The following is a 57,671-nucleotide window of genomic DNA, read 5'->3' as shown; positions in this document are numbered from 1 at the left end:
CATGGTGTAAGATTTCATATTATAGAAAAAGAAAGAATATTATTAGATTCATAATTTTTTCAAAGTGAAATCACAAAGTAGACATAAATTCTTGATAAACTTTGGTTATAAACATTAGAGAAATGAATGAAATATAGCTTTAGTTTGAAAGGAGATATTTGTATGAACGATGAACATAACAATTATGAATCTCAAAATAGTGAGAATGACAATATCCAATCACAACAAAACCAAGATAACAACAGTATTTACCAATTAAATAAGCAGGATTTAGAAAGATTAAATCAAACATATAGGTCAACAGGAGATAATAATTCTTATGAGGAAAAAGGATCTATTTATCGAGGGGAAAATTTAAATAGTGATAAAGAAGATCCTAACAGGGAAAAAACAACTCCTAATATAAAAAAAGAAAATCCTGACAAAGAAGAAGTAACTCCTTATGTAAATATAGAAAATCTTTATGAGAATAATAAAAATTCAAATTCCTATGAAGAGAATCCTGTTAAAATAAAAAAGAAATATAAATTCTTAAATAAGGTTGGTATGGTAGCATTAGCAGGACTGGTTATAGGTACTCTTGGAGCAGCTTCCTTACAGACATATAATTATTTTGGAAAAGGTATTGGTAATTCTTCTTTTGGTGAAACTATAGATGGCAAGAACCTGACAGCAGAAGAAAATGCAGGTAACAGGGATACAGTTGCAGTGGAAGCCAGTACAAAAGGTAAAGTAACCGGAGATGTATCCGAAGTAGTTGAAAATGTAATGCCTTCCATTGTTGCAATTAATTCTTTAGTAACGAATGTATCCAGTGATTTCTTTGGCAGACAATATAGCCAGGAGGTACCTGGTAGTGGCTCCGGTATTATTATTGGACAGAATGATTCTGAAATATTGATTGCAACCAACAATCATGTTATAGATGGTGCTTCTAAAGTAGAAATCATTTTTGCAGATAAGACAAAAGCTTCTGCTAAAGTGAAAGGAACAGCTCCAAATTCAGATTTAGCAGTAGTCTCCGTGGATATTAATGATTTAGAAAAAGATACTATTAAAAATATTAAGATTGCTACATTAGGAAACTCAGATAATACCAAACTTGGAGAAATGGCTATTGCAATCGGTAATGCTTTGGGTTATGGACAATCTGTAACCGTTGGCTATATTAGTGCAGTAAACCGGAAAGTTGATATTGAAGGGGTAAAATTAAACTTAATTCAGACAGATGCGGCAATCAATCCTGGAAATAGCGGAGGAGCATTATTAAATTCCAAAGGTGAAGTAATTGGAATTAATTCTGTAAAATACGTTGATGAATCCGTTGAAAGTATTGGATATGCCATCCCAATATCCAATGCTATACCTATTATCAATCATTTAATGAACCGAACCACCTTAGCGGAAAAAGACAGAGCTTATATTGGGGTATCCGGTGAGGATGTAACAGAAGTGTACTCCCAGGCATTCGAAATGCCTGTAGGTTATTATGTAAGCAAGGTTAAGGAAGGTTCTGCCGCAGAAGAAGCTGGAATAAAAGTTGGAGATATTATTGTGGCTATTAATGATATAAGTATAGAGTCCGGGCAAGAATTACAGGATACTTTAACCTATACAAAAGCTGGTTCTAAAGGCACTATTACGGTAAAAAGTTTGGCAGATGGGAAATATGTCGAAAGAGTATTAGATATTGTATTTGATTATAGACCATAACTTAGATAAAAGTTGAAAGACAATTATTTTGAAGGCACCACCATATGTTTTCAAGAATATGTTTTTCAGGTTGAAAAAACTAATAAAAACACCTATTATTTGTGGAAATATGAAATCTGCAAAGAGATGTGGTATAATGGGTGTCAGAATAAATACATGAACAGAAACTGCTTTGCAGTTTCTGTTGCTGCCAAGGCAGCCATGTTACAAATGTGAATAAAAGGGAGCGGGTGTGAAGATGGAAAAGTCAGCAGCAGAAGAAGGGAACCTTTCTTTAACGGTAGATATAATAATACCGGTATATAAACCGGATCATAGATTTAAACATTCACTAGAACGATTAATAAAGCAAAGTGTAAGACCTAACCGGATTTATTTGTTACAAACTATAGAGGATAATCCGGCAGACCAAACAGAAGAGTCAAGAAAAAGTGAGGAAGATATTATATCCTTAGTTCAAGCATTAAATGATTCTTCTTGTCTTATACAATGTATTCCTATTGATAAAAGTGACTTTGATCATGGTGGTACCAGAAATTATGGTGCCCACCTTTCTGATGCGGATATTATTCTGTTTCTGACCCAGGATGCTGTTCCGGAGGATAAAGAACTTGTCAGGAATTTACTGGAGCCTTTTTGTAACCCTCAGGTTGCAGCTGTTTACGGAAGACAACTTCCAAGAAAAAATGCAGGCATTATAGAGAAATATACCAGAACCTTTAATTATCCGGAAGAAAGCTCTATGAAATCCAAAGAAGATCTTCCAAGGCTTGGAATAAAAACCTACTTTTGTTCCAATGTATGCAGCGCCTATCGAAAAGAGGTTTATGATGAACTGGGTGGTTTTGTAACAAAAACTATATTTAATGAAGATATGATTATGGCAGCTGCAATTATTCAGGCAGGCTATTTTATTGCTTATGCAGCAGATGCAAAAGTGGTTCATTCCCATGAATATACTTATATTCAGCAATTTAAGAGAAATTTTGATTTAGCGGTATCCCAGCAGCAGTATAAAGAAGTGTTTTCTGCTGTAAAGTCGGAAAGTGAAGGTATTAAGCTGGTAAAACAAACTGCAAAGTATTTGGCAGATGAGAAAAAGTATATACTGATTCCTGATTTGATTTTCCAAAGTGGATTTAAATATTTAGGATATCTGGCAGGAAAAAACTATGAAAGAATACCTAAAAACATAATAAAGAAATTAAGTATGAATCCTCATTACTGGTAAAATACTGAAAAACTATAAGAAGGGGTTATACACATGAATAAAGTTAATATCATTATGGCTGCCTACAACGGTGAAAAATATATAAAAGATCAGATCGAATCCATACTTCATAACAGTTTTGAAAACTGGATGTTATGGATTTTTGATGATGGTTCCAAGGATCAAACGGAATCAATAATAAAAAAATATATACAGCAGTACCCTCAAAAAATCAGATATTATAGAAATAATACCAATAAAGGTGTAACACGTAATTTCTTAGAGGGGGTCAAGCTGGTAACCCAGCTAAATAATCAGGAAGAAAATGAAAAAAAACACAATCACTATTATATGTTTTGTGATCAGGATGATGTATGGATGGGGGAGAAGATTTATAAAACCCTAAAACAGATGAAAAAAGCGGAAAAGAGATATGGCAGTGAAAAGCCGGTGGCAGTTTTTACAGATGCTATTGTTGTGGATGAAAAACTTAATATTCAACAATCCTCTTTTTATAAAACCAGTAATTTGAATACCAATCGAAGAGATTTAGCCCATATGCTGATGGAAAATAAATTAATTGGATGTACAATAATGTTTAATGGAGCATTAGCAGATAGATTAGATGTTATACCTAAGAATGCCAGATATCATGATTGGTGGATTGCCTTAATTGCATCTGCTATCGGTCATATTACTTATCTGAAAGAAGGAACCTTACTTTACCGTCAACATGAGAATAATGTAGTAGGAAATCAAAGCTTTTTGACCTATGTAAAGAATAGAATCTCCAATCTTCATAAACAAAAGGAAATACTTGATATAACTATAAAACAAGCAAGGGAATTCTATAACATCTTTGAAAAGGATTTAACCGGTAATAAAAAAGCCTTGGTATATGATTTTGTTCACATAAAAGAAAATAGCTGGTTTATGAGAAGAAAACTTATTCTATCAAAGGGATATTTAAAAACCGGCCTAATCCGAAATATTGGTTTATTACTGTTAATATAAATGCATAATATGAATGCATAGTATATTAATAGGTATAGCATAAACATGCATCATTTGAATATTAAGAAACGTGAAAAGACAGATTAAGTTTTAATATAATAAATAATTATTACTGAATTGGTATAAAAATGAATTAAATTATTGGTATATTCATTATTGACTTTTGGTATTCATATTGTTACAATGTATACAATTTATTTGGCAATGTGCTATGGGGAGGTCCCAATGAAAAAAATGGTGTTGTCAATACTGGTGGATAATACAGCAGGTGTAGTTAGCCGTGTATCTGGTCTGTTCAGTAGAAGAGGATATAATATAGACAGTTTGACAGGTGGTATAACTGAAGATCCTTCCTACTCAAGAATAACTGTTGTGGTAAATGGTGACGATCAAATTTTAGAACAGATTCGTAATCAGTTATTAAAATTAGAAGATGTTCGTGAAGTCAGAGAGTTATTACCGGACGAATCAGTGTGCAGAGAACTTGTTCTGGTAAAAGTCTCAGCAAATGTGAAAGAACGGCAAGCTATTATTGCAATCGCTGATATATTCAGGGCAAAGATTGTGGATGTAGCAGTGGATTCTCTCATGATAGAATTAACAGGTAATAAGAATAAAATAAATGCCTTTCTGAATTTATTAGAAGGGTTTACAATAAAAGAACTTGTAAGAACAGGTATAACCGGTCTTACACGCGGGGCAGGAGATATTGCTGAATACCTGGATGATTAGATGTAATAATCTAAGAGGAAAAAAGAATTTTAAATCTTCTTACATATCGAATCTGTCCGTAAATGTGAGAAACTCGCTAAGCGTGTTTCTCATTGTTTATACCAATTATGTCCATAGGGCGCATATATTTGTCCAGTACATAAAAACACATAGGTATTAATAAATTAAATTTATTTTTTATACATGAACTTTAATAGTTTAAACAAGTAAAGAATCATACTGGTTATTTAGATATGTTTAACACCTATTAAATATAAATATTAATATTAGGAGGAAGTTTAAAATGGCGAAGATATTTTATCAGGAAGATTGTAACTTATCATTATTAGAAGGCAAGACTGTAGCTGTTATTGGCTATGGCAGCCAGGGACATGCACATGCATTAAATGCGAAAGAGTCCGGAGTAAATGTCATTATTGGTCTTTATGAAGGCAGCAGCTCATGGAAAAAGGCAGAAGCTGCAGGATTTCAAGTATATACAGCTGCAGAAGCTGCTAAAAGAGCAGATATCATCATGATTCTTATTAACGATGAAAAACAGGCTAAGTTGTACAAAGAATCTATCGAACCCAATTTAGAGGCAGGAAATGTACTGATGTTTGCCCATGGTTTTTCCATTCATTTTGGTCAAATCATTCCGCCGGCAGATGTAGATGTTATAATGATTGCACCAAAAGGACCTGGACATACAGTAAGAAGCCAATACATAGAAGGTCAAGGTGTTCCTTGTCTTATTGCTGTTCATCAGGATGCTTCCGGTAAAGCCCATGATATTGGTTTAGCATATGCATTAGCCATTGGTGGCGCAAGAGCAGGTGTGCTTCAAACAACATTCAGAGAAGAAACAGAAACGGATTTGTTTGGTGAACAGGCAGTACTTTGCGGTGGTGTTACCCAATTGATGAAGGCCGGTTTTGAGGTGTTGGTAGAAGCAGGTTATGAACCGGAAAGTGCTTACTTTGAGTGCATCCATGAAATGAAATTAATCGTTGATTTAATTAATGAAAGCGGTTTTGCAGGAATGAGATACTCTATTTCCAATACTGCTGAATATGGTGATTATATTACAGGACCTAAGATTATCACAGAAGATACTAAGAATGCAATGAGACAAGTATTAAAAGACATTCAGGAAGGTGTATTTGCCCGTAACTGGTTATTGGAAAACCAAATTGGATGTACAAACTTCTTAGCTAAGAGAAGACAGGAGTCAGAACATCAACTTGAAAAAGTGGGAGCTGAACTTCGTAAAATGATGAGTTGGACAAATAAAGATAAGCTTATTAATAATTAATTTAAGAATTTATCAATAAAATATAAGACCTTCGGGGATATGTATATGTTCCATACTTGTAATTAAGGAAATACTATGGTTTTCATAGTATAATCAAAAGTATCAGAAACATTGTCCATAAACAGGAAGGTCTTATTTTATTAATTCTATCAGTACTGAGTAGTGGTTAATGTTGTTTATGAGAAAGCATTTATCCAATATTTTATTCTGTTAATAAAATATTGATATAGAAGATATTAAAAAGTTATCTTTTTATCTCTGTACCTCTGACAAATCTTTTAGCAATATTATGGCTTGAGCCGTTATAAATGAATTTCTCTAAACGTTCCACCAAAGTAGGGGTTCCGTTCATTTTAAGAGATGAATCATTGATAACCAAGGCATCAAAATCGTAACCTTCTTCAAAACTGCCCACTTTACCAAAGAAGCTACCACCGCCTTTGGTAGCTAAATAAAAGGCTTCAGAGACACTGATTGGAGCATAGTCAGGATGATCTACAAAATACATTTTGGATGCAGTAATACAGTCTACAATGTGTTTGGACATATCAAGAACATGTCCCCCTCCTACATCTGAACCTAGTCCAACTGGTACATTCAGGTTAAGGTATTTTCTAAGAGGCATAATACCACTGGCTAAATTAAAGTTTGACTGAGGACAATGGGCTACATACACTTGGTTTTTTCTAAGCAGCTCTATTTCTGAATCTGTATTATAAACACAATGTGCCATAATCGTTCTGCCAGGCTGAATAAGTCCAAAGTGCTCATAAACCTCTGCGAAACTATCAATATCAGGATGCAGTTCTTTTACCCATGCTACTTCAGAACGGTTCTCACTTAGATGGGACTGAATGGGTAAGTTATATTTTACTGCTATCTCACCTAAGGCCTTCATTAAGGCAGCAGTAGTGCTAGGTACAAAACGTGGAGTCAATATATACTGAACCAAAGGTGCTTCTGTAGTATTATCCTTTGCAAAAGCTTCATATAATGTAGGATCTTCTTCCAAAAGTTCTATGGTTTCCTGAATGGATTGTTCAGTGGTTTCTTGTAATCTTGGAGAAGAATTGCGGTCCATATTTACTTTTCCCACATAAGCCCCTAAACCGGATTCCTTTAGCAATTTAATTAAAAGAGAGGTAGCATCTTTGTGCCTTGTAGCAAAGACACAGGCTCTTGTAGTACCTGCTTCCCATAAATCCTGTATAAAATTCTCATAATGTTCCTTGGCAAACTCTACACTATCAAATTCACTTTCCAAAGGAAAGGTATAATCATTTAACCATGGAAGAAGTTCTTTGCTATAACCAATTCCTGTATTAAGCCATTGCGGAGCATGTACATGAAGATCAACAAAACCAGGGATGATTAATTGATCTCCCATGTCTTCAACGGCTGTGTCCTGATATATTTCCGGTAATTCTTTTGTGAGCAATTTAATCTTACCGTTCTCTACTACTACATACCCATTTTCATACACTTCAAAACGATTCATTTCTTTTGTAAATACAAAATTACCTTTTAAAATTTTAATCATGTGAAGCCCTCCAATACCTAATAATATAGAATTACTTTTCCATCCCAGTAATTATTATACTATTTTTGGGCTATATAATCAAGAAAAGTTGAAGAGAGAAATGAAAAACAACCTTTATAATCCGGATATAATCATATATAATGGTACAAGAAACCGATTTATGTTTTGATATACAAGGAGACGTGAAAGCAATAGGTGTAAAAATGAATTATGATTATTCAGAAACAGTAGAGTTTCTATTAGATTGGTATGACTTAAATAGAAGATTTCTGCCCTGGCGGGAAGAACCAAGACCTTATTATGTATGGATTTCAGAAATTATGTTACAGCAAACCAGAGTTGAAGCAGTTAAGGTATATTTTGAAAGGTTTATAAGTACACTTCCTTCTATAAAAGACCTGGCAGACTGTGAGGAAGAAAAGCTGCTTAAATTATGGGAAGGTCTGGGCTATTATAACCGAGTAAGAAATCTTCAAAAAACAGCTAAGATTATTGTAGAAGAATATAATGGCCAAATGCCGGCAGATTATGATAAGCTTCTCCAGCTACCGGGAATTGGGTCTTACACGGCAGGTGCAATTGCCTCTATATCTTTTCAGATTCCGGAACCGGCAGTGGATGGCAATGTTCTACGGGTTATGAAACGAGTAGCAGGAAGCTTTGATGATATAACTAAAGCCCCAGTGAAAAAGCAGATGGAAAATGATCTGAGGGAGATTATTCCGAGAGACAGGCCGGGAGATTTTAATCAGTCAATAATGGATCTGGGAGCCACTGTATGTATCCCCAATGGAAAACCTCTATGTGATAAATGTCCGATTATCCATCTTTGTAATGGATTTCAAAAAGGTATTCAAATGCTGATTCCGGTAAAGCCTGAGAAAAAACCCAGAAAGATAGAAGACCGAACAATTCTATTAATGGAATTTGACAACCGTTATGCTATTCGAAAAAGAGGCAGCAAAGGTTTACTTGCAAGGTTATGGGAACTGCCAGGTTTAGATGGTAAATTATCTGTAATGGCTGTGGAAGAAATATTACTTAGAGAAGGATACCGGAATTTTACAATACAACCATTAGGTGAAGGAAAGCATATATTTTCCCATATTGAATGGCATATGGTAGGATATCATATTAAATTTATGGAAGTTCCGGATGAAGATATACTATGTAATCCCGATTATGTTGCGGAATATAATGGGTATGAAACGGTTAATACTGATTGTATATGGGTGAGTAAAGAAAGAATTAACAAAGAATTTACATTACCTTCAGCATTTGAAATATATAAAAGGTTTATAGTATAATTCTATAAAATTAATGTAAACAAAGAGTAAGGTTGAAAAACTTTGTTCAACCGGAGATTTGTGCTGTATGCACAGATTCTCCATTCTTTTGAAAGGAGCATAGTTATAAAGATGATTACTTTTAAAGAAATAAAAAGTAATGAACAGATCAAAACTTATATACGTAAGGCAGATGAAGCTTTGGCGGCCCTTGGTTATACGGAGCATAGTTTTGCCCATGTAGGAATGGTAGCAGAAAAAGCAAAATATATATTAACTACCTTAGATTATCCGGAGCATCAAATCCAATTGGCTCAAATCGCAGGTTACATGCATGATATCGGTAATGTGGTAAATCGTGTAAATCATGCACAAAGTGGAGCGGTTATGGCATTTCGTCTGTTGGATAATATAGGAGTAGACCCGGAAGATATTGCAACCATTATATCGGCTATCGGAAATCATGATGAAGATACTGCGTTTCCGGTTAATGAGGTGGCTGCCGCATTAATTCTGGCAGATAAAACAGACGTGCGTTATACCAGAGTCAGAAACAGAGACCTGTCAAACTTTGATATTCATGACAGGGTCAATTATTCTGTAAAAGAAGCAAAAACCACTATTAATGAGGAAAAAACCATGATAAGCCTGGAGCTTACCATAGATACGGATGTTTGCCCGGTAATGGAGTATTTTGAAATTTTTCTCACCCGAATGTTATTATGCAAAAAAGCAGCAGAAAAGCTAAATTTAATATTCAGATTAATAATCAACGGGCAGAAAATATTATAATTACAATTTGAATTGCTGATAGAATTTTATAAACTTCTGAGCTGAATCAGAAAGGTACTTATTGGTGGAAAAAGCAAACCCAACTTCTCTTTTTACTAAGGGAACTTTCAGCGGAATTTCAACTAAAAGACCATTTTTTAACTCTGTTTGAACAAATTCTTTAATAACGCAGGAAACCCCCAGCCCTATCTTTGCAAATTCGATTAGTAAATCCATATTACTAACTTCCAGGATTTGATTGGTTTCTATGTGATTCTTTACAAAATAATCATCAATAAAGATACGGGTCATATTTTTTTCATCCAACAACATAACAGTGGCACTTTTAAAAATTGAAGCAGAAAGCAGAGAGTTTTTCCTGCTTCCTTTTTCTTTTTCTCTTTGATTTTCAGGTAATTCCCTTATTTTTAAGTTATCCAGATAAGCTTGTGTAGTTACAAATATGTCTTCAATCTGCATAACCGGATAAAAATCTAAGTTTTTTCGATTTTCAGGTTTGCCGATAAGTCCAATATCTATTTTTTTATTCTGTAAAAGTTCTAAGGTTTGAAAAGTAGACTGGCATTCAATAGTTATTTTTATGTGTGGATAGGATAGTACAAATTCTTTTAGAAAAGGCAGCAGTATATACTTGCATAAAGTAGTACTGACGCCTATGCGAAGATGTCCGATGCCTAATTGGGTTATCCTTTTTATATTTTCTTCTCCTTGGGATAAAGTATCAAAAGCGGATTTGGTGTATTCATAAAAAAGTGCACCTTCTTCTGTTAATTTTACACCTCTTGAAGTTCTGGTAAATAAAGTAACTCCAAGATCCGATTCTAACCGGCTGATAGCTTTACTAATGGCAGGCTGGCTGATATAAAGTTCTTTGGCCGCATGGGAAATATTTCCCACAGCAGCTACGGTATTAAATATTTTATACTGGGATAAATTTTGTTCCATTGTAGTCTGCCTTTCTTATTTTTTTTCTGCTTGGACGGCTCTGGTTATACAGTCCATTGTTACAGGTACCAATCTAATAGTTTTAATATGAATTTAAGTTATATCAAGTATTCTTAATATGTATTTTAATTATACCAGAAGTTATGTTAAAATGGCAATAGAAAAGAATTTGTATCAGAAATATGGATTGTACTGAGTACAATATTGCTGTCCTTATAAAATGGTGATAAAGCACCGGAATCGAGGTTATTATGAATTATAATATAGCAGTGATACCAGGAGATGGAATTGGACCGGAAATTACAATAGAAGCCAGGAAAGTATTAGATAAAATCGGGGAAAAATACGGACACCATTTTAACTATACCGAAGTATTAATGGGTGGTATATCCATTGATACCTATGGAGTACCCCTGACAGAAGAGGCCCTTGCCGCAGCTAAAAAAAGTGATTCTGTACTACTTGGTGCAGTTGGAGGAAACGTTGGGCAGTCTGATTGGTACAGCCTTCCACCTGATCTTAGACCGGAAGCGGGGCTCCTTGCCATACGAAAAGGTTTGGGTCTGTTTGCGAATATAAGACCGGCTGTTCTTTTTCACCAGTTAAAGGCAGCATGTCCCTTAAAAGATGAAATTATCGGAGAGGGATTTGATTTTGTGGTAATAAGAGAATTAACCGGCGGCTTATATTTTGGTGAGCGGGGTACTACTACAGAGAATGGAATTCGAAATTCCTTTGATACATTAAGATATGATGAAAATGAAATCAGAAGAATTGCAAAGCGGGCTTTTGAGGTTGCAATGAAACGAAATAAGAGAGTATGCAGCGTGGATAAAGCTAATGTGCTTGATTCCTCCAGACTGTGGAGACAGGTGGTAGAAGAAACAGCAGAAGGATATCCGTATGTAGAACTTACTCATATGTTGGTAGATAATTGTGCCATGCAGCTTGTAAGAGATCCAAAGCAATTTGATGTTATTCTTACAGAGAATATGTTTGGTGATATTCTTTCTGATGAGGCAAGTATGGTAACAGGTTCTATTGGTATGTTGGCTTCCGCAAGTTTAGGTGAAACAAAATTGGGCTTATATGAACCTAGTCATGGTTCTGCACCGGATATTGCAGGGCAGAATAAAGCTAACCCCATTGCAACCATTCTTTCAGCAGCTATGATGCTGCGCTATTCTTTTGATCTGGAAGAAGCAGCAGATAAAATTGAAGGAGCTGTGAAAACAGTATTAGAGAAAGGTTACCGTACTATAGATATTATGTCAGAAGGAAAAATATTGGTTGGAACAAAGAAAATGGGCGATTCTATTGTTGCTGAGATATAATAATATTGGCAAGTAAGGAATTTGCTGAATGGAGATTTCTTCTTATCACATGATAGAAAATCATATGTAGCAGGATATAAAATTTTATATAGGAGGATATTCATATGGGAATGACAATGACGCAGAAAATATTAGCTGCCCACGGAGGCCTGGATAAAGTGGAAGCCGGTCAGTTGATTGAGGCTGATTTAGATTTAGTATTGGGAAATGATGTAACATCACCGGTAGCCATTCGGGAAATGGAAAAAATGAATAAAAAAGGTGTATTTGATAAAGATAAGATTGCGTTAGTTCCGGATCACTTTACACCAAATAAAGATATTAAATCCGCAGAACACTGCAAATGCCTCCGTGAATTTGCAATAAACAATGATATTACTAATTATTTTGAAATTGGTGAAATGGGAATTGAACATGCATTACTCCCTGAAAAAGGGCTGGTAGTAGCAGGAGATGTTGTTATAGGTGCAGATTCCCATACCTGTACCTATGGTGCCTTAGGAGCTTTTTCTACAGGTGTAGGAAGCACAGATATGGCGGCAGGGATGGTTACAGGAAAAGCATGGTTTAAAGTTCCCAGCGCTTTGAAATTTGTATTAACAGGAAAACCAAATAAATGGGTAAGCGGTAAGGATATTATACTGCATATTATCGGTATGATTGGAGTAGACGGAGCACTTTATAAATCTATGGAGTTCGTGGGTGATGGTATTGCCAGTTTAACCATGGATGACAGATTCACCATTGCCAATATGGCAATAGAAGCCGGTGCAAAGAATGGAATATTTCCGGTAGATGAAAAAACCATTGCCTATATGAAAGAACATTCCACAAAAGAATATAAAATTTATGAAGCTGATGATGATGCAGAATACGAAAAGACATATGTAATAGATTTAAGTACTTTAAAATCTACTGTAGCCTTTCCGCATCTTCCTGAGAATACAAAAACCATAGACGAAGTGGATAATATTAAGATAGATCAGGTTGTTATTGGTTCTTGTACCAACGGACGTATGGAAGATTTAAGGGCAGCAGCAAAAGTGCTGGAAGGAAGAAAAGTAGCAAAAGGAATGAGAGTGATTGTCTTTCCTGCCACTCAGGCAATCTATCTTCAAGCTATGGAAGAAGGATTATTAGCAACCTTTATAAAAGCAGGTGCTGTAGTAAGTACCCCTACCTGTGGACCTTGCCTTGGAGGTCATATGGGTATTCTGGCAGCAGGTGAAAGAGCAGTAGCTACTACCAACCGAAACTTTGTAGGGCGTATGGGACATGTAGAATCCGAAGTATATCTTGCAAGCCCTGCAGTGGCAGCGGCAAGTGCAGTAACCGGCAAAATATCAGCTCCATGTGAGTTGGGCTTATAGGAAAGGAGATTATATGAAAGCACATGGAAAAGTACACAAATATGGTGATAATGTAGATACAGATGTAATTATTCCTGCAAGATATTTGAATTCATCAGATCCTGCTGAATTAGCAAAAAAATGTATGGCAGATATTGATCCTGACTTTGTCAACCGTGTAAAAAATGGAGATATAATCGTTGCAAAAAAGAATTTTGGCTGCGGTTCCTCCAGAGAACATGCACCCATAGCAATTAAAAGCGCCGGTGTTAGCTGTGTTATAGCCGAAACCTTCGCAAGAATCTTTTATCGTAACGCGATTAATATCGGTCTTCCTATCATTGAATGTCCGGAAGCTGCCAAAGCTATTAAAGCAGGAGATGAAGTAGAAGTTGATTTTGACAATGGTATGATTTACAATTTATCAAAAGGAACCCGGTATCAAGGCCAGCCATTCCCTGAATTTATGCAAAAGTTAATACAGGCAGGGGGCTTAATTAATTATATAAATAGTTAATATAGAGAAGATAACCGCAGTTATGCAGATATTATTTCATATGCAAAAAACTGTGGTTTTTCTTTTTGCTATAAATGAAATTCATGATTTTTCTCATTAAACAAAAATTATTCGGATTAAAAAATAAAGAACCTTTCTAAAAATCAGTCCTAAAGCCCATATATCCAGGGACGTAAACAAGTTTTACCTTCAGAGGTTTTATAGTAGGGATTAGTATTAGAAATAAATCTGAAAATATTATTAAAAATAAAATAGTTTAGTTCATGAAATCGTTGCAATAAAAGGAGATAAGTGGTAATATTAAAACAAAAATATTGGGACAACCCAAAATAAAAATGAAAAAAGGTGTATTATGAGAAATTATGTTATAGTCACAGAAACAACGACAGATCTTCCGGATGAAATTGCGAAAGACCTAGATATTCGAGTAATTCCAATGGCCTTTGAACTAGATGGAAAAAGTTATTATAACTATTTAGATGAAAGAGAATTGGATATACATGAATTCTATGAGACTTTAAGGAAAGGTGGAAAATCAGTTACCTCCCTGATTAATACGGAAGTTTTCATGAATTTCTTTGAACCAATTCTAAATGAAGGATGTGATATTTTATATATATCATTTTCTTCAGGATTAAGCGGAACATATAATGCCTCTCTTTTAGCAATTGATGAGTTAAAGGAAAAGTATCCGGAATCAAAGATATTTTCAGTGGATTCAAGATGCGCTTCTCTCGGAGAAGGTTTATTAGTATATAATGCAGCATTAAAGAAAGAAGAAGGATTATCCATTGATGAATTATATGAGTGGTTAAATGATAATGTACTTAAATTATGCCATTGGTTTACTGTTGATGATTTAAACCATTTAAAACGAGGAGGAAGAGTAAGTGCAATCAGTGCTGCAATTGGAACTGCACTAAATGTAAAACCGGTACTTCACGTTGATAATGAAGGTAAATTGATCCCTATAGAAAAAGTAAGAGGACGTAAAAAGTCTTTGATTGCTTTAGCAGACAGAATGCTTGAAACCTGCACGAATCCGGAAGAACAGACGATTTTTATTGGTCACGGCGATGCAATAGAGGATGCAGAATATTTAGCACAACTTATTAAAGAAAGAATGAATGTAAAGGACTTTGTTATTAATCCTATTGGTCCTGTTATTGGATCCCACTCAGGTCCAGGAACCATTGCCTTATTCTTTTTTGGAACAGAAAGATAAAAAATATAATTTAGCATTCTTTTGTAATGTACAAAGAATGCTATTTTGCTATATAATAAAAACGTAGTGAGGAAATGCAAGCTTGCTTGCGATTCCGATCGGAGTGCCAAGATCATGAACGGTATTTTGTTCATGATATAATAAAAAAGTAGTGAGGAAATGCAAGCTTTGCTTGCGATTCCGATCGGAGTGCCAAGATCATGAACGGTATTTTGTTCATGATATAATAAAAAAGTAGTGAGGAAATGGCAAGCTTGCTTGCGATTCCGATCGGAGTGCCAAGATCATGAACGGTATTTTGTTCATGATATGTTATCCATTCATTAAGTATACCAGGAGGATAAGATTATGAAGCTGACTTTTATAGGAGCTGCACATGAAGTTACTGGAAGCTGTTTTTATTTAGAGGCTTGCGGAAAGCACATTTTGATAGACTGTGGTATGGAACAGGGAAAAGATGTTTATGAGAATGTGGAACTTCCCATATCTGCGGCAGAAGTAGATGGGGTTTTACTAACTCATGCCCATATTGATCATTCAGGTAATCTGCCGTTGCTTTATGCAAACGGGTTTCGGGGAGAGATACATGCTACTGGGGCAACCTGCGGTTTGTGTGAGATTATGTTAAAAGATAGTACTCATATTCAATTATTTGAAACGGAATGGAAGAATCGAAAAAGAAAACGTACCGGAGAAGAGCCCATCATACCCTCCTATACTATGGAAGATACTTATAATACCATTAAACTATTTACTCCTCATAATTACAGTGAAAGAATAAAACTATTCGAGGGCATTGAATTCCGTTTTGTAGATGTGGGACATTTGCTTGGTTCTGCAAGTATTGAAGTTTGGATTACAGAAGAGGGGGTTACTAAAAAAATTGTATTTTCCGGTGATATCGGTAATATAAATCAGCCTTTAATTAACGATCCAAGTTATATAAAAGAAGCGGATTATGTTGTTATGGAATCCACTTATGGTGACAGAAACCATGAGGAACGTCCCAATTATATAAAGGAATTAACTGAAATTATTCAAACCACTTTTGACCGGGGAGGGAATGTGGTCATACCTTCTTTTGCTGTTGGCAGAACACAGGTTTTACTTTATTATATAAGACAAATTAAAGCGGATAATTTAATCAAAGGACATACTAATTTTAAAGTATATGTGGATAGTCCCCTAGCAAATGATGCCACCCAGATATTCAATGAAAATATGTACGGATATTTTGATAAAGAAGCTATGACTCTTGTTCGCCATGGCATTAAGCCAATATCTTTCTCCGGCCTAAGAACCTCTATTACCAGTGATGATTCCAAAGCCATTAACTTTGATGAAGAACCTAAAGTTATCATATCTGCAAGTGGTATGTGCGAGGCAGGCAGAATCCGCCATCACTTAAAACATAATCTATGGAAGGAAGAAAGTACTATTTTATTTGTTGGTTATCAAGCTAACGGAACTTTAGGCAGGGCGATTTTAGATGGAGCTACGGAAGTAAAGCTCTTTGGAGAAACTGTTCAGGTAAACTCTGAGATTCGTAAATTATCCGGGGTAAGCGGTCACGCGGACCGGGAAGGTCTGTTAAAATGGATAAAAAGCTATGAAAAGAAACCGGAAAAAGTATTTGTAGTTCATGGAGAAAGTAATGTAGCAGATTTATTTACAAACTCCTTAAGAGAAGAACTGGATTTGAATGCAGATGCTCCTTATAGCGGTGCCATCTTTGATTTAAAGAATAATCTGTGGCTTGAAGAAGGAAAAATAATAGAAGTCCAGGCTAAAGCAAAACAAAAGAAAGGTTTTACTGTTTTTGACCGGTTAGTTAATGCAGGAAGAAGGCTGATGGTTGTTATACAACATAATGAAGGCGGTGCTAATAAAGATTTAGCCAAATTCACCAGTCAGATTGAAGCATTATGTGATAAATGGGACAGATAATAAAAACAGAAGGAAGACAGAAGGAATCACTGTATTTAGGGTAAGCCTATTTATATAACACAATAAATTATGGAGGACATAAAGATGAAACTGGTTATTATTGAACCCATTGGGGTTGAAAAAGAAAGACTATTATCCTTAGCAGCAGAAGCCTTAGGAGATAAGATAGAAATTACATATTATGATACCAAGGTAACGGATACAGAAACTTTAATTGAAAGAGGAAAAGATGCGGATATAATCGCAGTATCCAATCTTCCTTTAAATGAGGATGTTATTAATGGATGTAAGAATCTAAAATTATTATCTGTTGCATTTACCGGTGTTGATCATATAGCTATGGAAACCTGTAAAAAGAATGGAGTTATGGTATGTAATTGCGCAGGATATTCTACAGCAGCGGTAGCAGATTTGGTATTTGGAATGATAATAACCCTTTATCGTAATATCATCCCATGCAATAAAGTGACAAGAGAAGAAGGGACCAAAGACGGCCTTATTGGTTTTGAATTGGAAGGAAAGAAGTTTGGTGTAATTGGTACCGGTACTATTGGTATGAGAGTAGCAAATATAGCCAGAGCATTCGGATGCGAAGTATATGCCTATAGCAGAACCCAAAAAGAGGTACAGGGAATTACTTATGTGGATTTAGATACCCTATTATCTACCTGTGATATTGTATCCATTCACACACCTTTAAATGAATCAACAAAAGGACTGATTCATGGAGAAAAGCTTGCCTTAATGAAGAAGAATGCCATCTTGATTAACACGGCAAGAGGACCTATTGTAGACAGCAAAGCACTTGCGGATGCTTTAAATTCCGGTAAAATTGCGGGAGCGGGAATTGATGTATTCGAAAAAGAGCCGCCGATTGAAAAAGACCATCCTTTATTCCATACTCCCAATACAGTGGTAGCTCCTCATATTGGATTTGCTACAAAGGAAGCACTTGTAAAGAGAGCTGTTATAGTATTTGATAACGTTGTAAAATGGATGGAAAATAAACCTCAAAATGTGATGTAAGTAAAATGCTAAATTAAATCGTTCTGAAGCAAAAATTGCAGGGCAGGGGACTTATAAGGATTAATCCTATTGAAAATAGTGGTTTCAGGATAAGAAGAAAAACTGAAGCCACTATTTTTTTACGAAAAATTTCTATTTTTAGTGTCTCACTAATAATATTAGCTTCCATTATTAAGATTATTAAAATCTTTTTAATTTCCTATAAATCTGGTTATGTTTAATTTGAAGAATTTACTATCTGCTAAGAATTTCACTATAAATTTCATCAGTAACTTCCTTAATTCTAATATCTTCAATTTTATTTCCAAGAAAGAATTCTACCGCATATTTTGCTTGGGCAACTAACATTTCTAAGCCATTAACTGCATTCATTCCAAGTTCTTCTGCCTGATGGAGTAGTTTAGTTTTTAACGGATTGTAGATTAAGTCAAGAACTGCTTCACACTTAGTAAATTTGTTTAAGTCAATGGGAGTTTCATCTATATCAGGGTACATACCTACAGGGGTTGCGTTGACGATAACCTGCCCATGGGTATGTTTTTCATAACATTCTTGAAAAGTTATGGTATTTTCACGAAGTGTTCGGCCTACCAGAATAATTTCTTTTGCTTCCAGGAACTTTAAAACAGCAAATACAGCTTTGGAAGCACCACCATTTCCTAGTACAAGTACTTTTTTATCTTTAATTTCAACGCCATTATTTTGTATCATATATAAGAAACCGGAAAAGTCTGTATTATGACCTACCAGTTTACCGTTAGTATTTACAACAGTATTTACAGCACCAATCTGTTTTGCATTATTGTCCATCTCATCCAAGTAAGGAATCACTTTTTCCTTGTAGGGTATAGTTACATTAATTGCTTTAAACTCTCTTTTTTCCATAAATAATGGGAATTCTTCTTTTGTTAATGGAGTTAGATCATATTTATAATCTGCTAGTTTCTCATGAATGATTTTTGAGTAGCTATGTCCTAATTTTTCCCCGATTAATCCGTATTCCATAATTTCCTCCTAAATACATTGAGCATTAATTCTCATTTACCAACTAGAATAATATAATTCAATGAGTTTTACAAGTGTTATGTGATCTGGTGCCATAGTAAACGTATTTAAAAAGTAGTTTTGAATTATGATAGACTCTGTACAAGAACCCACAACCAAAATAAATAGGACTTAATTTTATAAAACAAAAATGTAAAATATTACACTATTTTAGAATTTTGTTATCTGTTTTAATGGAAGTTCTGATGATACAATTTGATTAACCGATAACAATTCAAATAAATGGAGGGTTTATATGAAAAAGAAATTAATAGCTATGTTAATGCTAGTAGTAATGATTGGGGCGCTATTAGCAGGATGCGGCAAGGAGAAAGGAAAAGAGACAGGGTCAGTGTCACAGGGGGAATCTACAAAGAAGGAAGAAAAGACACCGCCTAAAGATGAAAATATTACTATTAAAGTATTTTCTAATCTTCCAGATCGTAAAAACGGTCAAGGTTTAGTGGAACAGATGATTATTGATGAATATATGGAATTAAATAAAAACGTAACTATAGAAGTGGAAGCATTAGATGAAGAAGCCTACAAAACAAAATTTAAGGCATATGCCATGAACGGTATGCCGGATGTAGTTAGTATCTGGGGACAACCATCCTTCATTGATGAGGTATTAGATGCAGGGGTTTTAGCCGAATTGAATGAAACAGACTATAATGATTATAAATTTATTTCAGGCTCTCTTGAGGGATTTAAGAAAGACGGAAAATTATACGGACTTCCAAGAAATAGCGATGTTATGGCATTTTATTATAACCAAAAAATCTTTGAGGATAATGGTTGGAAAGTACCAGCTACTTATGAAGAACTTCTTTTATTAGGTAAATCAATAAAAGAAGCAGGTATGGTACCGGTAGCCATGGACGGTGGAGACGGATGGCCTTTGGCAATTTTATTAACGGATTTATTATTAAAAGTTAACGGAGATTGCAGTAGTATAGTAACACCTGCAGTTGCCCAAGGTAATTTTACCTCTGGTGAAATGAAAAAAACAACAGAACTGTTGGTAGAGGCAGCTAAATCAGGACTTTTCCAAACAGGCTATGATTCACAGGATTACGGTACTGCAATGAACTTATTTACAAACGGTCAGGCAGCGATGTTCTATATGGGAAGCTGGGAAACTTCCATGGCACGTAATCAGGATATTCCTGAAGAAATTCGCAATAATATTCGAGCATTTACAATGCCGGTAGTAGAAGGAGGAAAAGGTAAAGCTACGGATATCGCAGCATGGAACGGCGGCGGTTATGCAGTTTCCGCTCACTCAGAAGTAAAAGGTGAAGCTATTAAATTTTTAAACTTCATGTACCAGCCGGATAAACTGTCAAAGTACGGATGGGAAAATGGAGTAGGCATGTCAGCACAGGATCAAACAGAATTCTTAAGTGGAAATGAAACAGAACTACAGATGCAATTTATGGAATTCTTAAAAAATGCAACATCCGTATCAGGAACTCCTATTAATGATTGTGGACCATCTATTTTTAAAACAGTAATAGAAAGTGAAATCCAAAGCGTATCAAATGGAACAAAATCAGTTGATGAGTTCCTGACCAATATTGGCTTGGCATGCAAATAAATAAAAATAATAGAAAAGAATTCATTGCTAGAGGCTGCCAAAACAAAAGTTAGGCAGCCTTAAATTATCAGAAAGGAAATCTGCATGAAAAAATTATACTCAAATAAGCTGGTAATTTTAAGCTTAGTACTTCCAGGGATTTTTGTTTTTATATTTGCAATTTTAGCTCCTATATCTTTAAGCTTTTATTATGGATTTACCTCCTATTCGGGAATGGGAAAGGCTGAATTTATCAGTTTGGATAATTACATAGAGCTATTTTCAGATAAAAATTTTCATATATCATTAAGAAATTCCTTATTTCTTGCATTAGGTTTTATTTTTATCCAACACCCTTTGGCTATAATAGTAGCTGTAATACTGGATAAATTACAAGGGAAGGCAGAGGGGATTTTACGATGTATTTATTTTATACCCAATGTCATTTCTGTTGCAGTAATAGCTTACTTATGGAAATTCATATATAATCCGGATTTTGGATTGCTGAATAATGTATTAAAAACATTTGGCTATCAGGGACAGATTAATTGGTTCAGCTCAGATAATGCAATTTGGTCTGTGTTGGTAGTGCTTATTTGGCACGGTTTTGGATGGGGAATGCTAATTTATTATACGGGAATAAAAAACATCGATCCGGTGTTATATGAAGCAGCAGCCATAGACGGTGCAAACACAACTGTGACCTTTTTTAGGATTACTTTACCCCTTATGAAGTCTGTCATTCAGGTAAATGTAACTATGGCAATTATTTCAGCCCTTAAGCAAATGGAGACGGTGTACCTGTTAACTAACGGAGGACCGGGAAACAGCACTCAATTTGCAGCAAACTATTTGTACCAACAGGCATTTAAGGCATTTAGATATGGATATGGAAATGCAATAGGAGTGGTGTTTATTATCATCTGCCTGGCAGTTACCATACTGCTCAACAAGATGTTTCAGGAAAAGAAAATAGCGTAGGAGGAGAGAGATGAAAAAAGCAGATAAAAAGAAAACCATAGCCGGGAAAAGTATTTTAAGTTTCATTCTTATTCTGGTTGCTGTAGTTCAGATTTTTCCATTGATATGGCTGATAAATTTTTCTTTAGCAAGCAGTGTGGAAATGTTTACAAAGGGATTATTGATTATTCCTAAAAAAATTCAATGGGGCAATTACATAAAAGCTTATGTAGATGGACATTTTCTTTTATATTTAAAAAACAGTGTCCTAATTAATGTGCTGGCGGTAGTATTAGTTATTTTTATTTCCATTATGGCTGCCTTTGCCTGTAAAAGGATGTACTGGAAGTTAAGAGGATTTGTAAAAATAGTGTTATTGCTGGGAATGATGATTCCCATTCATGCCACTTTACTTCCTAATTATAAAATATATAGCAGTCTAGATATAACAGATACTCTATGGGCGGTTTTAATTCCCTATGTGGCATTTTCTCTGCCTCAAGGAATGTTTTTAATGACAAGCTTTTTAGATGCCGTACCAGAAGAACTTGAGGAAGCAGCAGTAATTGACGGATGCGGAATTTACCGTATTCTGTTTCAGATTGTGACGCCTCTTTTAAAACCTGCCATAGCTACAGTTTCTATTATGACTTTTTTAAATAATTGGAATGAGTTTATAATGGCTAGTACGTATTTAAGTACACCAAAATGGAAAACTATGCCCTTTTCCTTATTAGAATTTACAGGGCAATATTCTTCCAACTATGCAGTGCAGTTTGCTGTGATGGCCTTAACTGCAGCTCCAGCCATTCTTGTATATATTCTTTTAAATAAACACATTACAAAAGGGGTCGCTATGGGAGCTATTAAGGGTTAATAGTTGCTGTTGATAAAGGAAGCTGATTAGTTGTATAATAAAACCAGGTTGGAAAAAAGGAGTCTAAGATGAAAAGTTTTCTCAATAAATTAAGTATTAAGAAAAAAATTATCTTGTATAGTTATTTGGTAGTGACACCAACTATGCTTCTTATCAGCGGATTTTTATTTATTAAAAATTACAAAGAAAATAGCAGAAATCAAATCCAAAGTAATTTAAAGACAGTAAGCAGTTTAGCCAGCAGTATTGATATGATTCAGGCAGAAGTTATAGATTTATCCACCTATATTTGTATCAATACTAAAATTAATTCAATATTAACTTCCAGTAATCCGGGGGAATTAAATAAAGATGTAAGACTGTGGCTGAATGACGCTCCTATGCAAATGATACAGGATATGGTTGCGCTGAAAGGATATATAAAAACAGTTGCTATATATCCTGAAAATGGTGTACGGCCTTATCTAAGATGCATTGACTCCAGCTCCTATCTTCAAAATATAGAACAAGTGAGGGAACAGGCCATTTATCAAAAGACTCTAGAGAATAAAGGAAAAGTGGTCTGGCAAAGAAGCAATAAGGACAGTAAGGATACCTATCAGGCAAACCGGAATGATAAAATCGTTCTTCACAGAGAATTATTCGATTTGACTAAGAAGAAAAAACTGGGATATATTGTAATTGGTATATCAGCGGATAAAATTACCCACCTATGTGAAAATGCGGTACAAAATATATCACAGGGTATTTTAGTCCTAAGTTCAGATGGGACAGAGCTTATCCGTTTTGGGAAAGTGGATGATACTGTTGCAAAATTCCTTCAAAATGACAGCTATATAACAGAAAATTATAAAAGAAGAACAGATAATTTTACATATAAGGATTACCATATATTTGCCAAACAAAATGATAAAAACAATGCTATTATTTTTAAAATAGTAGCCATAAAGGATTTAAAAAGTCAAATGTTAAGCATTGCTTATACACCTATTATTTTATTAATAGGTTTTTGGATTGGTTTATTTCCTGTACTTATTTTTATTTCTAATATAGTATCAAAACCCTTAGGCACTATATGCAAGGCTATGGAAAAATTTAAGCAGGGAGATTTTAACCAGCAGGTTGAGGTAGTGACAAGGGATGAAGTTGGTATGGTAGCAGCTTGCTTTAATCAAATGGTAAAAGATATTAAAGAATTAATTAATGCCAATTATGTCATAGAATTAAGAGAGAGAGAAAGTGAATTAACTGCCCTGCAAGCCCAGATCAATCCTCATTTTTTATATAATACATTAGATACTCTTTATTGGCAGGCTGAAAATGCAGGCAACGAAGAAATTGCAGAAAATATTTTGGCTCTATCTCAGTTATTCCGTCTGGTTTTAGGAGAAGGAAAAGGAATTATTACTGTTAGAGAAGAAAAAGAACTAATATACAGATATCTGCAAATTCAGAAAATGCGTTTTTCAAAAAGATTTGATTTTGTGATACAAATGGATGAATTTATTTTGGATCAGAACATACCTAAATTGATTTTACAGCCTTTTGTAGAAAATGCAATTGTTCACGGATTTGAGAATACTGATGAATTGGGATTTTTATCTATAAACGGTTATAGAGAAGGGAATTACCTATTATTTCGCATTAAAGATAATGGTAAGGGAATGAATTCTGAACAAGTAGCGGCTATTTGTGAGATGGAAGATTCAATGCGATACGCGAGCCAGCGGATTGGAAGGTATGCAATTAGGAATGTGAAAGAAAGACTGGAGTTAAAATACAAGGATGATTTTAATTTAGAGATTTTTAGTGAAATGTCCCAAGGAACTGAAGTAGTCATAAAAGTGCCTATGAGTATTACATAAGGGGGAGGAATCTATGTCCGTAAAACTTTTAATTGCAGATGATGAAGATGTAATTCGTAACGGTATAACAAAGTATATTCAACTCCATACAGAGCGTTTTGACAAGATATATTTAGCAAAAAACGGTCAGGAAGCTTTAGAACTTATTTTTAAGCATAGGCCGGATATCATGCTGATGGATATACATATGCCTATAAAGAGCGGTTTGGAAGTTATGGAACAAGCTTTAAGGGCACATATATTACCGGCTACTGTTATTTTAAGCGGTTATGACGAGTTTAAATATGCACAGCGTGCCATTAAAATCGGTGCAAAGGATTACTTGTTAAAGCCCTGCCGTTCTTCCGATATACTGAATTGTTTGTTGGAAATAACAGATGAATTATTCGGTAAGACAAAGAACCTGCAAGGAGAAATAATAGAAGGAAATCAATTAGTAAACTGTGCTGTAGAATATATTAAGGAGCACTATAATGAAAGCTTGACCCTTCATCAAGTGGCAGAACAAGTAGGAATAACGTCAGGATATTTGTCAACACTTTTTTCCAAAAATCTGAATAGAGGGTTTATAGACTGCCTCAATGAAATACGGGTAGAGCGTGCAAGCATGTATTTACAGCAAAATTATTTAAAAACTTATGAAATTGCTTACCGGGTAGGCTTTCGGGATGAGAAATATTTTTCTAAGGTATTTAGAAAAATAAAAGGAATGTCACCGGCAGAATATAAAAAAATTAAGTAAGAAGTAAGATGTGGTATAGGTGGAGATAATAATATACCATATTGGACTGAAATAAAAAGAGGCAATCATCATTATAAAATCAAGTCAGCTATGGGATAAACCTTAACTTTGTACATATTAATTTTTGAAGCCATCGAAAGATGGCTTTTTTGTATGCTAAGTTTTACAAGTGTTATTTGGCCGGACGTGTTTGAAAAGCTATCCCAGATGTTTAGGATTCTTTCGTTCCAGACTAAAATGTAATTTTATAACAGGCTTTTTTCTCAAATTTATTAGAATATTTTCCTTAGGTGGACATATATTGTTCTAAGGAGGGGAGATGAGATGAATAAAAAAGACGAGCTGTTAAAAATCTTTTCCTTAAAGCTTAGGACCATGCTCTCGAAGGTGGAATTTAATTACGATAAGCTGCAGGAAATCAGGCTTCGGGTAAATGGACCCTTGATTGTAATCTATGATAACAAAGAATTTTTTATTACCGGTGATTCCCGGATGGTTGAAAAGGATGAAGATGCTTATATAATCTTAAAAAATGAAATTCGAGAAACAATGGAATATATCAGTAATTTTTCCCTGTATGCCTTTGAAGAAGAAATCAAACAAGGCTTTATAACCATTACAGGGGGACATAGAGTGGGAATCGTTGGTAAGGCTGTATTGGATGATAATAAAATTAAGAGCATCAAGCATATATCCTTTATCAATATCCGGTTATCCCATCAGATAAAAGGCTGTGGTGATAAAGTTCTGCCATATCTTTTAGACGAATATAATAACTGCTACCATACTTTAATTATTTCTCCGCCCCGCTGCGGGAAAACCACTCTTTTGCGGGATGTAATCCGCCAGCTATCCAACGGAGATGAAAAGAGGCCGGGAATGACAATTGGAGTAGTGGATGAAAGGTCTGAAATAGGTGCCTGCTATATGGGTATTCCCCAGAATGATTTAGGAATTCGGACAGATGTATTAGACTGCTGTCCCAAGGCAAAAGGTATGCTTATGTTAATAAGGTCTATGTCTCCACGGGTGATTGCCGTTGATGAAGTTGGTTCAGGTGAAGATATTGATGCCATAGAGTATGTAATGAATTGCGGATGTAAATTAATTGCTACGGTCCATGGTAATTCTATAGAAGATATAAAAAGTAAGCCGATACTTGGAAAATTAGTGGAGGAAAAACTTTTTGAAAGATATATTTTATTAAGCAATGCAAAAGGTGTGGGACATTTAGAAGATGTCTATGATGCAAATGGAAATAGAATTTAGTGCTAAAACACCGGTGCGGTTAGGTTCCTTTTGATTTGTACGCGTGGTAAAGCACGCAGATAGGAGTTGTCATGGTATTTATTAAAATAATAGGATGTATTTTGATCATCACATCTTCAACTGGTATGGGTTGGTATTTTAGCGGAGAATTAAAAAACAGAATCAGTGATCTGAAAGAACTAAAAAAGCTGCTATTCCTCTTACGGGGTGATATACGATATGCCAATACACCATTGCCTGAAGCAGTACAAGCCTTATCTATTCGTCATAACGGAAAGTTCAAGCAATTCTTAACGGTAATTGCAAACCGGCTTTTTGAATTAGGCGGGGTGTCCTTTTGTAACATATGGAAAGAAGCGGTAGAAAAAGAGCTGGAAAATACTTCACTAAGTAAAAAAGATTTAATAGGCCTTAGTCAATTTGGTGAAAATCTAGGTTACTTGGATAAGGATATGCAGATAAATACCTTGGATCTGTACATATCACAATTAGAAGAAGAAATTAATGATTTGTCCCAAAATGTAAAACAAAAATCATATTTATATAATTCCTTAGGAATTATGGGAGGAATCTTTATCATCATAGTGATGTTATGATTGGTGATAATTGAGAAAAAGGCATACGTAAGGAGGATGACATGAATATCAACCTGATATTTAGGATTGCGGCAGTAGGTATTTTGGTTTCCGTACTTAATCAAATACTCAAGCAATCCGGCAGAGACGAACAGGCATATTTGGTAAATCTTACAGGATTACTTTTAGTATTGTTTTGGATTGTACCATACATATTTGATTTATTTGAAATAATTAAAAATTTATTTGCATTATAAAAGGAAAGTTAAAGGAAAAAAATTCTTTAAACAGGGGATTTGTGCTATGTACAAAGGGCCTTTGAAAGGAGCAATTTATAAATGATTAAAATAGCCCTGATTGGATTGGTTGCTGTGTTATTGGCCATACAGTTTAAGAGCAGCAGATCAGAATTTTCAACCTATATTAGTATAGTAGGCTGTATTCTGATTTTCTTACTGGGTGTAAATAGATTAGAGATTATTATCAATGCAATTAAGAAAATTCAATCCTATATCAGCTTAAATCAAGCCTATATTACAATATTACTTAAAATTATCGGTATCACCTACGTAGCAGAAATTTCTTCCAATATATGCAAAGACTGTGGATATACAGCAGTAGCCAATCAAATAGAATTGGTAGGAAAGTTAACTATATTAGCTACCGGTATGCCTATACTATTAGCGTTATTAGATACCATTAATAACTTCCTCAAAGCTTAAGTCTGAAGGAGGACAAAAGACATGGCGAAATGGGACAAGAGAAATAGCAAAAGGAAGATTCAGGTGTTTCTGATACTGATTATCTTATTTCTTCTTTTAACAGAAAAAGAGGTGTTTGCCGGTGAGGCAGCAGTAAAGAATGAGAAAAATGCAGACAGTACAGAAACAAAGGATGCATTGGGTGAAATAAACGTTACAGATAATATGGACATTAATTATCAGGAAGTGCAGCAGGTCATCGATGAAATACTTAGTGGTAATGAGAAAATTAACTTTGAAGAATATGTATCTAATTTGGTATCGGGAAAGACAAAATTTTCCCTTAATCAAATCAGTGTAGATATAAAGAATGGTATTGTAAATGAACTAAAAGGAAATATCGGTACTTTAACAAGCTTGCTTTCTGTTGCAATTATCGCTGCGGTATTTACGAATTTTTCTCATGCTTTTCAAAACAGCCAAGTTGCAGAAACCGGGTTTTATGTAGCTTATTTGCTCTTGTTCAGTGTTTTGACCGCCTCCTTTATTTCGGCAGCAAACTTAGCAGCAGCTACCATATCAAAGGTACTGAATTTTATGACCGTCCTGGTACCAACCTATTTTATAACGGTGGCTTTTACTTCAAGTGCAAGTACTTCAATGGTGTACTATCAGGCAACCTTATTTTTAATTACCTTTGTAGATGCATTGCTAATTAAAGTTGTAATACCTTCTATTAACATATATTTAATTACTTCTATGGCAAATAATTTATCCAAAGAGGATTTATTATCCAAGCTGTCCGAATTAATGGCAGTGGTCATAAAATGGGTTCTACGAACCTTACTTGCAGTTGTATTAGGCTTTAATGCAGTACAGGGATTAATATTGCCAGTTGCAGATAATTTGAAAAAGTCTGTATTTATGAAAGCTGCAGGAGCTATACCGGGAGTGGGAGACATTCTTGGAGGGGTAACGGAAAGTATTTTAGGAGCCGGCATACTTTTAAAGAATTCGGTAGGAATTGTTGGTGTCATTATTATAATTATTGTTTGTGCAGTACCAATATTTAAACTTGCAGCAACTACACTTATTTATAAAATAAGCTGTGCTTCTGTTCAGCCAATTTCGGACAAGCGGATGCTTAATTGTATAAACTCTTCAGCAGAAGCTTCGGCATTACTGCTTGAAACGGTATTTGTAGGAGCTGTTTTATTCCTATTGACTATTGCCATGGTTGCAGCAAGCACTACATAGAAGTAACGGACAATAATCCAGATGATGTAGTGTAAAAAAGATTGTTTCATAAAGCAATTATTTGCAAATATTGTGCTGACTCCTGAATTCAGGGTGTATTGGCAGAATGGAGATTTTTGTGAATGAAGTTTATAGCTGGGTAAAAAATATAATCATATTCCTGGTACTTTCCACCATTGTTAATAATTTGCTGGGGAAAAGTACATACAAAAAATATATTAACCTTATAACGGGAATTATTTTAGTCATTCTTGTAATATCACCATTATTTAAATTATTTGATCTGGATAAATCGTTGGAATACTATATGTCAACTAACTTTTTTGTAGCGGAAACAGAAAATATTAATAAGGTATTACTTGATTCAGAGCAGGAGCAAAAAAACAGAATTTTAGCGGAATACAAGGAGAGAATCAATGAACAAATATCTTCTTTAATAAAAAATCAGGATTTATATGTAATCGATTTAAATATAACGATAGATGAAGAGCCGGGAAGTGTAACCTTTGGGTCCTTAAAAACCATCGATTTAACGGCAGGTTTTAAAAAGCAAAAAGCAAAAGATAATCTTTCGAAAATGGAACCTATTGAGATTGATAAAATTAAGATTGGAAATGAGGAGGAAGACCGCAGGACAAAAGAAAGGGACCTCTTAACTCCCGAAGAAATTAATGTAAAAAACCTGTTGTCGGACTTCTATAATATGAAACCTGATAATATAAATATTAGTATACAGGAATAATAAAGTTCCTGTGGTACTAAAGTAGGAGAAAGCATGGATAAGATAAAGAATAAAGAAAGTGATCATGAGAAGGATATTGGAAAAGAAAATGGTAAAAAAATAGCGGGAAAGAAGTTTATCATCAAACCAGCTAATTTGGTAATGCTTCTAATAGCCGGTGTGCTGCTTCTGCTCACATCATTTCCTAATTTATTTTCGTCAAAAAGTCTCCAGAATGAAAAAAACGCACCAGAAAAAACTGTCCAAACAACAAGAAGTTCTTCAGATATTAAAGAGGAAGATGAAACAGAAGCTTATTCCGATGATTTGGAAAAAAAACTAAAAAAATTTCTATCTAACGTAGCCGGTATCGGTAAAGTTGAAGTCATGGTGACCTTAAAAGGTTCTAAAGAAAGGATAGTCCTAAAGGATAGTCCATATACACAAGAAAGCATGAATGAAGTTGACGGGGAGGGCGGAAATAGAGTAAGTAGTAGTGTAAAAAATGATGAAAGCACAGTTATGGTAGGTAGTGGAAGCGGGGAAAATCTTCCATATGTGGTTCAGGAATTAGAGCCGGAGGTAGAAGGAATAGCAGTAATTGCCGAAGGAGGTGATAATCCTGAAATTATTGCTGAAATTATTGAAGCTGTACAGGTATTATTTAATGTTCCCGCACATAAAGTTAAAGTAATGAAAATGAATTAAAGTATTTTAAAGGAGGCAAGTATGAAGAATATATTCAAGAAAAACCAAATAATCATAGTAGCTCTTGCTGTTATGATTATCATTGCAGGGTATCTAAATTATTCCGGAAAGAACGATAAGAATAAGACGAATACCGCAGATATAGGAAATGGCGAAGTATTAGATTATGATGAACACACAGAAACCAAGGGTGATAATATTATGGATTCAGATATGATTGAGTTAGAAGGGGATGTTTCTTCTGATTTGCTTGATCCAACCGCGGAAGGTGAAGATTCAAAAGAAACCACCAAGGTAGATACAGAAACCGGTGAAATGGAAGTAGCTGAAGGTGAAGATAAAGATGCAGAAGAAGTTGCAACTTATGAAGTAAGTGATACCGGTGAAATAGTTGCTAAGGATGAACAAAAAAACAATACGGAGACTGGCGAAGCTGTTTTAGTAAGTACAACCATTTCTCCTAATTATTTTGTGACCAACAGATTAGAAAGAGAGCAAATACGTTCAAAGAGCAAAACCAACTATATGGATATTATAAATAATGCCAATCTTTCAGCAGATGTAAGAGATAATGCTGCTAACATGTTGTTAAAACTAACGGCTAATGCAGAGCGAGAAGATGCTACGGAATCTCTATTGGAGGCAAAAGGTTTTGCAGATGCATTAGTTACAATTTCAGAAGAAGGAAAAGTGGATGTTGTTATTAATGCTCCTACCATATCTGATCAGGAAACCGCAAAAATTGAAGATATCGTTAAAAGAGAAACAGGTGCAGAGTCTAAGAACATTGTAATTGCACCGGTAGTTATGGAGGAATAATCGAGTAATACATAATCCATGGAAGGCCTGTTACAAAATAAAGTGTCAGAAATACACTTTTATTTGTGACAGCCTTTTTCATCTTAAATAAGCTGTAAAGTGAATTGAAAATATATACCTTTAGCAGGCGAGTCTCGTTCTTATACAAAAATGTGAATAAAATGGTTTGCAAAAAGGTTCAGTTCTGATATAATACCTAATAAGAACTATTTTTGAACACAATGAATAGAAATGTGTAAGGACTTAGGAGGTAATAACTGTGAATAAGGAACAGGAGAATAGAAATACTTATCAAATAAATGCAAATAGTAAAGTGGGAGAGGTTCAGATAGCAGATGAAGTTGTTGCTACAATTGCCGGTTTGGCTGCTACTGAAGTAGAGGGTGTTGCCTCTATGGCAAGCAACATTACCAATGAGCTGGTTAGTAAATTAGGAATGAGGAACCTTTCAAAAGGGGTTAAAATTGATGTAGATTCAAATGCAGTCTCTGTTGATTTAGTCCTGACCTTAGAATATGGTTATAACATTCCCAATACATCAAAGCAAGTTCAAGAGAAAGTAAAATCAGCTATTGAAAGTATGACTGGGCTAAACGTTTCCAATGTTAATATTAGAATTACCGGTGTTAATATTGATAAGAAAAAATAAGCATTATAAAATCAATAATGTCTAATCCTATACAACCCTTAGATAATTACTATTTAAGGGTTGTTTATACGTTAATTTTGCATTTTATGTATAATACTAATATCCGTTAGAAATGTAGATAAAAATCTTCGCAAAACTGCATATAGCCAAGCGTGTAAACATGCTTTGCTTTTCTGCTGGGTTTTTATACATTTCTTTAACTCATATTGGTATAAGACTTTTAGCATAAGATAGAATATAGGATATAAAAGATATAGCGGTTGAAAGAAAATATATCTGAAGAAAGGCTGCCGCGAAATGATTCTTTCAACCTGTTTTTTGTGGCAGTATCACATCTTGGCATATGTGATATGCAATAGGTATAATTATGAGCAGAAGAGAAATAAGAGAACACTTATTTAGAATGTTGTTTAGAAGAGATTTTCACGATGAAGCAGAATTGAATGAGCAAATAGATTTCTATTTTGAATCATTGGAAACACCAAAAGAAGAAGAACTTGCCTATTTAAAAGAAAGATTTAACAAGATAATTGAAAAAATTCCTGATATCGATGTAATTTTAGCAGATGCCTCCAGCGGATGGAGATTGAACCGTCTCGGAAAGGTAGACTTAACCATTATGAGATTGGCTGCATATGAGATTGAATATGATGATGAAATTCCTAATAAAGTAGCAATTAACGAAGCCGTTGAAATTGCTAAGATATTTGGAGGAGAATCCTCCGGATCTTTTGTGAATGGAGTTTTGGCTAAACTGATAAAATAGAGTGCCCAAATTCCAGGTGTTTTGGTAGAATGGAGATTACTATGAATAATGTATATTCTGTAACACAGGTTAATTTATATATAAAAAATATGTTCATTCGGGATTACACCTTAAATAATATATATGTAAAAGGCGAAGTGTCAAACTGTAAGTATCACACTTCAGGACATATATATTTTACTCTAAAAGATGGACAAGGACAAATGGCTTGTGTTATGTTTGCAGGCCAAAGAAACGGTCTGAAATTTCAGATGAAAGAAGGTCAAAGTGTAATAGCACTAGGCAGTATCAGTGTATATGAACGGGATGGTAAATATCAATTATATGCAAAAGAGATTATTTTGGATGGTTCCGGTTATCTGTATGAGAAGTACGAACAGCTAAAGAAGAGTTTGGAGCAGGAAGGACTCTTTGACAGCAGCCATAAAAGACCAATCCCCTCTTTTGCGAAAAAAGTAGGTATTGTTACAGCAAGAACCGGTGCAGCCTTACAGGATATTATTAATATTTCAAACAGGAGAAATCCATATGTGCAATTGATATTATATCCGGCACAGGTACAGGGTGAAGGAGCAGCAGCTACGGTTGTAAAAGGTATTAAGGCCTTAGATAAGTTAGGGGTAGATACCATTATAGTTGGCCGTGGCGGCGGTTCTATAGAAGACCTGTGGGCATTTAATGAAGAGATGGTAGCCCGGGCAATTTATGAATGTAAAACCCCGGTCATATCGGCAGTGGGCCATGAAACAGATACCACAATTGCCGATTTTGTATCCGACCTTCGGGCACCCACACCTTCTGCGGCGGCAGAATTGGCTGTTTATGATATTAAAAAATACAATGCTGATATAGAAACTCTTAATCGAACTCTGAATTATCAGATGCAAAAGAAAATCATTGGAGTTAGAAACCAAGTAAAGCAGCTTTCAATGAAATTAGTATATTCCAGTCCAATCTATCAGGTAAGACAGAAGCGGCAAAACCTTATGGATATGGAGCAAAAACTGAGCAATTTAATTGAAGCAATTATTACTAGGAAAAGACATCAGCTAGAAATTTATGCAGAAAAGCTAGAAGGTTTATCTCCTTTAAAAAAGTTAAGCAAAGGATATGCGTTGGTAGTAAACAGTAACAATGAAGTAATGAATCGTCTTGAGAGAGCAAAAGTGGGGGAAATGTTGCAAATCAGTGTAACAGACGGTGATGTAATAGCAAGAGTAGAAGAATTAATTAAGAAGGAGAGAAAATTGTGAAGAAAAAGCATCTTCACAATTTGGAAGAACTCCAAAATGAAATCCATTGGAATTTCATTTTGAACTTCTTCGTCGAAAGGAGTATGGTTGTATGAAAACGCAAGAAAAACAAAATAAAACATTAGAAACTTCCTTTGAAGAATTACAGGAGATTATAAAAAAGCTTGAAAATGAAGAAATCAGTTTGGAAGATTCCTTTAAGCTTTATACAGATGGTATAGAACTATTGAAATATTGCAATAATTCAATTGACAAGGTTGAAAAGCAATTAATTATATTAGGGGAGAATAAAGACTCAGATGAACTTTAATAAAGAACAAGCCAATCGAATTGAATATATAGAGACCGTTATTAAAAATTACCTTCCAAAAGAAGAGGGTTTTCAAAAAACAATATTTGAAGCAATGAATTACAGTGTATTAGGCGGTGGTAAAAGAATCCGTCCTATGCTTATGTTAGAAACTTACCGCTTATTTGGCGGAGCAGATCAAAGCTACATAGAACCTTTTATAGCGGCAATTGAGATGATTCATTCCTATTCTTTGGTTCATGATGATTTGCCTGCAATGGATAACGATGAATATCGAAGAGGCAGAAAAACTACTCATATCGTGTATGGAGAGGCAATGGGAATCTTAGCAGGAGATGGGTTATTAAATTATGCCTTTGAAACAGCTTGTAAAGCATTTAAAGTAAATAGCGCTGAAAGAGATTCAACTGTTTTATATGAAAGAATTAGAAAAGCGGCTAAAGCTATGGAAATATTAGGACAAAAGGCCGGTGTGTACGGAATGATAGGCGGACAAGTTGTGGACATTGAAGGAATACACCATGAGGATTCGCCTTTGGAAAAATTAAACTGCGTTTACAAACTAAAAACCAGTGCATTAATTGAAGCTTCCATGATGATAGGAGCAATATTAGCCGGTGCAAATGATGCTGAGGCTGCTATTGTAGAGGATATGGCAGCTAATATTGGATTGGCATTCCAAATACAGGATGACATACTAGACGTTACCTCTACAGTAGAAGTTCTTGGAAAACCAGTTCATAGTGATGAACGAAACGAAAAGATTACCTATGTTACCCTTCTGGGGATAGAGAAAGCAAAAGAGCAGGTAGAAGAATTAACTCAAAAGGCACTGGCTGGTTTTGATTCCCTTAATAGAAAAAATGAATATCTTAAAGAATTGATCAATAGATTAATTACACGAATAAAATAATACATTTGAAAAGACCGTCACAGGCGGTAGAAAAAGCATATATGGTACTTAAATATTAGAATGAAGGTGAAGTCATGATTCAAATTTTAGATGACATCAATCAGGCAAACGATATTAAAAAAGTCAATCAGGTTGATTATAAGCAGTTAGCTAGAGAAATCAGACGTTTTCTTGTAAAAAATATTAGTAAAACCGGAGGCCATCTTGCCTCAAATTTAGGTACTGTGGAATTAACCATGGCCTTACATCTGTTTATGAACTTTCCGGAAGATAAATTAGTCTGGGATGTGGGGCATCAGTCTTATACTCATAAATTGCTGACGGGAAGAAAAAATGAATTTTCCACCTTAAGAACTTATGATGGATTAAGCGGCTTTCCCAAAAGAAAAGAAAGTGAATGTGATGCATTTGATACCGGTCACAGCTCAACCTCCATATCAGCAGCTCTTGGCATGGTAAAAGCCAGGGATTTGTCCGGTGAGGATTATAAAGTAGCAGCCGTTATTGGAGATGGCGCTTTATCTGGTGGTATGGCATATGAAGCATTAAATAATGCTGCGAGAATCCAATCCAATTTCATGATTATATTAAATGATAATGAAATGTCTATCTCTGAAAATGTAGGAGGAATGGCAAATTATTTAGGCAAAATCCGTACTAATTCCCAATACCATAATTTTAAAAAGAGTCTGGAACAGTCTTTGAATTCCATTCCGGGCGGTATGGGAAATAAAATCATGGATAAATTGAGAAGATCAAAGGATTCCATGAAACGATTAGTAATATCCGGTATGCTTTTTGAGGATATGGGAATCACCTATATCGGACCTATTGACGGACATGATATTAATCAATTGTTAATGGCCTTTCAAAGTGCTGCAAGAGTGAAAGAGGCAGTATTGGTGCATGTGGTTACAAAAAAAGGAAAAGGATATAGACCGGCAGAAGAAAATCCCAGTAAGTATCATGGTGTAGATGCCTTTAATATAAAAACAGGAAACGGTGTATCCCACAAAAAAGGTAAAAGCTATACAGAAGTATTTTCTGAAACCATGGTGGAACTGGGGGAAAAGGATGAAAAAATCGTTGCTATAACCGCAGCTATGCCAAGTGGTACCGGATTAAACAACTTTTCCAAACACTATCCCAACAGGTTCTTTGATGTAGGAATAGCTGAAGAGCATGGGGTAACCTTTGCTGCCGGGCTGGCAGTAGGTGGAATGAAGCCTGTGGTTGCTATTTATTCCTCCTTTCTTCAAAGGGCTTACGACCAAATTATTCATGATGTCTGCATTAACAGTCTTCCCGTAATTTTTGCCATTGACCGTAGTGGTTTGGTAGGCAGTGATGGGGAAACTCATCAGGGAATTTTTGATATTACTTATTTATCCCATTTGCCTTCTATGACCTTAATGGCACCTAAGAATGGTAATGAGCTTCATGATATGCTGATTTATGCAAGTAAATATGAAAAAGGCCCTATTGCCATCAGATACCCCCGTGGAAGAGCTTATGAAGAACTGGAAGAATTCCGTACCCCTATAGAATACGGTAAAAGTGAAGTGATATATGAAGCACCCCAAGGAATTGTCTTACTGGCTGTTGGAAGCATGGTGGAAACAGCGGTACAAGTAAAAGAACTGTTGGACGCCGATGGAAAAGAAGTAACACTTGTTAATATGAGGTTTATTGCTCCAATGGATGAAGAACTCCTTCACAGGTTAGCTGCTACTCATGCTATTTGGGTAACCTTAGAAGAAAACGTAAAGTCAGGTGGATTTGGGGAGAAGGTGGCGGGATTTCTTGTAGAACATAATTATCAAAATATTACCCAACTGATTATCTCCTTACCGGATGAATTTATTGAACAAGGTGATGTATCTATATTAAAAGAGAAAAATGGCTTAGATGAAGTCACTGTGTTCAAAAAGATACTGGAAATCACCAAGGGGGTCAGAGCGTAAGCAGGAATGAGATTGAAAGAGCATGGGTATAAGGTTGAAAGAAAATAAAAATATAGAAAGAATGCCACATGATTCTTTCAACCTATTTATTTAAGGCAGTATCACAGCTGTTTGCAGATGTGATATGCAATGGGTGTAAAAATGAAAGAACGTTTAGATATACTGTTAGTGAAAAGAAATTTAGCTGAATCAAGGGAAAAGGCAAAAGCCATCATAATGTCAGGAAATGTTTTTGTAGAAGGACAGAGAGAAGACAAAGCAGGAAGTATGTTTCCTGACACGGCAAACATTGAATTAAAGGGTGTGACAGCAAAGTATGTCAGCCGGGGAGGTTTTAAACTGGAGAAAGCCATAGAACATTATGGTGTTAATCTGGAAGGAAAGATATGCATGGATGTAGGTTCCTCCACAGGCGGATTCACTGACTGCATGCTGCAAAATGGAGCTGTAAAAGTCTATGCAGTAGATGTGGGTACCAATCAATTGGCCTGGAAGCTTAGACAAGATCCAAGAGTAATTTCTATGGAAAAAACCAATATCCGTTATTTAGAACCGGAGCATATTGAGGATGAGATTGATTTTGCATCTATTGATGTTGCATTTATATCTTTGACAAAAGTGTTAATACCTGTAAGAGAACTTTTAATAGATGGAGGAGAAGTGGTTTGCTTAATTAAACCGCAATTTGAAGCAGGAAGAGAAAAAGTAGGAAAAAAAGGTGTTGTTCGTGACCAAAGGGTTCATATAGAAGTCATTGAAAAGGTAATCGCATATGGGGTAAGCATTGGATTCCGAATTCTGAATCTGGATTATTCACCTATTAAAGGACCGGAAGGCAATATTGAATACTTACTGCACATAAAGAAATGTACTCCTGGCTTTGAAGAGAGCAGTAATGAGCTGTCATTAGAAGAATGTACTCAATATGTTGATAATGTAAATTTATTAAATTTACAAGATAGTATACGAAATGTTGTCACCTTATCCCATGAAACATTAAACTTGTAAAAGAGTGTGTTTTATGATAGAATATCAAGGTGAAGCTGAATTGGAATTAATTGATAATTATCAGCTGAATTTAATATATAAATCAAAAATACTATGTATATTTAAACAAATTGATGTAAAATAGTAGGAGTCCTAAATGGATAAATTTTGTGTTATAACCAATCGCGACAAAGATGAGGATTTAGTCATTACAAAGAAAATTGTAGAGTACATGAAAAAGAATAAGAAAGAATGTATTCTTCTGAATGGCCGTCCCTCTATTAATTCGGATTATTTTTTCACTGATACGACAGGTGTTTCAAAAGACACAGAATGTGCTATTGTACTGGGAGGGGATGGTACAATTATCCAGGCAGCCCATGATTTATTAGGAAAAAACATACCGATCTTAGGTATTAATCTCGGCACTCTTGGATTTTTAGCAGAAATTGAAGTCAACAATATATACAATGCACTGGACTGCTTGTTCGAAAATAAATATAATGTTGAAAACAGAATGATGATAGGCGGTAGAATTTATAGCAATAATAAAGAAATGTATGCCGGCTCATCTCTTAACGACATTGTTGTAACCAGAAGTGGTTTTTCAAGGATCATAAGTGTTAGCGTGTATGTTAATGGGGAATATGTAGATCGATACCGGGGAGATGGGATTATTGTATCTACTCCAACCGGCTCCACCGGATACAGTCTTTCCTCCGGAGGACCCGTTGTAAAACCGATTTCCAAGGTTATTATTATCACACCTATTTGCCCTCATTCTTTATATGCAAGAAGTATAGTAGTATCTGCTGAGGATCAAATTACTATTAAAATAGATAAAAGTAAGAAAACTCAAGATGAAGAGGCAATTGCAACCTTTGACGGAAGGCAGGCGATTTTGCTTCATGCAGAGGATGTTATTGATATATGCAAAGCAGAAGAAGAAACAAAACTGGTAAAAATAAATAATACTAGTTTTTTTGAGATATTAAGAACAAAAATTGGACAAGGTGGGGAATTGGTATGAAATTAGGAAGGCAAAGCAAAATTATTGAATTGGTTAATAAAAATGATATAGAAACCCAGGAGGAATTAGCGGATCTATTAACGAAGGCCGGGTACAATGTAACCCAAGCTACTATATCAAGAGACATCAGGGAATTGAAACTGACCAAGGTAGCAGGGGACGACGGAAGACAAAAGTATATTATATTAAAAAACAATGAAGCCGGTTTAAGTGATAAATTCATCCGTGTATTAAAGGATGGCTTTATTTCCATGGATATGGCTATGAATATCATTGTAATTAAGACTGTTTCCGGTATGGCTATGGCTGTGGCGGCTTCCTTAGACGCATTGCATATTCAGGGAATATTAGGCTGTATCGCAGGTGATGATACCGTTATGTGCGTTGTTAAAACAACTGAAGAGACTATTTCCGTTATGGAAAAATTAAATAAATATATTAATACGAAAAGTATTTAACCTCATCAGGCAAGCGGGCTTGCCTGTTTAGCAGGAGCTTGAACTCCTGCTGAAATACCACGTAGTGGCAATGGGGTTATGAGCAAGTGGCGTAAGCGGACAAACTTGCCTGCAGGCAAGTGGAATATCCGCTTTGACGCATTCTTATGAAATGGAAGGAGATTACCATGTCAGGACATTCAAAATTTGCAAACATTAAACATAAAAAAGAAAAGAACGATGCTTCAAAAGGTAAAATATTTACCAAGTTAGGAAGAGAAATCGCTGTAGCAGTAAAAGAAGGCGGTGCTGATCCTGCATCTAACAGTAAATTAAAAGACATAATTGCAAAGGCAAAATCCAATAACATGCCCAATGATACCATTGAAAGAAGTATCAAAAAAGCAGCTGGAGATGCCAATGCAGACAATTACGAACGCGTAACATATGAAGGTTATGGTCCTAATGGTACAGCTATTATCGTAGAATGCTTAACTGATAATAAGAACCGAACTGCATCTAACGTTAGAAATGCATTTACAAAAGGCAATGGTAACGTAGGTACTCCGGGATGTGTATCCTTTATGTTTGATAGAAAAGGACAAATCCTAGTTGATAAAGAAGAATGGGAAAAAGATGCAGATGAATTGATGATGGTTGCTCTTGACGCAGGTGCAGAAGACTTCAGTGAAGAGGAAGACAGTTATGAAATCATAACAGACCCGGATACATTCAGTGAAGTTCGCGAAAAACTTGAGGAAGCAGGAATTCCTATGGCACAGGCAGAAGTAACCATGATTCCTCAAACCTTTGTAGACCTTACAGATGCTACAGATATTAAGATGATGAATCGTACTTTGGATTTATTAGATGAAGACGATGATGTGCAAGAAGTGTACCATAATTGGAATATGCCGGAAGAGGAAGAATAGCAGAACTCAAATCTCCTGTTTATCGTAGCTGACAACACGATGAATAGGAGATTTTTTTATTTAACAGATATATTATAGGTAATTTGGAAGAAAAGTTTTATTTTAAAGAGATAGGAATCACGTTATATTATTGAAATGATAAGTAGAATATGAATTTCTTATCTGAATTGTACCGTTTTATTAAATAGATTCATAAGTATAATACTAATTACGAAAACATTTATAAATAATATTAATAAAGCACATCATTATCCTAATCATTTCTATTACAATTGCCGATATATAATTGAATAATGTTAAGATGGAAACATCCTGAATATAAATCAGACACAAGAGAAAAATGCTAGAGAAACATGTCAAGGAGGACGAATATGAAGAAGATTAAGGGAAAAATACTTTTAGGGGTTATGTGTATGGTCGCAGCAATTAGCATTAGTATGCTGCCTGGTGTGAAAGCAAATGCTACTGCAACACCGACTCCAACCCCCACACCTGTTGCGGAAGAATATTATTTCGATTATGGCGGGAAAAAAATCCCCCATGGTGGAAGTATCACAATAAGTGATGGTAACAGCATTGACTTACGTGTAAGCGTTACAGATGCAACTTCGGTTAATTGGAAATCCTCCGAAGAGAGTGTTGCCAAGGTAGTAACAGGTACACCTAGCTATCAGGTGAAAGTGACACCGAAAGGACCGGGGTTTTCTGAAATTTCTGCAACAGTTACAAAGGATGGAGTAACAAAAACTGTAGTTTGTTACATAGAAGTACCATTAGTGGTTGATAACGGTAATTTTACAACAACCAGTTCAGGAGAAAAAGTTTTACAGTTAACATTCAATCCGGATGTATCTGACCCGGATAGTACTAAGACAATAAATATTATGAAACCGGACGCAGGTACAACTCCTAATTTATTATGGGCAACCTCCAATCCTGAAGTTGCGGTAGTAGATTCAACCGGTAAGGTTACTGCAAAAGGTGCAGGTTCCACTATCATTACCATAACTTCCGGAACTAGTTTAGCAAATGGTAAAAAGTTAGAAGCTAAAGTACCGGTAGTTGTTTCACCCTTAGTTAAAGATAGTGATAATAATTACAAGAGTTCAGCAACGGTTATATTGGCAGAAGGAATTACAAGTACAACCTTAAATACCAATGCCGGTTATGCCACCAATTTAGCATGGGAAATATATGATAACAAAGGGACAATTATTCCAGCCAGCGAAACAGGAAGGATAATACGGGATATTCATTCTTACGACAGTAAAATAGGTTTCTATAATTTAAAAGCAGGTACTTATAAAATTAAAGGTTATACTGATATTAAATATAAAGGTGACAGCAAAATTACTCCCTTAGAGGTAACACTAATTGTACCAATTCATATAGAGAAAGATTATATAATTATGAATGTGGGAGATGATTTTAGATTAACAGATAATTCCAATATCTATAATCCAGGAATATTTACATATACCTATCCAAGCGGCGATAGTACTACTGTCAATGTAGCTCCTTCAACAGGAATTATAAAAGCAGTACATGAAGGTTCTGTAAAAGTAATGTTAACCTATCAGACATCATCAGGATTATTTGATCCTGCTTATACCCCGAGTACTAAAACAATAAGCATAACTGTAATTGATGGTATATCACTAAATCATACCAATGCAACTATATATAAATCAGGTTCTATACAATTAATTGCAACTTCAACAGAGAATACTAATACAACTATTTGGACCACCAGCGATCCTACAGTTGCTACTGTTAATGATGGTTTGGTAACAGGTATTAAAAAAGGTACGGTAACAATAACTGCGGCGCAAATCATTAAGGGTGTCCGTAAAACGGCAACCTGTATTATCCGGGTTGAGGATTCTGTATCAAAAGTTACCGTTAGTCCGGCTAATGTAACACTGGAAGTGAATGAATTTGTAACTCTGTCAGCGAAAGTAGAACCAGCAGGTTCTAACAGAGGGCCTTTACACTGGGTATCATCGGATACTAATGTTGTAGAAGTGAAAGATTCCACGGACTTAGCTGCTACTATTAGAGGTGTACGTCCCGGTACAGCCGTAATATCAGCAATTAATCAGGACAATGTAGTAGTGGGTTATTGCCATGTGTCAGTAAGACAGCATGTAGAAAAGATTACATTATCTGAGACAGCGGTTACCCTTCCTTTAACGGCTAAGAATCTTCAACTAAGAGCCAATGTGGAACCGGAGAATGCAACCAATAAAAATGTAAAATGGAAATCTACCAATGAAAGTGTTGTTAGAGTAGACGATAAAGGTATGGTTACTTTAGTGTCATCCGGTGTTGCTGCTGTAATCGCATTTTCAGAAAGTGATCCTTCTGTAACTGCAATTTGTAATATTACAGTAGAAATTCCTGTAAGATCGTTAACCTTAGACGAAAAGGCTAAAGTAATGTATGTTGGAGAATCGGTAAGAATCGGGTATTTATTAACACCGAATGATGCCTCCAAAAAGAATGTAGTGTGGAGCTCTACCGACACTTCCGTAGTCAGTGTAGACTCAAAAGGATTAATCACTGCCAGAAGTGCCGGACAGGCTATTATAATGGTAAAAACTGAGGATGGTGCATACTATAGTACCTGTACCATTACTGTAAGACAAAAAGCAACAGGCATAAAATTTGATGTAGACAATCTGGAATTAAATGTAGGTCAATCTTACACCATTGAGTTAACGGTTACACCATCTAACAGTACAGAACTTGGCCTAACATGGGACACAACAGATTCTAAGGTTGCTACAGTAGATGAAAAAGGTAAGATTACCGCAAAAGCACCGGGTAAAGCGGTTATATTTGTAAAGACGGCTTATGGTGCGGCCATATATTGTAACGTAACAGTAGTGCAGCAGCCTAATGACCTGCAGCTTAACTTTGACGAAAAAACTCTTGTTATAGGAGAGGAATTTAAATTAAAGGCTACTATGCAGCCAAGTTCATCTGAAGAAATAGCTTTGACCTGGACCAGTTCCAATGAGAAAGTTGCAAAAGTGTCCAATAATGGCACGGTAAAAGCAATCTCCGGCGGTACAGCGGTAATCAAAGTACAAACAGCAGACAAAAAGATTACAAAGTTTTGTATTGTAACGGTTGTTGAGCCTGTTACGAATATAAAATTAAATAAAACCAGTTATGTACTGGGTGTTGGTAAGAGATTTACTTTAAAGGCCACCGTGGAAGCAAATACTGCAACCAATCCAAAATTAAAATGGACAACCAGTAATTCAAAAGTAGCTACAGTAGACTCTAAAGGAGTGGTAACAGCCAAATCCTTAGGTACAGTGGTAATTACAGTTACTGCTCAAGATGGAACAAGAGCTGAAGCAAGTTGTGACATACGAGTAGTAAGACCGGTTACTTCAGTTACTCTTAATGCTTCTTCTGTTACAACAGTTGAAGGGAGAAGTTTTACTTTAAAAGCAACTGTAAGGCCTAATAATGCCACTATTAAGAAAGTAAAATGGACCTCTAGTGATGAATCTGTAGCAATTGTAGATTCAAAAGGCGTGGTTACTGCATTAAAAGCCGGTACTGTAACGATAAAAGCTACTGCCACAGATAATAGTGGTAAATATGCTGCCGCAGTAGTGAAAGTAAAAGCTCAGGTACCTGCCTCAAAAGTAATAGTTTCAACAAAAAGCTTAATCATGACCCCAGGTGAATCAGCAACTTTGCAAAAAGTCATTAATCCAACCAACAGTACGGATAGATTTACATGGGAGACAGACAATAAAACTGTAGCATCCGTAGATAAGTCTACCGGAAGAGTAACTGCTCATAAACCGGGAACTGCTAATATTATTGTAATAACGGAGTCTGGTAAGACAGCAACAACAGAGGTAACAGTTGTTGGATTAAATACTACCAGTTTGGAATTAGAGCAATACTCCAGATATACTTTAAGTGTAATCGGTGTTAATTCAGGAATTGTATGGGATGTAGATGATCCGGGCATTGCAACTGTAAGAAATGGTGTTGTGGAATCCAGAAAGGTAGGAACCACAACTATAACTGCCAATATTAACGGTAAAATATTAAGATGCAGAATAAAGGTTACACCTATTGGATAATCCTAACAGCAAGTAAGTTACACCTACCGGATAATCTATTTAGCAAATAAAAATATACCTGATAATTATCATTAAAGAAATGAAATTATCAGGTATTTTTTATGCTATATAAGACATGGAATCCTAAGCTATATACTATTATAAAAAAATATTTGCAACCTGAATGGGACTATGTTACAATTGCCTTAGAACATATGTTTTTAAATTGGAGAGTACTTAGAGATTGTTTGTTACATTACATAAAACAAACGATGGGAGGAACAGATTTTGTTACTGAATTTACATGTAAAGAATTTTGCAATTATTGATGAAGTAGAAGTATATTTTAAAGATAATTTAAATATACTGACAGGCGAAACAGGTGCCGGTAAATCCATTATTATAGGTTCCATTAATGTTGCATTAGGTGGAAAGGTTACAAAAGACATTATCCGAAAAGGTGCAGATTATGCTTTGGTAGAGCTGCTTTTTCAAGTAGAAGATAAGGATGTACTAACAGCCATTGGTGAATTGGATGTACCCTTAGAAGATGACCAGATTATTATCAGCAGAAAAATAATGAATGGAAAAAGCATATGTAAAGTAAATGGTGAAACCGTTACTACCAATGTATTAAAAAGTATTGCTAGTTTATTGATCGATATACATGGACAGCATGAGCACCAGTCCTTATTATACAAAGAGAAACATTTAGAAATTGTGGACCGGTATGCAAAAGATTACATTAGTGATACCAAGCAAAAGCTGGAAGCTGTCTATAAAGATTACATAGAAGTAAAGAATAAATTAAACGAATTAAAAATAGATGATGATAAACGACTCCGGGAGATATCTTTTTTAGAATATGAAATCAATGAAATCAGAAATGCAGCTTTAAAGTCCGGCGAAGATGAGGTACTTGGAGCAGAATACAGGCGTTTATCCAATGCTAAAGCAATATCGGAAGGTTTGGGAAATATTCATGGATTAATGAGTAATCAGGAATCCGGCTCGGCAGGAGATCAAATTGGCCGTTCTGTAAAATCTTTGACCAAGCTGGTAGACTATGATTCTTCCATTACTAATTTCTTAAATCAAATTGTAGATATTGAGTCTTTAGTGAATGATTTTAATCGGGAATTATCCGAATATTTATCGGATTTAAATAACAGTGAAGAAGATTTTAATAGTATCGAACAGCGGCTTGACTTAATCAATCATTTAAAATCGAAATACGGAAATAGTATTGCTGAAATTTTAAAATATTGTGAAGAAAGTGAGAAAAAATTAGAAGAATATAATAATTATGAAGATACCATATTATTATTAACACAACAACAGAAAAAATCAGAAGAACAATTGAATCAGCTTTGTGAGGAATTATCTGTTATCAGGCAAGAGAAAGCAAAAGAATTGACTCATAAAATGAAGGAAGCACTTGTGGATTTGAATTTTTTGGATGTTAAATTTGAACTGGTATTTCGAAGATTGGATTATTATACCGATAACGGCTTTGATGAAAGTGAGTTTGAAATCTCTACGAATCCGGGAGAAGAATTAAAACCTTTAGCCAAAATTGCCTCCGGTGGTGAATTGTCTAGAATTATGCTGGCAATTAAATCTGTACTTGCAGATAAAGATGAAATTGATACCTTAATTTTTGATGAAATTGATGTAGGTATCAGCGGTAGAACAGCACAGAAAGTTTCAGAAAAATTGTCTATGATATCCAAAAATCATCAGGTTATATGCATTACACATCTGGCACAAATTGCAGCAATGGCAGATGCTCACTTTATTATCGAAAAAACAACAGATGGAATTACTACAAAAACCTCCATCCGAAACTTAAATGAGACAGAATCTATTGAAGAATTAGCAAGAATATTAGGCGGCGCAGTAATTACAGATACGGTTATAGATAATGCAAGGGAAATGAAAGAATTAGCAAAAGGAACTAAAAAATTCTAGTTTGAAAAAAAATAAAATAGGCATACTAACAAAAATAGTAATTCTGGGATATACATTCTAAATGTATATCCTTTTTTATGTTAAAGATATTGTATTCTAGCAAAACTCTTCGCTTAGGCTGTGCACTCAAAGCTTACTTATCCTGAAGACAGCTGTCATTTTGTCTTATGACAAATAAATTACTTCCTCGTGAAAGGGCTTGTTGAAACATGAAGAAAAAATCAATTTATAGAAAAATACTTCTTCTCCTATTTGTTATTAATGTCTTTGTAATTCTTATCTTTGCATATAAAAGGTTATATAGAAGTATACCTGATAAGATAAGGATAAAAGTAGGAGAAGATGAACAATTTAATTTTAATTTACCATTCCAAGCTGATTTTACAAATGAAAATATTGGAGTTATTAGCGTAAACAATAAGAAAGTTCCTGCCAATCAAATAAAAATAGACTTAAATAAACCTTTTACAATTAAATCAACGGAATTAGGGCAATACAAAATCAGTTTAAAACTTTTTGGATTTCTGGAATTTAAAAAAATTGAAATTGGTGTAGTTGAAGATAAGGAATTAAGACCAAGCGGAGCTCCTATTGGAATCTATGTTGAAACAGATGGGGTGATGGTACTTGGAACCGGAGCAATTAATGCATCAGATGGATTAAATTATGAGCCCTCCTTAAATAAATTAAAATCAGGAGACTATATTACAGCTATTAATCATGTACCTATTAATAGTAAAGAAGAATTAATAGAATTGATCCAAAAATGTGATGGACGGGATTTGCTGGTGGATGTAAGAAGGAACGAAGAAATCATTCAATACAAGATCACTCCGGTAAAAACTGCTGATGGAGAATATAAGATTGGTACTTGGATTAGAGATAATACACAAGGAATAGGAACCATGACCTTTACTACAAAAGAAGGTAAGTTTGGTGCATTAGGTCATGGTATTACAGATGTTGATACAAGCTTAATCATGGAAATTCAACAGGGCTATTTATATAATGCAGAAATCATGACGATTATTAAAGGAAGGCAAGGGGCTCCCGGAGAATTAATAGGTGTTATCAATCAAAATGAATTTAATAAAATAGGTAAAATAAAAAAGAATACCAACCAAGGAATTTTTGGTTCCATTACAGAGAACTATGTGAATGCCGCTCAACATGATTTTATTCCTATTGGGCTAAAACAGGAAGTTACATTAGGACCAGCCACCATTCTAAGCTGTGTCGAAGATGAAGTTAAAGAGTATGATATAGAGATTAAGAAAATTGACCTAAATAACACAAATTCTAACAAAGGAATGGTTATTAATATTGTGGATGAGGAACTTTTAAGCTTAACAGGAGGAATTGTGCAAGGTATGAGCGGAAGCCCAATTATACAAAATGGTAAAATTATAGGTGCTGTAACCCATGTATTTATACAAGATTCTACCAAAGGTTACGGTACATTTATTGAAAATATGATATATAACTTAGATGGTATGGAATGAAAAAATTATCGACGGAATTTGTGAAAATTTTCATATAAATGTTGATAATAATCAATTAATCTTTACTATTTTTTTAATTATATTTTACAAATAGCATTAATAAGATGAAAAAAATCTTAAATTCAGATAATCTTGTCGTATTATGCGATAAGAAACATTTGATAATATGTTATTTACTGTATATAATGCAAATATGGTAAGCTTTAACTTGCAATTTGTATTTGGTTTTTTATTTGTGGGAAATAAAAACTAAATATGTAAAGCTAACTATATTTTGCAAATATATATAGTCATGTTGTCGATGATTCAATTTTTTGGAAGTTTTTTTAGGAATTATTGACTAAATATCTTTTTTACGGTATAATATATGATACGTGCAGTGGTAAATAATAGAAAATAATGTTATGGAAGGAGGATAGTTAAGATATTATTACCATATTTGCAAAAGACTTTAAAATTGTAGGTGCATTAGTTTAAAGGTTGAGGGAGTTCTAAATTATGCAATGCCATTTTAAGGTAAAGGTTAGAGATAAAAATAGAATTTTGCAAGAAAGTTTGCACTCTATAAGTTATAATAAGGTTTAAACATTGGGAGGTATTAAAGTGGGTAAAATTAACGTAGCAATTGTAGATGACAACGAGCGTATCGTAAATCTTTTGGTAGATATTCTAAAAGGTGACTCTGATATAGAAGTGATCGGAACATCTTCCAATGGTATGGAAGCGCTCGAATTAATCAAAGAGAAAAAACCAGATGTTGTTCTTTTAGATCTAATTATGCCAAAGTTAGATGGGCTGGGAGTTATGGAAAAAGTAAGAATGGATGAGTCTTTTAAGAAAACTCCAGCTTTTATCGTAATTACAGCAATAGGCCAGGAAGGTGTTACTGAGAATGCATTTGAACTTGGTGCCAGCTATTATATTATGAAACCATTCGATAATAATATGGTGCTTTCGAGAATTAAGCAAGTCAGAGGTGACTTACATAATAGTAAATTAGTTGATAGTCATAGAGTTAGCACATATGAAAGCAAAGATAATTTTAGAGAGAGAAACCTTGAATCCGATGTTACAAATATTATTCATGAGATAGGCGTTCCGGCCCATATTAAAGGTTATCAGTATCTTAGAGATGCCATAATGATGTCAGTGAATGATAACGAAATGTTGAATTCGATAACAAAACTATTATATCCATCCATAGCGAAACGGCATAAAACAACTCCAAGCAGGGTTGAAAGAGCAATCAGACATGCCATCGAAGTAGCTTGGAGCAGGGGTAAAATGGATACTATAGATGAATTGTTCGGGTATACTGTAAGTAATGGGAAGGGGAAACCTACCAATTCTGAATTTGTTGCATTAATTGCAGATAAAATTCGCTTAGAGTATAAATTACGAGCATAAATACAAATATAAAAAATATAATTATGTCATTCTGAGTAAGAAAGGATTATTAGAAATCCTCTGCTTTTCAGAATGACTTTTTATTTGGCAATATACTGAATAAGATTTAGTTTACACTCATTTATAATCATATTATGGCATTTTAATTAATATTCATTATAATCAAATTATAACATTTCCTATACTTTATTTTCTTCAATTTTTGCTATCATATTATTATAAGTTAATGTATAATATTGGTATCCAAGTGAACTTTTTTAGAGAGAGGATGGCTATTTAATGAAAAATATTCTTTTTGTTGCATCAGAATGTGTTCCATTTATAAAAACCGGGGGATTGGCTGATGTAGTTGGTTCATTACCAAAATACATAAATAAAGAGGAATTTGATGTTCGTGTTATGCTTCCCAAATATATGGCCTTATCGGAATCACATAAAGCACAGATGAAGTACCTAACTCACTTTTATATGGATTTAGCTTGGAGAAATCAATATGTAGGAGTTTTCCAACTGGATTATGATGGAATAACCTTTTATTTTATTGACAATGAGTATTATTTTGCAGGGCCAACTCCTTATGGAAATATATATGAGGATGTTGAGAAATTTGCTTTCTTTAGTAAAGCTTCTTTATCCGTTCTTGGGTTAGTGGGATTTAAGCCGGATATTATACATTGTCATGATTGGCAGACCGGTCTTCTTCCGGTTTATTTAAAGGACAGGTTTATAGAGGGAGATTTTTATAAAGAAATCAAAACAGTATTTACAATACATAATTTAAAGTTTCAGGGGGTATGGGATGTAAAAACAGTGAAAGATATCACCGGCCTTTCTGAATACTACTTTACTCCGGATAAACTGGAGGCTTATGGAGATGCCAATTATTTAAAAGGTGGTATTGTGTATAGTGACTTTATTACCACCGTCAGTAATTCTTATTCGGATGAAATTAAAATGCCTTTCTATGGAGAAGGCTTAGATGGGTTAATAAATGCAAGATCCAATGCCCTGGAAGGAATTGTGAATGGTATTGATTATGAAGAATATAATCCGGAAACCGATGAAATGATTAGTAAAAATTATAATTTGAATAATTTTAGAAAAGAAAAGATAAAGAATAAAAGGATGCTGCAGCAGGAATTGGGACTGGAAATCAATGATAAAGTCTTTATGATTGGTATTGTATCCAGGTTGACAGACCAAAAGGGTTTTGATCTGATAGATTATTGTATAGAAGAAATATGTGCCAAAGATGTACAGCTTGTAATACTTGGAACAGGAGAAGAAAAGTATGAGAACTTGTTCCGGCATTATCAGTGGAAATACCCGGAAAGAGTATCTGCAAATATCTTTTATTCCAATGAAAGAGCCCATAAAATATATGCTGCCTGTGATGCATTTTTAATGCCTTCTTTATTTGAGCCATGTGGACTTAGTCAGCTAATCAGTTTAAGATATGGAACCGTACCAATCGTCAGGGAAACAGGAGGGTTAAAGGATACTGTCCAGCCCTATAACGAATTTGAAGGGACAGGAACGGGTTTCAGTTTTCAAAATTATAATGCCCATGAAATGTTATCCACTATTAATTATGCAAAAAAAGTATTTTTTTCAAAAAAACGTGAATGGAATAAAATAATTGACAGAGGCATGGCAAAAGATTTTTCATGGAATAATTCGGCTAAGAAATATGAAGAGTTATATAAAAATTTGTAAATAAATCACAAAGTAAAAAGAAAATATTCGCTATTTTATGAACATAAAACAAGCTGATGAATTTAACAGTTCATTCTGCAAATAAAAAAGTAAAATAAGAATAATAATATACCTCCTTTGAAATAATACTCTTAGATAACTGTTGAATGTATAAAATCATCTGCAATTATCTGTATTTTAATGAGCAAAAGGAGGACAAAAAATATGGGTAACCTAACAGAAATGGAATTACAGAATTTAAGACATCTTTTACTATTCAGTGAGACAGATATGGAAAAATATAAAGCTTATGCAGATAGTGCACAAGATCCAAGCGTAAAACAATTTTTCCAAAAAGAATGTCAATCCGCTGCACAGAAAAAACAGACTTTATTACAATTTTTAAGATAGGAGGATTTTACTATGCAAGAGCAAGCAATGGTAACAGATGCTTTAAATTCAATTAATAATGGAATTAAATCTTTAAGTGACATGATCACACAAACAGATAACCAGGAATTACGTCAGACATTACAACAAATGAGAAATCAGTCAGAAACATGCCAATATGAATTATACACAATTGCAAAAAGCAAAAATTATTATCAGCCGGCCAAACAAGTTAGCCAGCAGGAAATAGCAGATGTTAAAAATACTATAAATAGTATAGTTTCTCAGTAATTCTAGAATATGGTATCACACCCTTACTAAACATCTTTTAGTAAGGGTGGGGATAACCATATTATTAATTGGTGATAATATTACATAGTATAGGATTGTACGTAATTGGATTTTTTTTACAGTGTTTTTGCACAAATATTTTAATAATAACCTGAAAAATATGTGATTAATATTAATATTAAAGCAAATCCTATTTTCCGCTTGAATTTTACACTTAAAAAAGGTAAAATATAAGAGGTTTGAGAAAAATTTATCAAAGATTAATAACTGTCTTGTTTCATATCTATATTTGGGCATAAGTACTTATTCTTGAAGCAATTAGGCAGTTTATTATAAATATATATTTAGGAGGAATATAATTATGGCAGTAAAAGTAGCAATTAATGGTTTTGGACGTATTGGACGTCTTGCATTCAGACAGATGTTTGGCGCTGAAGGATATGAAGTCGTTGCTATTAACGATTTAACAAACCCAGCAATGTTAGCACACTTATTAAAATATGATTCAGCACAAGGCAGATATTTAAATCATACAGTTGAGGCAAAAGAAGCATCTATCGTTGTTGATGGAAAAGAAATTAAAATTTATGCTGAAGCTGATGCAAAGAATCTTCCTTGGGGACAAATTGGTGTAGATGTAGTACTTGAATGTACAGGCTTCTATACATCAAAAGCAAAAGCACAAGCTCATGTGGATGCTGGTGCAAAGAAAGTTGTTATTTCAGCTCCAGCTGGTAATGATCTTCCTACAGTAGTATTTGGTGTTAATGAAAACACCTTAAAAGCTGATGATACTATTATTTCTGCAGCTTCTTGTACTACAAACTGTTTAGCTCCTATGGCTAATACTTTGAATAAATTAGCTCCTATCCAAAAAGGTTTCATGACCACTATTCATGCATATACCGGAGACCAAATGGTATTAGACGGACCACATAGAAAAGGTGATTTAAGAAGAGCTCGTGCAGCAGCTGTTAATATCGTTCCAAACTCTACAGGTGCAGCAAAAGCAATTGGTTTAGTAATTCCTGAATTAGCAGGTAAATTAGACGGAGCAGCACAAAGAGTTCCAGTACCAACCGGTTCTATAACAGAATTAGTATCCGTTGTTAATGGTACTGTAACAGTAGAAGATGTTAATGCAGCTATGAAAGCAGCAGCTAGTCCATCTTTTGGATATACAGAAGAAGAAATTGTATCTTCCGATGTTATTGGTATTACAGAAGGTTCCTTATACGATGCAACTCAAACAAGAGTAACTGATCTTGGAAATGGTCAAACATTAGTTAAAACCGTTGCATGGTATGATAATGAGAATTCATATACCAGCCAAATGGTTAGAACAATTAAGTATTTTGCAGAATTAGCTTAGTTAGTAATCTGGTATAATTCTAATTGGAATAATTTGTATTAAATATTGCAAATCAGATAATTTTTACGAATAAAAGTAAACAAGGTTTACTTAAAACATCATAATATTGATCCAATTATGGGTCCGGTCTTTGTATATAAGTCTGGGAACGTTTACCGAACCCACTTATTTATGAAAACCGGACTTTCATTTTTTATTAAAACGTACTGAAAGGAGCTACACATATGCTAAATAAAAAATCAGTAGATGATATTAATGTAAAAGGAAAAAGAGTTTTAGTTAGATGTGATTTTAACGTACCTTTGCAGGAAGGTAAAATTACAGACGAGAACCGTCTTGTTGCAGCACTTCCCACAATAAAGAAATTAATTAACGACGGTGGAAAGATTATTCTTTGTTCTCATTTAGGTAAACCAAAGGGAGAACCAAAACCAGAATTATCTTTGGCACCGGTTGCAGTTAGACTTGCTGAACTTCTTGGACAACCGGTTAAATTTGCTGCAGATAGTACTGTAGTAGGTGATAACGCAAAAGCTGCTGTTACTGCTATGGAAGAAGGAGAAGTAGTACTTCTTGAAAACACTCGTTACAGAGCAGAAGAAACAAAGAATGGTGAAGAATTCAGTAAAGAATTAGCTTCTCTTTGTGATGTATTCGTAAACGATGCTTTTGGTACTGCTCATAGAGCCCACTGTTCCAACGTTGGTGTAACACAATTTGTTGATACAGCTGTTGTAGGTTATTTAATGCAAAAAGAAATTGATTTCTTAGGAAATGCAGTAGATAATCCAAAGAGACCATTTGTTGCTATTCTTGGCGGATCTAAAGTATCCAGCAAGATTTCTGTTATCAATAATTTATTAGATAAAGTTGATACTTTAATCATTGGGGGTGGAATGGCCTATACCTTCATGAAAGCATTAGGAGAAGAAGTAGGTAAATCTTTATTAGAAGAGGATTATCTTGAATATGCAAAAGAAATGATGGATAAGGCAAAACAAAAAGGAGTTAACTTATTAATTCCTGTTGATACCGTTATTGCCAAAGAATTCTCCAATGATACTGAATTCAAGACAGTAGGCCGGGGAGAAATCCCTGCTGACTGGGAAGGTCTTGATATTGGTGAAAAAACACAAGAATTATATGCAGATGCTATAAAAGATGCTAAAACTGTTGTTTGGAACGGACCAATGGGTGTATTCGAATTATCAAACTTTGCAAAAGGTACTATTGCAGTAGCAAAAGCGCTGGCAGAAATTGATGCAACTACAATCATTGGCGGTGGAGATTCCGCAGCAGCCGTAAATCAATTAGGTTTCGGCGATAAGATGACTCATATTTCAACAGGCGGCGGAGCTTCCCTGGAATTCTTAGAAGGTAAAGAACTTCCTGGTGTAGCAGCAGCTAATGATAAATAATATTGTACTATTTTGAATAATGAGGGTTGTTGCTGCAAGTTGTTTTAATATGACAAATAGCAACAACCTCTATATAGTTTCAATGATAAAAAAGTTGGATACAAAACATATTCTGTAAAGAAGAAGTGTGAAGAAAAGGCATCTTCACACAATGCTTTGTGCTTAGTTTCTAAAACGCAGATTGCGTTTTACACAAAATCAGATGCGCAAATAACCTGCGCAGGAATGGAGGAAAAGATGCGTAGAAAGATAATTGCAGGTAACTGGAAAATGAATAAGACTCCAAGTGAAACAGTTACATTAATTAATGAATTAAAACCTTTAGTAGAAAGTAATGATGTGGATGTTGTATTTTGTGTACCCGCTATATCACTTACAACAGCAGTAGAAGCTGTAAAAGGTACTAACATACAAATAGGTGCTGAAAATATGCACTATGAAGAAAATGGTGCATATACGGGAGAAATAGCTGCTAATATGCTAACAGACGTCGGTGTTAATTTCGTTATTATCGGACATTCTGAAAGAAGAGAATATTTTGCTGAAACTGATGAAACAGTAAATAAAAAAGTATTAAAAGCATTTGAACACGGTTTAACTCCAATTGTGTGTTGCGGTGAAACCTTAACTCAGAGAGAACAGGGTGTTACCATTGACTTTATCCGTCAACAGATTAAAATTGCATTTTTAAATGTATCTGCAGAGGATGCTCAAAAGGCAGTTATTGCTTATGAACCAATCTGGGCAATTGGAACCGGTAAAGTAGCTACAACAGAGCAAGCCCAAGAAGTATGTAAAGCAATTCGTGAATGTATTGCAGAAGTATATGATCAAGCTACTGCAGAAGCAATCCGTATTCAATACGGCGGAAGCGTATCTGCATCAAGTGCTCCGGAATTATTTGCACAGCCTGACATCGATGGTGGTTTAGTAGGCGGAGCAAGTTTAAAGCCTGACTTTGGAAAAATTGTAAATTATAAATAAACTAAAATTTGATAGTGGTTATGAATCTGAAAGGAGAAGAATCTCAAGTAACTAGTAGGGATTCTTACATAAATTCAATTGTATTAAATGATATCAGAACGACATCAACCTATCTTATATAGGGTGAATAACCCTATATAAGAACTCATTATACGAAACTCCATTTATAAGTTTCCAAATACATTGTAAATGGTTTCGTATATGGTATTATGGAAGTTTTTTATTAAGAATTCTTATGAGATTAGTATTAATCTCTTTTTGTAAATCATTTTGACTTATGGAAGATATTATGCTATTATGATTTGATACCTAAAGATATAAATGTAAAGGAGTAATGAGTATGAGTAAAAAACCAACGGTTTTAATGATATTAGATGGCTACGGATTAAATGAAAAGACAGAAGGCAATGCAATTAAATTAGCCAAAACACCAGTTATGGATAAACTTATGAAGGAATATCCTTTTGTTCGAGGTAATGCCAGCGGAATGGCAGTAGGTCTGCCAGAAGGTCAGATGGGTAATTCAGAAGTAGGCCACTTGAATATGGGTGCAGGCAGAATTGTATATCAGGAATTAACCAGAATTACAAAAGAAATTCAAGATGGAGATTTTTTCAAAAATGATGCTTTATTAGAAGCTATTAAAAATTGTAAGAAAAATAACTCTTCACTTCACTTATATGGATTGTTATCAGATGGCGGTGTTCATAGCCATATCACTCATTTATATGCTTTATTGGAATTAGCAAAAAAAGAAGGATTAACCAATATCTATGTGCATGCATTCTTAGATGGTAGAGATACACCTCCTACTTCAGGAAAAGGCTTTGCCCAGGAATTAACAGATAAGATGGAAGCTTTGGGAGTAGGTAAAATTGCTACTGTTATGGGACGTTACTATGTAATGGATCGTGATAACCGATGGGACAGAGTAGAAAAAGCTTATAATGCAATGGTTTTAGGCAAAGGCGAAACAGCATCCACAGGAGTTGATGCAATACAGCAATCTTATGATGCCGGAAAAAATGATGAATTTGTTGAACCTACTGTTGTTATGGAGAATGGAAAGCCTGTTGCTACCATTAAAGAAAATGATTCTATTATCTTTTTCAACTTCAGACCTGACCGTGCAAGGGAAATTACAAGAGCATTCTGTGATGATAAATTTGAGGGATTTAAAAGAGAAAAGGGAAGATTCCCACTAACATATGTATGTTTCTCAGAATATGACGTAACCATTGAAAATAAAATAGTTGCTTTCCATAAAGTTTCTGTTGAAAACACTTTTGGAGAATTCTTGGCTGCTAATCATAAAACACAGTTAAGACTTGCAGAAACAGAGAAATATGCCCATGTTACATTCTTCTTTAATGGAGGAGTGGAAGTTCCTAATGAAGGGGAAGAAAGAATATTGGTGAAATCACCTAAGGTTGCAACTTATGACTTACAGCCGGAAATGAGTGCGTTGGAAGTAGCTGAAAATCTTGTAACAGCAATTACATCTCAAAAATATGATGTTATTATTATAAACTTTGCAAATCCGGACATGGTAGGACATACCGGAATTCAGGATGCTGCTGTCAAAGCTGTGGAAGCAGTAGACAAATGTGTAGGAATGGCATATGATGCTTTAATTTCCGTGGACGGTCAGATGTTTATCTGTGCAGACCACGGTAATGTTGAACAATTAATCGATTACAGCAACGGTGAACCATTTACAGCACACACAACGAATGACGTACCTTTTATATTAGTAAATTATGATAAAGAGTATACCTTAAAAGAAGGTGGTTGCTTAGCCGATATTGCTCCTACTTTAATTGAAATGATGGGTTTGAAACAACCTGGGGAAATGACAGGAAAGTCTTTATTAGTAAGAAAATAATCAGAAAACAACCTTTTTCTGATGGATTTTCTGATGGTTCCACTTGTACAAAAAGTAGTTGAAATCTTTGGCTTAGTATGGTAGAATTACCTTTAGCTTTAGGAGGTGTGATGATGGATATACTAAAAGTGATCGTAACAGTTGTTTACGTTCTGATTTGTATCGCATTAGTAATCGTAGTTTTAATGCAAGAGGGCAAATCTGCAGGTTTAGGTGCTATTGGTGGCGGTACCTCTGAAACCTACTGGGGTAAGAATAAAGGACGTTCTATGGAAGGTGCTTTGGAGAAATTTACAAAAGCTCTTGCTATAGCATTTATTCTTCTTTCTGTGATACTTAATTTACTTTAATATGAGACAAAAAAAGCACTCTACTATTGT

General features: G+C 34.7%; 51 protein-coding genes. 48 read left to right on the top strand and 3 right to left on the bottom strand.

The window, feature by feature from the left end; all coding sequences use genetic code 11:
- The first annotated feature begins 162 nt into the window (after positions 1–162).
- The 5 genes from BM183_RS08350 to ilvC all read left to right on the top strand — a co-directional run bounded on the left by BM183_RS08350 (position 163) and on the right by ilvC (position 5,963).
- A complete protein-coding gene (locus BM183_RS08350; protein WP_170847935.1) occupies positions 163–1,713 on the top strand; it encodes a S1C family serine protease in 1,551 nt (516 codons plus the stop codon).
- Between the two features lie 238 nt (positions 1,714–1,951).
- Positions 1,952–2,944, top strand: a complete 993-nt coding sequence (locus BM183_RS08340; RefSeq protein WP_091686051.1) for a glycosyltransferase family 2 protein — start codon at positions 1,952–1,954, stop codon at positions 2,942–2,944.
- A gap of 33 nt (positions 2,945–2,977) precedes the next feature.
- Positions 2,978–3,937: a glycosyltransferase family 2 protein gene (locus BM183_RS08335; protein WP_091686049.1), complete on the top strand. Its 960-nt coding sequence runs from the start codon at positions 2,978–2,980 to the stop codon at positions 3,935–3,937.
- A gap of 225 nt (positions 3,938–4,162) precedes the next feature.
- The gene (gene ilvN, locus BM183_RS08330; protein ID WP_091686047.1) at positions 4,163–4,669 is read left to right on the top strand and encodes an acetolactate synthase small subunit; all 507 of its coding nucleotides are present in this window, start codon (positions 4,163–4,165) and stop codon (positions 4,667–4,669) included.
- A 283-nt stretch (positions 4,670–4,952) separates the two neighbouring features.
- Positions 4,953–5,963 carry a ketol-acid reductoisomerase gene (gene ilvC, locus BM183_RS08325; protein ID WP_091686045.1) on the top strand — a complete coding sequence of 337 codons (1,011 nt, stop codon included), beginning with the start codon at positions 4,953–4,955 and terminating at the stop codon, positions 5,961–5,963.
- Positions 5,964–6,207: 244 nt separating this feature from the next.
- Here the strand turns inward: ilvC and BM183_RS08320 are convergent, their stop codons facing one another.
- Positions 6,208–7,503 carry an amidohydrolase family protein gene (locus tag BM183_RS08320; RefSeq protein WP_091686043.1) on the bottom strand — a complete coding sequence of 432 codons (1,296 nt, stop codon included), beginning with the start codon at positions 7,501–7,503 and terminating at the stop codon, positions 6,208–6,210.
- 140 nt (positions 7,504–7,643) lie between these two features.
- On the opposite strand from BM183_RS08320, the gene mutY reads away from it, so the two are divergent.
- Both mutY and BM183_RS08310 read left to right on the top strand, forming a co-directional pair.
- Positions 7,644–8,810, top strand: coding sequence for an A/G-specific adenine glycosylase (gene mutY, locus BM183_RS08315; protein ID WP_242960921.1), 1,167 nt, complete (start codon positions 7,644–7,646; stop codon positions 8,808–8,810).
- Positions 8,811–8,921: 111 nt separating this feature from the next.
- Complete coding sequence (locus BM183_RS08310) at positions 8,922–9,581, top strand: HD domain-containing protein (RefSeq protein ID WP_091686041.1); 660 nt, start codon at positions 8,922–8,924, stop codon at positions 9,579–9,581.
- Here BM183_RS08310 and BM183_RS08305 read toward each other — a convergent pair whose 3' ends face one another.
- The gene (locus tag BM183_RS08305) at positions 9,582–10,526 is read right to left on the bottom strand and encodes a LysR family transcriptional regulator (protein ID WP_091686039.1); all 945 of its coding nucleotides are present in this window, start codon (positions 10,524–10,526) and stop codon (positions 9,582–9,584) included. It abuts the gene before it with no gap.
- A 251-nt stretch (positions 10,527–10,777) separates the two neighbouring features.
- Here BM183_RS08305 and leuB point away from each other — a divergent pair, with 251 nt between their 5' ends.
- The 6 genes from leuB (at position 10,778) to BM183_RS08275 (ending at position 17,924) form a co-directional block, all read left to right on the top strand.
- Entirely contained in the window at positions 10,778–11,860 is a 1,083-nt protein-coding gene (leuB, locus tag BM183_RS08300; protein ID WP_091686038.1) for a 3-isopropylmalate dehydrogenase, read from the top strand.
- 104 nt (positions 11,861–11,964) lie between these two features.
- Positions 11,965–13,230, top strand: coding sequence for a 3-isopropylmalate dehydratase large subunit (leuC, locus tag BM183_RS08295; protein WP_091686036.1), 1,266 nt, complete (start codon positions 11,965–11,967; stop codon positions 13,228–13,230).
- Positions 13,231–13,243: 13 nt separating this feature from the next.
- The gene (gene leuD, locus BM183_RS08290) at positions 13,244–13,726 is read left to right on the top strand and encodes a 3-isopropylmalate dehydratase small subunit (protein ID WP_091686035.1); all 483 of its coding nucleotides are present in this window, start codon (positions 13,244–13,246) and stop codon (positions 13,724–13,726) included.
- Positions 13,727–14,078: 352 nt separating this feature from the next.
- Complete coding sequence (locus BM183_RS08285) at positions 14,079–14,951, top strand: DegV family protein (protein ID WP_091686033.1); 873 nt, start codon at positions 14,079–14,081, stop codon at positions 14,949–14,951.
- A gap of 348 nt (positions 14,952–15,299) precedes the next feature.
- On the top strand, positions 15,300–16,898 hold the full coding sequence (locus tag BM183_RS08280; RefSeq protein ID WP_091686032.1) for an MBL fold metallo-hydrolase RNA specificity domain-containing protein: 1,599 nt from the start codon (positions 15,300–15,302) through the stop codon (positions 16,896–16,898).
- An 84-nt stretch (positions 16,899–16,982) separates the two neighbouring features.
- Positions 16,983–17,924, top strand: coding sequence for a 2-hydroxyacid dehydrogenase (locus tag BM183_RS08275; protein WP_091686030.1), 942 nt, complete (start codon positions 16,983–16,985; stop codon positions 17,922–17,924).
- A gap of 234 nt (positions 17,925–18,158) precedes the next feature.
- On the opposite strand, the gene BM183_RS08270 is transcribed toward BM183_RS08275, so the two are convergent.
- Positions 18,159–18,929 carry a shikimate dehydrogenase family protein gene (locus tag BM183_RS08270; RefSeq protein ID WP_091686028.1) on the bottom strand — a complete coding sequence of 257 codons (771 nt, stop codon included), beginning with the start codon at positions 18,927–18,929 and terminating at the stop codon, positions 18,159–18,161.
- 295 nt (positions 18,930–19,224) lie between these two features.
- Between BM183_RS08270 and BM183_RS08265 the strand changes: the two genes are divergently transcribed.
- From BM183_RS08265 to secG, 35 genes are all read left to right on the top strand, one after another.
- Positions 19,225–20,568, top strand: coding sequence for an ABC transporter substrate-binding protein (locus BM183_RS08265; protein WP_091686027.1), 1,344 nt, complete (start codon positions 19,225–19,227; stop codon positions 20,566–20,568).
- An 84-nt stretch (positions 20,569–20,652) separates the two neighbouring features.
- Positions 20,653–21,528, top strand: a complete 876-nt coding sequence (locus tag BM183_RS08260) for a carbohydrate ABC transporter permease (protein WP_091686025.1) — start codon at positions 20,653–20,655, stop codon at positions 21,526–21,528.
- 10 nt (positions 21,529–21,538) lie between these two features.
- Positions 21,539–22,384, top strand: coding sequence for a carbohydrate ABC transporter permease (locus BM183_RS08255; protein WP_091686023.1), 846 nt, complete (start codon positions 21,539–21,541; stop codon positions 22,382–22,384).
- A 68-nt stretch (positions 22,385–22,452) separates the two neighbouring features.
- Positions 22,453–24,249, top strand: coding sequence for a sensor histidine kinase (locus tag BM183_RS08250; protein WP_091686021.1), 1,797 nt, complete (start codon positions 22,453–22,455; stop codon positions 24,247–24,249).
- 13 nt (positions 24,250–24,262) lie between these two features.
- Positions 24,263–24,991, top strand: coding sequence for a response regulator transcription factor (locus BM183_RS08245; RefSeq protein ID WP_091686019.1), 729 nt, complete (start codon positions 24,263–24,265; stop codon positions 24,989–24,991).
- 324 nt (positions 24,992–25,315) lie between these two features.
- On the top strand, positions 25,316–26,260 hold the full coding sequence (gene spoIIIAA, locus BM183_RS08240; protein WP_091686018.1) for a stage III sporulation protein AA: 945 nt from the start codon (positions 25,316–25,318) through the stop codon (positions 26,258–26,260).
- Between the two features lie 71 nt (positions 26,261–26,331).
- Positions 26,332–26,856: a stage III sporulation protein AB gene (locus BM183_RS08235; RefSeq protein WP_091686016.1), complete on the top strand. Its 525-nt coding sequence runs from the start codon at positions 26,332–26,334 to the stop codon at positions 26,854–26,856.
- A 41-nt stretch (positions 26,857–26,897) separates the two neighbouring features.
- Entirely contained in the window at positions 26,898–27,092 is a 195-nt protein-coding gene (gene spoIIIAC / locus BM183_RS08230) for a stage III sporulation protein AC (RefSeq protein ID WP_091686014.1), read from the top strand.
- An 81-nt stretch (positions 27,093–27,173) separates the two neighbouring features.
- Complete coding sequence (locus BM183_RS08225) at positions 27,174–27,557, top strand: SpoIIIAC/SpoIIIAD family protein (RefSeq protein WP_091686013.1); 384 nt, start codon at positions 27,174–27,176, stop codon at positions 27,555–27,557.
- 21 nt (positions 27,558–27,578) lie between these two features.
- Complete coding sequence (locus BM183_RS08220; protein ID WP_091686011.1) at positions 27,579–28,793, top strand: stage III sporulation protein AE; 1,215 nt, start codon at positions 27,579–27,581, stop codon at positions 28,791–28,793.
- A gap of 118 nt (positions 28,794–28,911) precedes the next feature.
- Complete coding sequence (locus tag BM183_RS08215; RefSeq protein ID WP_170847934.1) at positions 28,912–29,535, top strand: stage III sporulation protein AF; 624 nt, start codon at positions 28,912–28,914, stop codon at positions 29,533–29,535.
- 33 nt (positions 29,536–29,568) lie between these two features.
- Positions 29,569–30,222 (top strand): stage III sporulation protein AG, encoded by a 654-nt coding sequence (spoIIIAG, locus tag BM183_RS08210; protein ID WP_091686008.1) that lies wholly within the window; start codon positions 29,569–29,571, stop codon positions 30,220–30,222.
- 21 nt (positions 30,223–30,243) lie between these two features.
- Positions 30,244–31,041 (top strand): SpoIIIAH-like family protein, encoded by a 798-nt coding sequence (locus tag BM183_RS08205; protein WP_091686005.1) that lies wholly within the window; start codon positions 30,244–30,246, stop codon positions 31,039–31,041.
- 259 nt (positions 31,042–31,300) lie between these two features.
- Entirely contained in the window at positions 31,301–31,690 is a 390-nt protein-coding gene (locus BM183_RS08200; RefSeq protein WP_091686003.1) for an Asp23/Gls24 family envelope stress response protein, read from the top strand.
- Positions 31,691–32,057: 367 nt separating this feature from the next.
- Positions 32,058–32,456, top strand: coding sequence for a transcription antitermination factor NusB (gene nusB / locus BM183_RS08195; RefSeq protein ID WP_091686002.1), 399 nt, complete (start codon positions 32,058–32,060; stop codon positions 32,454–32,456).
- 41 nt (positions 32,457–32,497) lie between these two features.
- Positions 32,498–33,709, top strand: coding sequence for an exodeoxyribonuclease VII large subunit (xseA, locus tag BM183_RS08190; protein WP_091686000.1), 1,212 nt, complete (start codon positions 32,498–32,500; stop codon positions 33,707–33,709).
- Positions 33,710–33,800: 91 nt separating this feature from the next.
- Positions 33,801–34,019 (top strand): exodeoxyribonuclease VII small subunit, encoded by a 219-nt coding sequence (gene xseB, locus BM183_RS08185; protein ID WP_091685999.1) that lies wholly within the window; start codon positions 33,801–33,803, stop codon positions 34,017–34,019.
- Entirely contained in the window at positions 34,009–34,932 is a 924-nt protein-coding gene (locus BM183_RS08180; RefSeq protein ID WP_091685997.1) for a polyprenyl synthetase family protein, read from the top strand. The genes xseB and BM183_RS08180 overlap by 11 nt, the downstream gene beginning before the upstream one ends.
- Before the next feature lie 74 nt (positions 34,933–35,006).
- A complete protein-coding gene (gene dxs, locus BM183_RS08175) occupies positions 35,007–36,896 on the top strand; it encodes a 1-deoxy-D-xylulose-5-phosphate synthase (protein WP_091685996.1) in 1,890 nt (629 codons plus the stop codon).
- Between the two features lie 141 nt (positions 36,897–37,037).
- Positions 37,038–37,904, top strand: coding sequence for a TlyA family RNA methyltransferase (locus tag BM183_RS08170; RefSeq protein ID WP_091686062.1), 867 nt, complete (start codon positions 37,038–37,040; stop codon positions 37,902–37,904).
- Positions 37,905–38,040: 136 nt separating this feature from the next.
- Positions 38,041–38,913 carry an NAD(+)/NADH kinase gene (locus tag BM183_RS08165; RefSeq protein ID WP_091685994.1) on the top strand — a complete coding sequence of 291 codons (873 nt, stop codon included), beginning with the start codon at positions 38,041–38,043 and terminating at the stop codon, positions 38,911–38,913.
- Complete coding sequence (gene argR / locus BM183_RS08160) at positions 38,910–39,371, top strand: arginine repressor (RefSeq protein ID WP_091685992.1); 462 nt, start codon at positions 38,910–38,912, stop codon at positions 39,369–39,371. The genes BM183_RS08165 and argR overlap by 4 nt, the downstream gene beginning before the upstream one ends.
- Positions 39,372–39,538: 167 nt before the next feature.
- Positions 39,539–40,282 (top strand): YebC/PmpR family DNA-binding transcriptional regulator, encoded by a 744-nt coding sequence (locus BM183_RS08155; protein WP_091685991.1) that lies wholly within the window; start codon positions 39,539–39,541, stop codon positions 40,280–40,282.
- Positions 40,283–40,653: 371 nt separating this feature from the next.
- Positions 40,654–44,397, top strand: a complete 3,744-nt coding sequence (locus BM183_RS08150) for an Ig-like domain-containing protein (protein ID WP_170847933.1) — start codon at positions 40,654–40,656, stop codon at positions 44,395–44,397.
- Between the two features lie 267 nt (positions 44,398–44,664).
- On the top strand, positions 44,665–46,347 hold the full coding sequence (gene recN, locus BM183_RS08140; RefSeq protein WP_091685986.1) for a DNA repair protein RecN: 1,683 nt from the start codon (positions 44,665–44,667) through the stop codon (positions 46,345–46,347).
- A gap of 209 nt (positions 46,348–46,556) precedes the next feature.
- Positions 46,557–47,849: a SpoIVB peptidase gene (gene spoIVB / locus BM183_RS08135; RefSeq protein WP_091685984.1), complete on the top strand. Its 1,293-nt coding sequence runs from the start codon at positions 46,557–46,559 to the stop codon at positions 47,847–47,849.
- Between the two features lie 603 nt (positions 47,850–48,452).
- Positions 48,453–49,256, top strand: coding sequence for a sporulation transcription factor Spo0A (gene spo0A / locus BM183_RS08130; protein ID WP_091685983.1), 804 nt, complete (start codon positions 48,453–48,455; stop codon positions 49,254–49,256).
- 279 nt (positions 49,257–49,535) lie between these two features.
- Positions 49,536–50,972 carry a glycogen synthase GlgA gene (gene glgA / locus BM183_RS08125; protein ID WP_091685981.1) on the top strand — a complete coding sequence of 479 codons (1,437 nt, stop codon included), beginning with the start codon at positions 49,536–49,538 and terminating at the stop codon, positions 50,970–50,972.
- A 204-nt stretch (positions 50,973–51,176) separates the two neighbouring features.
- Positions 51,177–51,362 carry a hypothetical protein gene (locus tag BM183_RS08120; protein WP_091685980.1) on the top strand — a complete coding sequence of 62 codons (186 nt, stop codon included), beginning with the start codon at positions 51,177–51,179 and terminating at the stop codon, positions 51,360–51,362.
- 12 nt (positions 51,363–51,374) lie between these two features.
- A complete protein-coding gene (locus BM183_RS08115; protein ID WP_091685978.1) occupies positions 51,375–51,632 on the top strand; it encodes a spore coat protein in 258 nt (85 codons plus the stop codon).
- A gap of 361 nt (positions 51,633–51,993) precedes the next feature.
- Positions 51,994–53,004, top strand: a complete 1,011-nt coding sequence (gene gap, locus BM183_RS08110; RefSeq protein WP_091685977.1) for a type I glyceraldehyde-3-phosphate dehydrogenase — start codon at positions 51,994–51,996, stop codon at positions 53,002–53,004.
- 224 nt (positions 53,005–53,228) lie between these two features.
- The gene (locus BM183_RS08105; protein WP_091685975.1) at positions 53,229–54,422 is read left to right on the top strand and encodes a phosphoglycerate kinase; all 1,194 of its coding nucleotides are present in this window, start codon (positions 53,229–53,231) and stop codon (positions 54,420–54,422) included.
- A gap of 237 nt (positions 54,423–54,659) precedes the next feature.
- Positions 54,660–55,406 carry a triose-phosphate isomerase gene (tpiA, locus tag BM183_RS08100; protein WP_091685973.1) on the top strand — a complete coding sequence of 249 codons (747 nt, stop codon included), beginning with the start codon at positions 54,660–54,662 and terminating at the stop codon, positions 55,404–55,406.
- Between the two features lie 340 nt (positions 55,407–55,746).
- Positions 55,747–57,291: a 2,3-bisphosphoglycerate-independent phosphoglycerate mutase gene (gene gpmI / locus BM183_RS08095; protein ID WP_091685971.1), complete on the top strand. Its 1,545-nt coding sequence runs from the start codon at positions 55,747–55,749 to the stop codon at positions 57,289–57,291.
- A gap of 113 nt (positions 57,292–57,404) precedes the next feature.
- Positions 57,405–57,641 (top strand): preprotein translocase subunit SecG, encoded by a 237-nt coding sequence (gene secG / locus BM183_RS08090; RefSeq protein WP_091685969.1) that lies wholly within the window; start codon positions 57,405–57,407, stop codon positions 57,639–57,641.
- The last annotated feature ends 30 nt before the right edge of the window (positions 57,642–57,671 follow it).

Origin of the sequence: Anaerocolumna aminovalerica, from assembly GCF_900115365.1 — a bacterium.
GTDB classification, from domain to species: Bacteria; Bacillota; Clostridia; order Lachnospirales; family Lachnospiraceae; genus Anaerocolumna; species Anaerocolumna aminovalerica.
Note: the sequence above shows the minus strand (reverse complement) of the source record. Positions and strands in the feature narration are given on the sequence as shown.

Coding starts and splice junctions, on each gene's coding strand:
- spoIVB (WP_091685984.1), top strand. CDS start 46,557: ATGAAGAAAAAATCAATTTATAGAAAAATACTTCTTCTCCTATTTGTT.
- BM183_RS08220 (WP_091686011.1), top strand. CDS start 27,579: ATGGCGAAATGGGACAAGAGAAATAGCAAAAGGAAGATTCAGGTGTTT.
- BM183_RS08120 (WP_091685980.1), top strand. CDS start 51,177: ATGGGTAACCTAACAGAAATGGAATTACAGAATTTAAGACATCTTTTA.
- BM183_RS08305 (WP_091686039.1), bottom strand. CDS start 10,526: ATGGAACAAAATTTATCCCAGTATAAAATATTTAATACCGTAGCTGCT.
- leuB (WP_091686038.1), top strand. CDS start 10,778: ATGAATTATAATATAGCAGTGATACCAGGAGATGGAATTGGACCGGAA.
- secG (WP_091685969.1), top strand. CDS start 57,405: ATGGATATACTAAAAGTGATCGTAACAGTTGTTTACGTTCTGATTTGT.
- ilvC (WP_091686045.1), top strand. CDS start 4,953: ATGGCGAAGATATTTTATCAGGAAGATTGTAACTTATCATTATTAGAA.
- tpiA (WP_091685973.1), top strand. CDS start 54,660: ATGCGTAGAAAGATAATTGCAGGTAACTGGAAAATGAATAAGACTCCA.
- BM183_RS08275 (WP_091686030.1), top strand. CDS start 16,983: ATGAAACTGGTTATTATTGAACCCATTGGGGTTGAAAAAGAAAGACTA.
- BM183_RS08350 (WP_170847935.1), top strand. CDS start 163: ATGAACGATGAACATAACAATTATGAATCTCAAAATAGTGAGAATGAC.
- glgA (WP_091685981.1), top strand. CDS start 49,536: ATGAAAAATATTCTTTTTGTTGCATCAGAATGTGTTCCATTTATAAAA.
- BM183_RS08340 (WP_091686051.1), top strand. CDS start 1,952: ATGGAAAAGTCAGCAGCAGAAGAAGGGAACCTTTCTTTAACGGTAGAT.
- BM183_RS08285 (WP_091686033.1), top strand. CDS start 14,079: ATGAGAAATTATGTTATAGTCACAGAAACAACGACAGATCTTCCGGAT.
- mutY (WP_242960921.1), top strand. CDS start 7,644: ATGGTACAAGAAACCGATTTATGTTTTGATATACAAGGAGACGTGAAA.
- BM183_RS08265 (WP_091686027.1), top strand. CDS start 19,225: ATGAAAAAGAAATTAATAGCTATGTTAATGCTAGTAGTAATGATTGGG.
- BM183_RS08310 (WP_091686041.1), top strand. CDS start 8,922: ATGATTACTTTTAAAGAAATAAAAAGTAATGAACAGATCAAAACTTAT.
- BM183_RS08335 (WP_091686049.1), top strand. CDS start 2,978: ATGAATAAAGTTAATATCATTATGGCTGCCTACAACGGTGAAAAATAT.
- BM183_RS08205 (WP_091686005.1), top strand. CDS start 30,244: ATGAAGAATATATTCAAGAAAAACCAAATAATCATAGTAGCTCTTGCT.
- dxs (WP_091685996.1), top strand. CDS start 35,007: ATGATTCAAATTTTAGATGACATCAATCAGGCAAACGATATTAAAAAA.
- BM183_RS08165 (WP_091685994.1), top strand. CDS start 38,041: ATGGATAAATTTTGTGTTATAACCAATCGCGACAAAGATGAGGATTTA.
- BM183_RS08270 (WP_091686028.1), bottom strand. CDS start 18,929: ATGGAATACGGATTAATCGGGGAAAAATTAGGACATAGCTACTCAAAA.
- xseA (WP_091686000.1), top strand. CDS start 32,498: ATGAATAATGTATATTCTGTAACACAGGTTAATTTATATATAAAAAAT.
- BM183_RS08320 (WP_091686043.1), bottom strand. CDS start 7,503: ATGATTAAAATTTTAAAAGGTAATTTTGTATTTACAAAAGAAATGAAT.
- nusB (WP_091686002.1), top strand. CDS start 32,058: ATGAGCAGAAGAGAAATAAGAGAACACTTATTTAGAATGTTGTTTAGA.
- gap (WP_091685977.1), top strand. CDS start 51,994: ATGGCAGTAAAAGTAGCAATTAATGGTTTTGGACGTATTGGACGTCTT.
- BM183_RS08105 (WP_091685975.1), top strand. CDS start 53,229: ATGCTAAATAAAAAATCAGTAGATGATATTAATGTAAAAGGAAAAAGA.
- BM183_RS08225 (WP_091686013.1), top strand. CDS start 27,174: ATGATTAAAATAGCCCTGATTGGATTGGTTGCTGTGTTATTGGCCATA.
- BM183_RS08280 (WP_091686032.1), top strand. CDS start 15,300: ATGAAGCTGACTTTTATAGGAGCTGCACATGAAGTTACTGGAAGCTGT.
- argR (WP_091685992.1), top strand. CDS start 38,910: ATGAAATTAGGAAGGCAAAGCAAAATTATTGAATTGGTTAATAAAAAT.
- spoIIIAA (WP_091686018.1), top strand. CDS start 25,316: ATGAATAAAAAAGACGAGCTGTTAAAAATCTTTTCCTTAAAGCTTAGG.
- BM183_RS08250 (WP_091686021.1), top strand. CDS start 22,453: ATGAAAAGTTTTCTCAATAAATTAAGTATTAAGAAAAAAATTATCTTG.
- gpmI (WP_091685971.1), top strand. CDS start 55,747: ATGAGTAAAAAACCAACGGTTTTAATGATATTAGATGGCTACGGATTA.
- BM183_RS08255 (WP_091686023.1), top strand. CDS start 21,539: ATGAAAAAAGCAGATAAAAAGAAAACCATAGCCGGGAAAAGTATTTTA.
- BM183_RS08155 (WP_091685991.1), top strand. CDS start 39,539: ATGTCAGGACATTCAAAATTTGCAAACATTAAACATAAAAAAGAAAAG.
- leuC (WP_091686036.1), top strand. CDS start 11,965: ATGGGAATGACAATGACGCAGAAAATATTAGCTGCCCACGGAGGCCTG.
- BM183_RS08180 (WP_091685997.1), top strand. CDS start 34,009: ATGAACTTTAATAAAGAACAAGCCAATCGAATTGAATATATAGAGACC.
- spoIIIAC (WP_091686014.1), top strand. CDS start 26,898: ATGAATATCAACCTGATATTTAGGATTGCGGCAGTAGGTATTTTGGTT.
- spoIIIAG (WP_091686008.1), top strand. CDS start 29,569: ATGGATAAGATAAAGAATAAAGAAAGTGATCATGAGAAGGATATTGGA.
- BM183_RS08170 (WP_091686062.1), top strand. CDS start 37,038: ATGAAAGAACGTTTAGATATACTGTTAGTGAAAAGAAATTTAGCTGAA.
- ilvN (WP_091686047.1), top strand. CDS start 4,163: ATGAAAAAAATGGTGTTGTCAATACTGGTGGATAATACAGCAGGTGTA.
- BM183_RS08115 (WP_091685978.1), top strand. CDS start 51,375: ATGCAAGAGCAAGCAATGGTAACAGATGCTTTAAATTCAATTAATAAT.
- BM183_RS08245 (WP_091686019.1), top strand. CDS start 24,263: ATGTCCGTAAAACTTTTAATTGCAGATGATGAAGATGTAATTCGTAAC.
- BM183_RS08235 (WP_091686016.1), top strand. CDS start 26,332: ATGGTATTTATTAAAATAATAGGATGTATTTTGATCATCACATCTTCA.
- BM183_RS08260 (WP_091686025.1), top strand. CDS start 20,653: ATGAAAAAATTATACTCAAATAAGCTGGTAATTTTAAGCTTAGTACTT.
- xseB (WP_091685999.1), top strand. CDS start 33,801: ATGAAAACGCAAGAAAAACAAAATAAAACATTAGAAACTTCCTTTGAA.
- leuD (WP_091686035.1), top strand. CDS start 13,244: ATGAAAGCACATGGAAAAGTACACAAATATGGTGATAATGTAGATACA.
- BM183_RS08150 (WP_170847933.1), top strand. CDS start 40,654: ATGAAGAAGATTAAGGGAAAAATACTTTTAGGGGTTATGTGTATGGTC.